Origin of the sequence: Nannocystis sp. RBIL2 (genome assembly GCF_026626745.1) — a bacterium.
Classification (GTDB): Bacteria; Myxococcota_A; Polyangia; order Nannocystales; family Nannocystaceae; genus Nannocystis.
In genome coordinates this window covers 5,982,501-6,040,171 of record NZ_JAPNJW010000001.1, presented here as the reverse complement: position 1 = coordinate 6,040,171, position 57,671 = coordinate 5,982,501, and the positions used below count along the sequence as shown (strand labels likewise).

General features: G+C 70.4%; 41 protein-coding genes, 2 rRNA genes and 2 pseudogenes (2 of these 45 cut by a window edge). 24 read left to right on the top strand and 21 right to left on the bottom strand.

Annotated features, from left to right (window positions below; all coding sequences use genetic code 11):
• The 4 genes in view from OV090_RS24045 to OV090_RS24030 are tightly spaced (at most 47 nt apart) and all read left to right on the top strand, a layout consistent with a single transcriptional unit that may run on beyond the window.
• Window positions 1-372, top strand: the 3' portion of a protein-coding gene (locus tag OV090_RS24045; protein ID WP_267706641.1) for a hypothetical protein. Its footprint begins 264 nt before the window's first position; 372 of the gene's 636 nt are visible here — the last part of the coding sequence; the start codon falls outside the window, past its left edge; its stop codon occupies window positions 370-372.
• Window positions 373-419: 47 nt separating this feature from the next.
• Window positions 420-935, top strand: a complete 516-nt coding sequence (gene greB, locus OV090_RS24040) for a transcription elongation factor GreB (RefSeq protein ID WP_267706640.1) — start codon at window positions 420-422, stop codon at window positions 933-935.
• A gap of 19 nt (window positions 936-954) precedes the next feature.
• On the top strand, window positions 955-1,776 hold the full coding sequence (locus tag OV090_RS24035) for an NAD(P)-dependent oxidoreductase (protein WP_267706639.1): 822 nt from the start codon (window positions 955-957) through the stop codon (window positions 1,774-1,776).
• 13 nt (window positions 1,777-1,789) lie between these two features.
• Window positions 1,790-3,181, top strand: coding sequence for a sodium:solute symporter family protein (locus OV090_RS24030; protein WP_267706638.1), 1,392 nt, complete (start codon window positions 1,790-1,792; stop codon window positions 3,179-3,181).
• Between the two features lie 145 nt (window positions 3,182-3,326).
• Here OV090_RS24030 and OV090_RS24025 read toward each other — a convergent pair whose 3' ends face one another.
• The gene (locus tag OV090_RS24025; RefSeq protein ID WP_267706637.1) at window positions 3,327-3,827 is read right to left on the bottom strand and encodes an OmpA family protein; all 501 of its coding nucleotides are present in this window, start codon (window positions 3,825-3,827) and stop codon (window positions 3,327-3,329) included.
• Window positions 3,828-4,134: 307 nt separating this feature from the next.
• Between OV090_RS24025 and OV090_RS24020 the strand changes: the two genes are divergently transcribed.
• On the top strand, window positions 4,135-4,914 hold the full coding sequence (locus tag OV090_RS24020) for a GNAT family N-acetyltransferase (protein WP_267706636.1): 780 nt from the start codon (window positions 4,135-4,137) through the stop codon (window positions 4,912-4,914).
• Window positions 4,915-5,203: 289 nt separating this feature from the next.
• On the opposite strand, the gene OV090_RS24015 is transcribed toward OV090_RS24020, so the two are convergent.
• The gene (locus OV090_RS24015; RefSeq protein ID WP_267706635.1) at window positions 5,204-5,992 is read right to left on the bottom strand and encodes a hypothetical protein; all 789 of its coding nucleotides are present in this window, start codon (window positions 5,990-5,992) and stop codon (window positions 5,204-5,206) included.
• A gap of 190 nt (window positions 5,993-6,182) precedes the next feature.
• Between OV090_RS24015 and OV090_RS24010 the strand changes: the two genes are divergently transcribed.
• From OV090_RS24010 to OV090_RS24000, 3 genes are all read left to right on the top strand, one after another.
• Window positions 6,183-6,920, top strand: coding sequence for a hypothetical protein (locus tag OV090_RS24010; protein WP_267706633.1), 738 nt, complete (start codon window positions 6,183-6,185; stop codon window positions 6,918-6,920).
• Between the two features lie 39 nt (window positions 6,921-6,959).
• Window positions 6,960-7,424, top strand: a complete 465-nt coding sequence (locus tag OV090_RS24005; RefSeq protein ID WP_267706631.1) for a hypothetical protein — start codon at window positions 6,960-6,962, stop codon at window positions 7,422-7,424.
• A gap of 394 nt (window positions 7,425-7,818) precedes the next feature.
• A complete protein-coding gene (locus tag OV090_RS24000) occupies window positions 7,819-8,412 on the top strand; it encodes a hypothetical protein (protein ID WP_267706629.1) in 594 nt (197 codons plus the stop codon).
• Window positions 8,413-8,455: 43 nt separating this feature from the next.
• On the opposite strand, the gene OV090_RS23995 is transcribed toward OV090_RS24000, so the two are convergent.
• From OV090_RS23995 to OV090_RS23985, 3 genes are all read right to left on the bottom strand, one after another.
• Complete coding sequence (locus tag OV090_RS23995; protein ID WP_267706627.1) at window positions 8,456-8,911, bottom strand: hypothetical protein; 456 nt, start codon at window positions 8,909-8,911, stop codon at window positions 8,456-8,458.
• 236 nt (window positions 8,912-9,147) lie between these two features.
• Complete coding sequence (locus tag OV090_RS23990; protein WP_267706624.1) at window positions 9,148-10,467, bottom strand: radical SAM protein; 1,320 nt, start codon at window positions 10,465-10,467, stop codon at window positions 9,148-9,150.
• 12 nt (window positions 10,468-10,479) lie between these two features.
• Entirely contained in the window at window positions 10,480-11,424 is a 945-nt protein-coding gene (locus OV090_RS23985; RefSeq protein WP_267706621.1) for a class I SAM-dependent methyltransferase, read from the bottom strand.
• A gap of 241 nt (window positions 11,425-11,665) precedes the next feature.
• Here OV090_RS23985 and OV090_RS23980 point away from each other — a divergent pair, with 241 nt between their 5' ends.
• The gene (locus tag OV090_RS23980) at window positions 11,666-11,983 is read left to right on the top strand and encodes a hypothetical protein (protein WP_267706619.1); all 318 of its coding nucleotides are present in this window, start codon (window positions 11,666-11,668) and stop codon (window positions 11,981-11,983) included.
• Between the two features lie 49 nt (window positions 11,984-12,032).
• On the opposite strand, the gene OV090_RS23975 is transcribed toward OV090_RS23980, so the two are convergent.
• Complete coding sequence (locus OV090_RS23975) at window positions 12,033-13,079, bottom strand: hypothetical protein (protein WP_267706617.1); 1,047 nt, start codon at window positions 13,077-13,079, stop codon at window positions 12,033-12,035.
• A 281-nt stretch (window positions 13,080-13,360) separates the two neighbouring features.
• Between OV090_RS23975 and OV090_RS23970 the strand changes: the two genes are divergently transcribed.
• Together OV090_RS23970 and OV090_RS23965 are read left to right on the top strand one after the other, a co-directional pair.
• Window positions 13,361-15,265 (top strand): acyl-CoA dehydrogenase family protein, encoded by a 1,905-nt coding sequence (locus OV090_RS23970; RefSeq protein ID WP_267706616.1) that lies wholly within the window; start codon window positions 13,361-13,363, stop codon window positions 15,263-15,265.
• 215 nt (window positions 15,266-15,480) lie between these two features.
• Window positions 15,481-17,271, top strand: a complete 1,791-nt coding sequence (locus OV090_RS23965) for an IgGFc-binding protein (RefSeq protein WP_267706614.1) — start codon at window positions 15,481-15,483, stop codon at window positions 17,269-17,271.
• Window positions 17,272-17,337: 66 nt separating this feature from the next.
• Here the strand turns inward: OV090_RS23965 and xdhB are convergent, their stop codons facing one another.
• Both xdhB and xdhA read right to left on the bottom strand, forming a co-directional pair.
• Entirely contained in the window at window positions 17,338-19,758 is a 2,421-nt protein-coding gene (gene xdhB / locus OV090_RS23960) for a xanthine dehydrogenase molybdopterin binding subunit (protein ID WP_267706613.1), read from the bottom strand.
• Between the two features lie 82 nt (window positions 19,759-19,840).
• Window positions 19,841-21,316: a xanthine dehydrogenase small subunit gene (gene xdhA, locus OV090_RS23955; RefSeq protein ID WP_267706612.1), complete on the bottom strand. Its 1,476-nt coding sequence runs from the start codon at window positions 21,314-21,316 to the stop codon at window positions 19,841-19,843.
• Between the two features lie 430 nt (window positions 21,317-21,746).
• Here xdhA and OV090_RS23950 point away from each other — a divergent pair, with 430 nt between their 5' ends.
• Complete coding sequence (locus OV090_RS23950; protein ID WP_267706611.1) at window positions 21,747-22,571, top strand: hypothetical protein; 825 nt, start codon at window positions 21,747-21,749, stop codon at window positions 22,569-22,571.
• Window positions 22,572-22,768: 197 nt separating this feature from the next.
• On the opposite strand, the gene OV090_RS23945 is transcribed toward OV090_RS23950, so the two are convergent.
• Complete coding sequence (locus tag OV090_RS23945; protein WP_267706608.1) at window positions 22,769-23,434, bottom strand: MBL fold metallo-hydrolase; 666 nt, start codon at window positions 23,432-23,434, stop codon at window positions 22,769-22,771.
• 88 nt (window positions 23,435-23,522) lie between these two features.
• On the opposite strand from OV090_RS23945, the gene OV090_RS23940 reads away from it, so the two are divergent.
• Complete coding sequence (locus tag OV090_RS23940; RefSeq protein ID WP_267706606.1) at window positions 23,523-25,613, top strand: UvrD-helicase domain-containing protein; 2,091 nt, start codon at window positions 23,523-23,525, stop codon at window positions 25,611-25,613.
• A gap of 28 nt (window positions 25,614-25,641) precedes the next feature.
• Here the strand turns inward: OV090_RS23940 and OV090_RS23935 are convergent, their stop codons facing one another.
• Window positions 25,642-26,535 carry a hypothetical protein gene (locus OV090_RS23935; RefSeq protein WP_267706604.1) on the bottom strand — a complete coding sequence of 298 codons (894 nt, stop codon included), beginning with the start codon at window positions 26,533-26,535 and terminating at the stop codon, window positions 25,642-25,644.
• 548 nt (window positions 26,536-27,083) lie between these two features.
• On the opposite strand from OV090_RS23935, the pseudogene OV090_RS50855 reads away from it, so the two are divergent.
• The 5 genes and pseudogenes from OV090_RS50855 to OV090_RS23915 form a co-directional block, all read left to right on the top strand.
• A pseudogene (locus OV090_RS50855) lies at window positions 27,084-27,653 on the top strand (histidine kinase dimerization/phospho-acceptor domain-containing protein); the annotation flags it as partial.
• A 285-nt stretch (window positions 27,654-27,938) separates the two neighbouring features.
• Window positions 27,939-28,997: pseudogene (locus tag OV090_RS50850) on the top strand (adenylate/guanylate cyclase domain-containing protein); the annotation flags it as partial.
• Between the two features lie 593 nt (window positions 28,998-29,590).
• Window positions 29,591-35,320 (top strand): MG2 domain-containing protein, encoded by a 5,730-nt coding sequence (locus OV090_RS23925; protein WP_267706600.1) that lies wholly within the window; start codon window positions 29,591-29,593, stop codon window positions 35,318-35,320.
• Window positions 35,321-35,449: 129 nt separating this feature from the next.
• Window positions 35,450-37,852 (top strand): penicillin-binding protein 1C, encoded by a 2,403-nt coding sequence (gene pbpC / locus OV090_RS23920; RefSeq protein WP_267706598.1) that lies wholly within the window; start codon window positions 35,450-35,452, stop codon window positions 37,850-37,852.
• Window positions 37,853-38,075: 223 nt separating this feature from the next.
• The gene (locus tag OV090_RS23915; protein ID WP_267706597.1) at window positions 38,076-38,231 is read left to right on the top strand and encodes a hypothetical protein; all 156 of its coding nucleotides are present in this window, start codon (window positions 38,076-38,078) and stop codon (window positions 38,229-38,231) included.
• Between the two features lie 3 nt (window positions 38,232-38,234).
• On the opposite strand, the gene OV090_RS23910 is transcribed toward OV090_RS23915, so the two are convergent.
• Window positions 38,235-38,849, bottom strand: a complete 615-nt coding sequence (locus OV090_RS23910; RefSeq protein WP_267706596.1) for a hypothetical protein — start codon at window positions 38,847-38,849, stop codon at window positions 38,235-38,237.
• A 43-nt stretch (window positions 38,850-38,892) separates the two neighbouring features.
• A complete protein-coding gene (gene dcd, locus OV090_RS23905; protein WP_267706595.1) occupies window positions 38,893-39,459 on the bottom strand; it encodes a dCTP deaminase in 567 nt (188 codons plus the stop codon).
• A gap of 106 nt (window positions 39,460-39,565) precedes the next feature.
• On the opposite strand from dcd, the gene OV090_RS23900 reads away from it, so the two are divergent.
• A complete protein-coding gene (locus OV090_RS23900) occupies window positions 39,566-40,006 on the top strand; it encodes a transcriptional repressor (RefSeq protein ID WP_267706594.1) in 441 nt (146 codons plus the stop codon).
• Between the two features lie 360 nt (window positions 40,007-40,366).
• Window positions 40,367-40,963, top strand: coding sequence for a hypothetical protein (locus OV090_RS23895; RefSeq protein WP_267706593.1), 597 nt, complete (start codon window positions 40,367-40,369; stop codon window positions 40,961-40,963).
• Window positions 40,964-41,039: 76 nt separating this feature from the next.
• Here OV090_RS23895 and OV090_RS23890 read toward each other — a convergent pair whose 3' ends face one another.
• Window positions 41,040-41,795, bottom strand: a complete 756-nt coding sequence (locus OV090_RS23890; protein ID WP_267706592.1) for a hypothetical protein — start codon at window positions 41,793-41,795, stop codon at window positions 41,040-41,042.
• A 245-nt stretch (window positions 41,796-42,040) separates the two neighbouring features.
• Entirely contained in the window at window positions 42,041-43,864 is a 1,824-nt protein-coding gene (locus OV090_RS23885; protein ID WP_346660399.1) for an acyl-CoA dehydrogenase, read from the bottom strand.
• A gap of 242 nt (window positions 43,865-44,106) precedes the next feature.
• On the opposite strand from OV090_RS23885, the gene OV090_RS23880 reads away from it, so the two are divergent.
• Both OV090_RS23880 and OV090_RS23875 read left to right on the top strand, forming a co-directional pair.
• On the top strand, window positions 44,107-44,985 hold the full coding sequence (locus OV090_RS23880; RefSeq protein ID WP_267706590.1) for a class II glutamine amidotransferase: 879 nt from the start codon (window positions 44,107-44,109) through the stop codon (window positions 44,983-44,985).
• A 67-nt stretch (window positions 44,986-45,052) separates the two neighbouring features.
• Window positions 45,053-45,784, top strand: coding sequence for a tyrosine-protein phosphatase (locus OV090_RS23875; RefSeq protein ID WP_267706589.1), 732 nt, complete (start codon window positions 45,053-45,055; stop codon window positions 45,782-45,784).
• On the opposite strand, the gene lpdA is transcribed toward OV090_RS23875, so the two are convergent.
• The 4 genes from lpdA to OV090_RS23855 are packed head-to-tail and all read right to left on the bottom strand — an operon-like array spanning window position 45,781 to window position 50,330.
• Window positions 45,781-47,205: a dihydrolipoyl dehydrogenase gene (gene lpdA, locus OV090_RS23870; protein ID WP_267706588.1), complete on the bottom strand. Its 1,425-nt coding sequence runs from the start codon at window positions 47,203-47,205 to the stop codon at window positions 45,781-45,783. The two genes, OV090_RS23875 and lpdA, sit on opposite strands and share 4 nt — an antisense overlap.
• A gap of 21 nt (window positions 47,206-47,226) precedes the next feature.
• Window positions 47,227-48,555, bottom strand: coding sequence for a dihydrolipoamide acetyltransferase family protein (locus OV090_RS23865; protein ID WP_267706586.1), 1,329 nt, complete (start codon window positions 48,553-48,555; stop codon window positions 47,227-47,229).
• An 18-nt stretch (window positions 48,556-48,573) separates the two neighbouring features.
• Window positions 48,574-49,539, bottom strand: a complete 966-nt coding sequence (locus OV090_RS23860; RefSeq protein ID WP_267706584.1) for a transketolase C-terminal domain-containing protein — start codon at window positions 49,537-49,539, stop codon at window positions 48,574-48,576.
• Window positions 49,536-50,330, bottom strand: coding sequence for a thiamine pyrophosphate-dependent enzyme (locus tag OV090_RS23855; protein WP_267707148.1), 795 nt, complete (start codon window positions 50,328-50,330; stop codon window positions 49,536-49,538). The genes OV090_RS23860 and OV090_RS23855 overlap by 4 nt, the downstream gene beginning before the upstream one ends.
• A gap of 1,061 nt (window positions 50,331-51,391) precedes the next feature.
• Between OV090_RS23855 and OV090_RS23850 the strand changes: the two genes are divergently transcribed.
• Window positions 51,392-52,612, top strand: coding sequence for an aspartate kinase (locus OV090_RS23850; RefSeq protein WP_267706582.1), 1,221 nt, complete (start codon window positions 51,392-51,394; stop codon window positions 52,610-52,612).
• Window positions 52,613-52,737: 125 nt separating this feature from the next.
• Window positions 52,738-53,274 (top strand): hypothetical protein, encoded by a 537-nt coding sequence (locus tag OV090_RS23845; RefSeq protein WP_267706580.1) that lies wholly within the window; start codon window positions 52,738-52,740, stop codon window positions 53,272-53,274.
• A gap of 676 nt (window positions 53,275-53,950) precedes the next feature.
• Here the strand turns inward: OV090_RS23845 and OV090_RS23840 are convergent.
• The 3 genes from OV090_RS23840 to OV090_RS23830 form a co-directional block, all read right to left on the bottom strand.
• Window positions 53,951-55,570 carry a L,D-transpeptidase gene (locus tag OV090_RS23840; RefSeq protein WP_267706578.1) on the bottom strand — a complete coding sequence of 540 codons (1,620 nt, stop codon included), beginning with the start codon at window positions 55,568-55,570 and terminating at the stop codon, window positions 53,951-53,953.
• A 126-nt stretch (window positions 55,571-55,696) separates the two neighbouring features.
• Window positions 55,697-55,813, bottom strand: a 5S ribosomal RNA gene (gene rrf / locus OV090_RS23835).
• A gap of 168 nt (window positions 55,814-55,981) precedes the next feature.
• Window positions 55,982-57,671 (bottom strand): 23S ribosomal RNA (locus OV090_RS23830) (it continues 1,253 nt past the right edge of the window).

Genomic DNA, 57,671 nt, shown 5'->3' with positions numbered 1-57,671 from the left:
CCGAGCCGCGCCGACATCGTCGATGACAGCGCCGGTGTGGTCTACAAGATCCACGCCGACGGCGACGGCCAGGGCGGCGCCCTCGTCAAGGTCGACGTCGACGCCGGCGCCGGCCGCAGCAACCTCGCCCTCGGCGGCTTCATCCTCGGCGGCTTCTCGCTCGGCATCACCGCCTTCGGAGCGCTGCTCGCCCCGCTGATCATGTGGGCCGGCATCACTCTCGGCGTCGTCGGAGCCGCCGCCCTCTTCCTCGCCGCCGCCCGCCTGAGCCAGGGCCGCAAGCGGGCCGAGCTGATCGTCGCCCAGGCCCTCGTCGAGGCCGAGGAGGCGCCGGCGCTTTCGGGCCCTCCGCGCGCGCTCCGCCCGGGCTAGACGATCGGGGTTGACCTCGGGCCGCCCGCGCGGCCATCGTCAGGCCCATGGCGAACGACGCGCCCGAGGGCGAGCGCCCCAAGGCGCCGCATTACATCACCGCCGACGGCATGAAGAAGCTGCGCGACGAGCTCGACCACCTGTGGAGGGTCGAGCGGCCGCGAGTGACGAGCGAGGTCTCGGCCGCGGCTGCTCTTGGGGACAGGTCGGAGAACGCCGAGTACATCTACGGCAAGCGCCGGCTGCGGGAGATCGATCGCCGCCTCGAGTTCCTGGCCAAGCGGATCGAGTCGCTGACCGTGTTTCATCCGCCGGTGCGCCCGCCCGAGAAGGTCAACTTCGGCGTGTGGGTCACGCTCGAGGACGAGGACGGCAACGTCGTCCACTACCAGCTCGTCGGCCCCGACGAGTTCGACGTCGACGCCGGCAAGATCAGCGTCGCCTCGCCGGTCGCGCGGGCCCTCCTCGGCAAGGAGGTCGACGACGAGGCCACCGTCCAGCGCCCGCGCGGCAGCGTCACCTTCACGATCACCGCCATCTCCTACCAGCCGCCCCGGCCCTGAACCCCGCACGCGAGAACCCATGAGCACCCTGCAAGGCAAGACCCTCTTCATCACCGGTGCCAGCCGCGGCATCGGCCTCGCCATCGGCGTCCGCGCCGCTCGTGACGGCGCCAACGTCGTCATCGCCGCCAAGACCGCCGACCCGCACCCCAAGCTGGAAGGCACGATCTACACCGCCGCCGCCGCGATCGAGGAGGCCGGCGGCAAGGCCTTGCCGCTCGTGTGCGACATCCGCAGCGACGAGCAGGTGTATTCGTCGGTCGAGCGCGCGGTCAAGCACTTCGGCGGCATCGACATCCTCGTCAACAACGCCAGCGCGATCAGCCTCACCGGCACGCTCGACACGCCGATGAAGCGCTACGATCTGATGCACCAGATCAACACGCGCGGCACCTTCCTGTGCTCGCAGGCCTGCATCCCGCACCTCAAGCAGGCCGAAAACCCGCACATCTTGAACCTCGGCCCGCCGCTGTCGATGAAGGCGCAGTGGTTCAAGCCGCACGTCGCCTACACCATGGCCAAGTACGGCATGAGCATGTGCGTCCTCGGCATGGCCGCCGAGTTCGAGGAGGACGGCATCGCCGTCAACTCCCTGTGGCCGCGCACCACCATCGCCACCGCCGCCGTCAACATGCTCGGCGGCGACATGATGATGTCCGTCAGCCGCAAGCCCGACATCATGGCCGACGCGGCCTACCACATCCTCACCCGGCCGAGCCGCGCCTGCACCGGCAACTTCTTCGTCGACGAGGACCTCCTGCGCAGCGCCGGCGTCACCGACCTCGAGCAGTACTCCGTAGTCCCCGGCGCCGAGCTGGCCCCCGACTTCTTCGTCGACTGAGCCCGCGCGTGCATTGCTGATCGCCGGCGTCATCGCCTACGTCCTCGCCCAGCTCGCGCTCGGCCTGTGGATGGCCCGGCGCGTGCGCAGCCAGGAGGACTTCCTGCTGGCGGGGCGCAACATCGGCTACGTCCTCGCCACCTTCACGATCTTCGCCACCTGGTTCGGCGCCGAGACCTGCATCGGCGCCGCCGGCCAGATCGCCGAGCACGGCCTCGGCGGCGGCTCGGCCGACCCGTTCGGCTACGCCGTGTGTTTGTTGCTCATGGGCGTCCTCTTCGCGGCCGCGCTGTGGCGCCGCGGGATCGCCACGATCGCCGACCTCATGCGCCAGCGCTACTCGCCCGCGGTCGAGCGGGTCACCGCGCTGCTCGTCGCGCCCACCTCGTTCCTGTGGGCGGGGGCCCAGATCCGCGCTTTCGGCCAGGTCCTCGCGGCCAGCACCGGCATGAACATCGAGGTCGCCATCGCCCTCGCCGCCGGCACCGTCGTCGCCTACGCCTCGGCCGGCGGCTTGATGGCCGGCGTCGTCACCGACCTCGTGCAGGGCATCGCCCTCGTCATCGGCCTCGGCCTGCTCGGCTGGGCCGTCGTCGACGCGGCCGGCGGCCTCGGCCCCGCGCTCGCCAGCGTCGCCCCCGAGCGCCTGTCCTTCGGGTCATCTTCGACCTCGCTGCTCGAGACCTTCGACGCCTGGGCCATCCCGATCTTCGGCTCGCTCGCCGCCCAGGAGCTGATCGTCCGCGTCCTCGCCTGTCGCTCGCCGACGATCGCCCGCCGCAGCACCTTGCTCGGCGGCGGCCTCTACCTGCTGATCGGCCTGATCCCCGTGCTCGTCGGCCTCGTCGGCGTCGGCCTCGTCGGCCCGCTCGACCACCCCGAGCAGATCCTCCCCGCGGTCGCCTCGCGCTTGCTCGGCCCCGTCGCCTACGTCCTGTTCATCGGCGCCCTGATCTCCGCGATCCTCTCGACCGTCGACGGCGCCCTCCTGGCCGTCTCCTCCGTGGTCGCTCGCAACCTCGTCGAGCCGATGCGCCCCGGCATGAGCGACCGCCAGCGCCTGCAGGTCTCGCGCCTGTGCACCCTCGTGTTCGGCGTCCTCGCCTACCTGGTCGGCCGCGCCGCCGACGGCGTCCACGACCTCGTCGAGGACGCCTCGGGCTTCACCGGCGGCGGCCTCGTCGTCGTCTTCACCTTCGCCCTGTGGAGCCGCTTCGGCGGCCCGAAGAGCGCCCTCGCGGCCCTGTTCGTCGGCCTCGTGCTGTGGCTGCTCGGCCGCTACCTCGGCCTCACCCCCGCCCCCTTCCTCACCTCGATGGCCGCCTCTCTGGTCGTCTACATCGCCGTCGCCCTGCTCGAGCGCCGCGGCGAAGTCCGGCGACATGTTTCATCGGACATGTCCTGAAGGCCATCGTTTTTCGTTCTGCCCTTCCGGACAGCCTGGATGGCCGCTGCCGCCCCAGTCGAGCGCCGCGAGGCCCGTCGACCCGTCCCAAAGGTCTCGGCCTTCGCGCCACGTGTCCCTTCGGACAGCATCACGGACCGCCGGCTCACTCCCTCAGCAGCTTCACCTCGAGCCGCTGCGGCCCGTCGCACGGCGCCTCGCAGCAGTACGACTCGTCCATCCCGGCGCCGCGTGCCACCAACCGCTCGCGCGCCACACCGAGGCGCACCAGCTCGTCCACCACCGCCTCGGCTCGCCGCTGCGTCAGGTCGTACGCCCGCTGCGCGCTCCGCATCCCTCTGCTGTGGGCCGAGATCTCGACCTTGACGTCGGAGTGCTTCGCCAGCAAGTCCGCATAGACGCCGAGCGCTCGCCGCGTCTTCGGCCGCAGCGTCGCGCCGCTGCCGACGAAGCACGGCTCGGCGAGCAGCACGCTGACGTCGACCAGCTCGGTGGGCACGAGGTCGTCGCACCCGTCGCCGTCCTGAAAGCCGTTGTGGTTCTCGGCCTCCGCGGGGCACAGGTCGTCAGCATCCGCGATCCCGTCGCCGTCCGCGTCGCTCGACCCGCCGTCACGGACCTCCGGACATTTCTCGACCTCGTTCACAAGCCCGCTCCGCAGCGCCGAGTGTGTCGAGCTCGGGTCCGTCCTCGCCGCTCGTTTCGCCGCGGGCGGCTCAGATGGGCCACGGGCAGCGAGTTCAGTGCCATGTCCCGACTCGGAGCCTTCGGCGTCCTCGTGCTCCTCCGCCCCGCACGCGAACAGCGTCATCACCACCCACGGCAGCGATGCCTTCAGCCCTTCCATCACCCCTGGCAACGCGCGCCCACGGCCCAAACTTCCTCCCGGGGCAGCACCGACAGCAGGCGCGGCACAATCGCCTGGGGCGACCGTCTTGGTCTACGCTGCGCGCATGCTCGCCGGCTTCACCCGCGACGAACTCCTGCACGAAGCGCTGGTCTCTCCGCGCCAGGCCCGGGGCGCCTACGCCGACACCCAGGTCTACGAGCGCCCCGACTGGTTTCAGCTCCTCACCCCTTCCTTCCGCCAGGGCGGCTTCAATGAGGTCGCGTTCGCCCGCCTCGGCGACGACGAAGTCGAGTCGGTCATCGACGCCACCCTCGCCCAGTACGCCGCGCACGGCCTGCGCTTCCGCTGGACCGTCACTCCCGACTGTCGTCCGCTCGACCTCGCCGAGCGGCTCGCGCGTCGCGGCCTCCGCAGCGAGCGCGTCGTCGTCCTGGCCGCCGCGATCGATTCCCTGCAGATCCCCGAGGCCGACGGCGTCACCGTCGAGCGCGTCGGCCCCGACACCGTCGAGCTCCACGCCGAGGTCACCGCGCGCGGCTGGAACGTCGACCCTGCCCCGCTCCTCGCCTATCAGCGCTCCGTCCTCGCCGACCCGACCGACGATCGCAACCACTTCTTCCTCGCCCGCCGCGACGGCGAGCCGATCGGCATCGGCAACTACGCCGCCCTCCCGCGCTCGGCCTTCCTCATCGGCGCGGTCGTGCTCGAGGATCACCGCTCGCGCGGCGCCTACCGCTCGCTCCTGGCCGCTCGCGTCCGCCACGCCGCCGCCCGCGGCCTGAAGCTCGTCACCACCCACGCCCGCGCCACCACCTCCGCCCCCATCCTCACCCGCCTCGGCTTCGTCCCCGTCGTCGAGCTGCCGGTGTTTTTCAACCGCTGAATTTCAATCAATGGATCTCAGGACATGCTCGAAAGAGCATGTCCCGAGAATTTCAAGATCGCGCCGCTCCGCCGCCCCCGCCCCGCCGTCGCCTCCGCGCCGCTCCTTCCCTGCCTGGGCGCGTCCCCGTCGTCGAGCTGCGGTGTTTCAACCGCGGAGCTTCGTCCGCGCCGAGCAGGTCTCGCAGGCCCCGCCCGACATCAAGACGCCGCCGTGAGCGTCGACGCCGCGAGAGCATCCTGGGACATGCCTGAAAGAGCATGTCCTGAAGCACTCATGACTCGAGGGCTCAGCCGAGCCGTCGCCGCAGGAACAGCGCCGCCCCGAGCGCCGCCCCGCCGACCACGCTAGCGATCGTCCGGCGTTGCCGGCGGCGCTCGTCGTCGCGGATCGCCTCGCGGGTCTCTTCGAGCTGGCGGCGCGTGGCCGCGTGCGCGGCTGTCTCTTCGGCCAGGGCCCGCTTGGCCGCAGCCGCCCGCTCGCCCAGCAGCGCCAGCTCCTTCGCCTGCGACTCGCAGCGCGACTGCGCCTCGAGCAGCACAGTCTGATCGGCCGTCAGCTTCAGGCGCAACTCGTTCGCCTCTGCCCCCGCGCGCTCGACCTGCGCTTGCAGGGCCGCCAGCTCCTGCCCCGCTTTCGCGCGTCCGCTCTCGAGCGAGTCCGTCCGCTCGCGAGTCGCCCGATGATTGGTGCGTTCCGCCTCCAGCTGGCGGCGCGCCTCGTCCAGCTCGTGCTGCGCCTTGTCGGCGCGCTCGCGCTGGCGGTTCGTCTCGCGGCGTGCGTCGGCCAGCTCCGTCTGCACGGTCGCCACCCGGCTCTCGATCAGGTCGTGGGCCCCTCGGGTCTGCGCGTGCGCTTGCGACTCTGCGTCGAGCCTGCGGCGCGCCTCCGCCAGGTCGCCGCGCAGCGAGCCGCGCTCGAGGTCCCACGCGTGGTGCTGCGATCGTTCCCGCTCGAGCGTCTCGCGCATCGCCTGCAGCTCGGCGCTCAGCTCTGCCAGACGTCGCTCGGCGTCGGCGAGGGCTGCGTCGGCGGAGTGGACCTGATCATCGCTCGGGGCGGACTCGGGCTTCGGCATGGCATCCGCATTATGCACCGTTCGCCCCCGCAGCTCCTTCTCGTCCCGCTCTCTGCCTCCGCGCGCCGTCGCGCCACGCCTGCGAACGCGGCTCCTCGCGCCTCGCAGCGCGCGCCCGCCGTCGCGCGCCCGCTCGAGTCAGCGGACTCGACCGTCGCGAGCTGCTTGCTGGATCTCTTACGATGAGCCCATGCGCATCCTCTACCCTTCGCTTCTCCTCGGCCTCGCCGCCTGCCAGATCATCGGCGACCCCAAGGACCCCGGCAACGACAGCGCCAGCGACTCCACCACCGTCGAGCCCGACACTACCTCGACCACCACCGCCACCACCACCGAGAGCACGGGCACCAGCGAAGGCAGCCTCAGCGAGGCGCTCCCGACCACCGCCGCCACCACCGAAGGCCTCGCCTGCGACGGCCTCGACGAGCTCACCTGCGGCTCCACCACCGGCTGTCGCCCGATCCTCGGCACCCCGTTCGAGTTCCCCGGCTGCAGTCCGCTGCCCGCCTACCTCGGGTGCATCGTCCAGACCGACTGCGGCGCGACGCCCACGATCGCCTGTCGTCCCGACAGCCTCGAGGTCTATCTCCTCGACGACACCTGCATCCCATCCGACCTCGAACCATGCACGACCATGCTCACCCTGTGCGGCGAGGCCTGCCTCGGCCTCGACGAGCAGACGTGCGCCGCGGATCCCAACTGCACCGCCCACTTCGGCGCCCCGCACGTGGAGCAGGACATGATGCTCTGCGCCGACTTCGACGCCCAGCAGTTCCTCGCCTGCGACAAGCTCCAGCCGCCCTGTCCGCCAGCGGTCGTCACCGTCTGTCCGATAGACCAGCCCGACGTCGGCTTCGACGTCGCCTCCGGCTGCGTGCCCCCCGGCTTCGAGTCGTGCATGGACGGCCCCCTCCCCGAGTGCCCGTAAGCTCCCTCTTCGACCGCCGTCTGCGCTAAAGTCGTCGTCGTGGCCTCGAGCTATCGCCTGTTCGCCCTGCTCGCGGAGACCCAGCCTGACGGCGCAGCGCTCGTGCGGCGACTCGCCGACCTGGACGCCGAGTCACTCCTCGGCCTCTCGGCCGACGTCGTCGACGCCGGCGCCGACGTGCGCGAATCGTGGGAGGGGCCGCTCGACACGGACGGTAAGTCTTACTGGTCCGAGGGCTCCACTGAAAATCTCACCGACTGGATCGTCGCCCAGGGCGAGGCCTTCTGGCGCACGGCGGTCGGCGCCACCGACGAGCAGCTGATGGCCATCGCGCCCGAGTACCATCGCGAGCGCGGCGGGGGCAACAGCTCCCGCTGGAACGGTCGCACGCCGAGCCTCCGCGGCCTCCTTTTCAGCGCATACAAGGCCCGCTTCGCCGACGGCGAAAACTACTTCGAAGGCCTCTCTCGCGTGCTCGACGAGCGCTTCAGCGAAGACGACTGAACCCTCGCCGACCGCTGCCGAGTCGGCCCCGCGCTCGGCGGAGGCGCTCCGCCTCCCGTCGCTCTCATATGTCCTCAAGGACATGTCCTTGTAGACACCCACGCGATGCGCGGCCGGGTCCGGCCGGCCAACCACCGGCCGGAGGCATCTCACCGCGCGAGTCCGCCCGGCTCGCCCTCTGCAACACGCGCGCCTCGCTCCGGCCCCGCGCGGGCGCCGAGCGCACTCAGCCGCTGCGAGCGAGCCCATGCCATCGACCTCGCGCCGTCTCGCAAACGCCGCGCTGCGAAGCAGACCTCGCGCGCGCGAGGTCATTCGCCGGCCCTCCTCGGCCCGACCGTCGAGGCTCCGCGCGGGGCTACTCGGCCGCGGCGAACTCGCCTATGCTGCCGCTGTGCAGCTCTGTCCCGCGTGTTCCCGTCACATCCTGGGCGAAGTCGCCACCTGCTGCTTCTGCGGCGCCGCCCTGCGTTCGGCCTCGATGATCCCCGCCCTCGTGCTGGGCGCGATGCTCGGCGTCGGCCTCACCGCCTGCGCCGATCGGCCCGTCGACGAGACAGTCGGCAGCGTCAGCGACAGCGACGGCAGCGACAGCAGCGACGGCACCAGCACCAACGCCACGCAGACCACGCAGGAGCCCGTCACGAGCACCGGCACCGTCAGCGACACCGCCGGCACCACGGGCACCACCAGCGCCTCGACCTCCACCAGCACCGGCAACCCGACGGCCACCGACACCGCCACTGACGGCCCGGTCACGACCACCGTCGACACCGACGGCACCACCACCTTCGACACGACGACCACCACCACCGGTGACACCGAGGGCACCACCACCCTCGACACCGAGGGCACCACCACCCTCGACACCGAGGGCACCACCACGACGAGCACCGGCACCGACACCGACTCGACCACCAACGACACCTTCGACACCCTGCCGCTGCCCTACGGCGCCCCGCCGGCCCAGAACGACGACCTCAACTAGCATCCCGGGACATGTCTCCAAAGACATGTCCCAGGAGCCTCTCTCAGAACTGGATCTGCAGCCCCGCGAGCGACGGCCTGGCTTGATAGCGCCGCAGCGGCCGGCGGTGAATCCGACGGGCGATGGCCACCCCGGAGAAGCCAGCCAGGCCGAGGAACGCCAGCGGCCCGGTGATCATCGCCGGGAGGACGCCCGGATAACCGTCGAGGCAGCAGCGCGGGTCGCGGTTCGCCGTGAAGACGCCGAGGTAGATCAACGAGCCGAGGAACAGCGCCCCGGTGACGCCTGCGATCGCGCCGGTCACGATCGTCGCCCGCGTGAGTCGCTCGTCGCGTGCGCGCCATTCGGGGAACGCTCGCGGATCGACGATCCCGCTGGTCGCAGCGGGCAGCTCGACGCGGTAGCGCTGCTGCGGCGAGATCGTCGCGCCGCCCGGGGAGAGGTCGGGGCTCGACGCCGGAGATGCGACGACCTCGGCCGGCGCGCCCAGGAGATACATAAGCGCCAAAAGAGTACGCATGTCCTCGACATTACCTCGTTTCGGACGGCCGATGTCCGTCTCCCGTCGCCGGTGGGCGCGAGATGCATGCGACAAATCAGGATGAACGGTGGTTTCTCGGCGCTTCCGGGTCCACGCCCGCCGCGGACACAGGCGCGAGCGAGCGGGCCTCCCTGCTTCGCAGCCGCCGCCGGGCCGCAATCACATGGCCTTCAGGGCATGCCCGAACAGACAGATCACTCGAGCGGTGAGCCCGGCCCGTTCGGCTCGTCGACGCGTGAGCGCCGGGGCTCGTCGATCTGCAGCGGCCCGTGGCGCGCCCGCAGCTCCGGGTCCTTGTGCTCGAGGATCAGCCTGAACAGCCCGTGATCGAACGGCTGACCCGGCGCCGCGCGGACCGGCTCGATGCGCTCGCGCAGCCCCTCGCGGTCGAGCTCGAGCGCCCGGTGGTGGCACATCGGGTTGTTGCCCGGGCGGCCGAGCAGCGGCTCGCTCATCGACGTGCAGCCGCCCATGCACACGGACGCGTAGTAGCAGCTCGCGCACCGGCCCCACAGCTCTGCGCGGGTCCGCTGGCGCATGTACACGATCTCCGGCGCGCGCTCCCATAGCGCCGCGAACCCGTGCTCGCGCCACGACCCGCCCACCCCCTCCTCGCCGAGGCTCGGGCAGCTCTTCACCTCGCCGTGGCTCGACACTGCCGCGCCGGAGATCCCCGCCTGACAGCCGAAGTAGTGCCCGCGCTGGGTCGAGTTGCGGCGCAGGCGATGCTCGAGCGGACCGAAGTAACCGAGGCTGTTGCCCGGGTAGAGGCGGATCCCCAGCGCCTCGCAGCGCCCCAGCAGCCGCTCCACCACCTCGTACGCCGGCAGCATCTGGTACGGCTGCAGCAAGATCTCCGGGTGGTCCGCCGCTGCCCCGTGGGCCATCGTCACCTGCACCTGCCAGCTGTGGATCCCCTCCGCGTGCAGCAGCTCGAGCAGTGGTTCGAGGTCCGGCAGCGTCTTCGCGTTGAGCTGCGTGTTCGCCGAGATCTGCGAGCCCGCCGCCTTCAGGTGGCGCAGCGCCGCGAACGCCCGCTGGAAGCTGTTCGGTCGCCCGCGCAGCGCGTCGTGGCAGGCCGCGAGCCCGTCGATCGACACCGACACGCTCTGCACCCCGGCCTCGACCAGCGCCTCGGCGATCTCGCCGGTCAGGCTGTAGCCGCCGGTGGTCATCGTGCAGCTCATCCCGCGCTCACGGATCGCTCGCACGATCTGCAGCACATCGGGGCGCAGGTACGCCTCGCCGCCGATCAGAGTCACTTCACCGACCCCGGCCGCCGCCAGCTCCTCGACCAGGCGCAGCGCCTCCGCGGTGCTCAGCTCGTCGGGGCGCCGCTTGCCCGAGCGCGGCCCGCAGTGGGCGCAGTGTTGGTCGCACGCGCTCGTGAACTCCCACACCACGATCCGCGGCACCGGGGCCTGTCCGGCCGCCACCGGCAGCGCCCTGCGCGAGCGCGTCGGCGGGGCCAACGCCACGATCGGCAGGCGGCGACGCTCTTCGCGGATCCCCACCGCCTGAGGCTATCACGAACCTCGGACCAGCCGCTCGACGTGGGCCGCGTACGCCAGCTCGAACCCGGCCGCGCGCTCGAGCGCATGGACCGCCTCCGTCAGCATCGCCTCCGGCAGCGGCACCTTCGTGCAGCGGTACGTGCTCGCCGGCAGCATCGACTCCACGAACGGCAGCCCCGGCACGTACACCAGGCGCCCGCCCGGCTTCAGCGAGCGCAGCATCGCCATGTACACCCGCGCGTACGCGAACGCCTCCGGGCCCTGGGCCAGGTGTTGATGCACGAAGTGGAGCGAGAACGCCTGGTGCGACACGATCGTGCCCCAGCGATCCTGTCCGAAGGGGAAGGTCAGCCAGTCGCCGACCAGCGCCACGTCCTCCGGCGCCTCGCGGTCGAGCCCGGTGGCCGCCACTCCCTCGGCCCGGAGCGCGCGCACGAACCCGGCCGATTGCCCGCAGCCGACGTCGAGCACCGGCGCAGTCAGCGGCTCGTCGCCCAGGCCGAGCGCGTCGCGCTGCAGCGTCACCGCGTACTCGCTGCAGACCACGTCGGTCTTGCCGCCGCCAGCGCGGACCAGCGCCGCCACCCGGGCCTGCAGCTCCTGTCCCGTGCGTACTAGCCGTTCGGACATGTCCTTCAGATCAGCTTCACCCGCCAGCACGTCCGCCAGCTCGCTCGCCGCCCGGGCGCACGCCGCAGTCAACGCCGCGCGATCGAGGCGCACGTACTGGTTGCGGCTCCACAGCCACCGGGCCAGCCGCACGCACAGCGCCTCCGCGCAGCCCGGCGTGCGCAGCCAGCCCGCCAGCGTCGCGCGGTGCGCCCGCAGGTGCTCGACCAGCGCCGCGCTCGGCTCCGGCAGCGCGCGCCCTGCCACCAGCTCGGCCAGCGGCACCTCGGCCAGCGCCTGCAGCACCTCCTCGAACAGCGCGGCGAGCCGCAGGACCTCGGGCGTCACGCGCGCGAGCATAGCACTTCGCTCTCCGCGCGACGCCCACCCGGGCAGCCGCGTCGCACCTCATTCGCCCGCGCTCGACCGGGCGACCTCTCGAGTCACACCCGCCTGTGCCCGCCGTTCCTCCTCAAGTCGACACATGCCCGAAAAGACATGTCCATGTAGCCACATACCCATCCGCGAGCCCGGAGCACCCGCTGGCGACCAAGCGACAAACCAACCTATCCTCCGCGGCGAGGCAGGCATGCGCTGGTACCACTACGTCGCGTATTTCTTCGGCGGGGCGTTCCTCGCCAACTTCGTCCCGCACTTCGTCCAGGGCGTCTCGGGCGCGCCGTTCCAGAGCCCCTTCGCCGACCCGCCCGGCGAGGGCCTCTCGTCCTCGACCGTCAACGTCGCCTGGGGCCTCTTCAACCTGCTCGTCGCCTACCTGCTGCTGCTGCGCGTCGGCCAGATCGACCTCCGCCGCGGCTCGCACTTCGCGGCCACCGCGGCCGGCTTCGTCGCCATGTCCGTGATGCTCGCCCGCGTCTTCGGCCGGCTCCACGGCGGCGACCTCTAGCGAGCGTCCCGAGAGACATGTCTATTCAGACATGTCTCTCGATTCATCATCAAAGGTCGACGAGGATCGTCGCCTTCACGCTCGTCTCGCCGCTCGGCGCCACCTTCACCGCCTGATTCGGCACCGACACCCCGTCGCCCGCGTCGGGGAACAGGGTCTCCGCCATGTTGCCGTTGCGGTCGAGCACCACAGTCAGCTTGTAGTCGCCCGGGTGGAGCTGGTCGATCAGCAGCGACGCCGACGTCGACCCCGCCGCGGCCGGGCCCAGCAGCGAGCGGCTGTGCTTGCAAGTGAACTGCAGATCGCACGGCTCGGTCGTCAGGATCGCCCACACCCCGCCCTCCTCTTCCAGCGGCTCGGCCCAGCCGACATCGATCTTTAAACTCGGCATCGCTGGGAACGGCGCGTCGGGGGCGAGCGGCTCGAGGTCGGCGGGGAACGGCTCCGGCAGCGCGCGCGTCTCCTCGCGCAGCGCGTCCCAGTACACGTGCTGCACGCCCTTCACCTTGACGTCGAGGATCAGGTGGTCGTCGCCGTCGAAGCCGAACGTGGCGTCGATGTACTCGCAGCCCTTCGTCGCCGAGCAGAACCGCCAGCTCGAATCGTCGTGCTCCGTCAGCACCGCCCGCGAGTCGCGGAGCAGGCCGAGGAAGTAGCCGCCGTTGCGGTACACCAGCACCGGCCCCGCGCCGTGGTCCTCGACCTCGAAGGCGAAGCGCAGGCTGTTGTTCGCGTCGAGATCCACCCGGCTGAACAGCACCTGCCCCGACGCCGCGCGCACGTCCATGTTCATCAGCGGGAACGTCCCCAGCGGCGTCATCGAGGCCGGCCCGCTCCACAAGCCCGCCAGTCGCTGCATCAGCTCGAGCCCCTCGACGCCCGCCGCGCCCGTCGTGCTCGTCGGCCCCTCCGTGCTCGTCGGCCCCTCCGTGCTCGAGGTGGTGCTCGACGTCGGCGCCCCGCTGGTCGTCGTGCCCGTCGTCGGCGCCTCGGTGGTCGGGGGTTCCGCGGTCGAGCTGGCCGAAGAGACAGTCGTCGCCTCGTCGCCCGGGCAGGCGGCGAGCAAGAGCAAGCATGAAGCCAAAAGAGTCCGCATGAGCGGCCTCTTCTATCACTCCGCGGGCCAGCCCGAACACCGCGGAATCACTTACAGGGATGTCTCATCGAACATGTCCGCGAAGACATGCGTGGTGAAACGCCGCGAGCGCTCTGTGGCAGATCGCCGCGAGCGAGCGGGCGCACACCCTTGTGCCCGCGGGGCCCGCCGCGCCACGCCGCGCAAAGCCCGCAGCAGCGCACGGGGGCCTCTGCAGTGCCCGGCCGCGGGCGCCCGGAGCGCCCGGGGCGAGCCCGCGCAAGTGCGATCAGACTCGCCACATGTCGACTCGCTCCACGAAGACCTTCACTGAAGCCGAGGCGCGTCAGGTCGCCGAGGAGTCCCGCGAGACCGAGTGGAGCGCGCCCTCCTTCCTGCGCGAGCTGTTCCTCGGCAACTTCCGCCTCGACCTCGTCCACCCGTTCCCCGACGCCCCGCCGGAGCGCCCGGCCTTCCGCGCCTTCTACGAGCGGATGCGCCGTTTCCTCGCCAGTGAGGTCGACTCCGACGCCATCGATCGCGACGGCCAGATCCCCAAGCACGTCGTCGATCAGCTCGCCGCCATGGGCGCCTTCGGCATGAAGATCCCCGTCGAGTACGGCGGCCTCGGCTTCACCCAGCGCGAGTACTGCGAGGTCATCAAGCTCATCACCAGCCAGGACGGCAACCTCATCGCCCTCCTGTCGGCGCATCAATCGATCGGCGTGCCACAGCCGGTCAAGCTGTTCGGCACCGACGCCCAGAAGGCCAAGTACCTGCCCCGCTGCGCCCGCGGGGCCGTGTCCGCCTTCGCCCTCACCGAGCGCGACGTCGGCTCCGACCCCGGCAACCTCACCACCACCGCCGAGCGCACCGAGAACGGCGACTACATCCTCAACGGCGAGAAGCTCTGGTGCACCAACGGCACCATCGCCGAGCTCTACGTCGTCATGGCCCGGCACCCCGACACCGGCAAGATCTCCGCCTTCATCGTCGAGCGCGACTGGCCCGGCGTCGAGGTCATCCACCGCTGCCGCTTCATGGGCCTGCGCGCGATCGAGAACGGCGTCATCCGCTTCACCGGCGTCCACGTGCCCAAGGAGAACCTGCTGTGGAAGGAGGGCCGCGGCCTCAAGCTCGCGCTCGTCACCCTCAACACCGGCCGCCTCACCCTGCCGGCCTCGTGCGCGGCCGCCAGCAAGCGCGCCCTCGAGATCTGCCGCCAGTGGGCCAACCACCGCGTGCAGTGGGGCCAGGCGATCGGCAAGCACGACGCGATCGCCCAGCTCCTCACCGACATGGCCGCGACCACCTTCGCCATGGAGGCGCTGTCCGACCTCGCCTCGTCGATGGCCGACCTCGGTGACCGCGACATCCGCCTCGAGGCCGCGGTCGCCAAGATGTGGAACAGCGAGGAGGGCTGGAAGATCGTCGACCGGACCCTGCAGATCCGCGGCGGCCGCGGCTACGAGACCGCCGAGTCGCTCGAGGCCCGCGGCGAGCCGCCGATCCCGGTCGAACGCATGCTGCGCGACTTCCGGATCAACCTGATCTTCGAGGGCTCTTCGGAGATCTTGCGCCTCTTCATCGCCCGCGAAGCACTGGACCGTCACCTCGCGGTGGCGGGCGACCTGGTCGACCCGAAAGTGCCGCTGAAGCAGAAGCTGGCCAAGCTGCCGAAGGTCGGGGCGTTCTACGCCGCGTGGTATCCGACGCGCTGGCTCGGCTGGGGCCACTGGCCGCGCTACGCCCAGTTCGGCTCGCTCGCGCGGCACGTCCGCTGGCTCGAGCGCACCACTCGACGCCTGTCGCGGGCGATCTTCCACCTCATGGTCGGCAAGGGCGCGAGCCTCGAGAAGCGCCAGGCGCTGCTGTTCCGCTGCGTCGACATCGGCGCCGACCTGTTCGCCGCCACCGCTGCAGTCACCCGCGCCGCGGCGCTGCAGCGCACCGGCCTGCCCGAAGGGACAGCCGCGGTCGAGCTCGCCGACATCTTCGCCCGCCAGACGCGGCGCCGCGTCGCGGACCGCTTCCGGGCGATCCGCTCCAACGACGACCGCGCCCGCTACGGCGCCGCCCGCCGCCTGCTCGACGGCGAGTTCAGCGAGCTGCTCGAGAGCGGCCTGGCCGACAGCCCCGCGCTCCGCGAGCTGTCCGACGAGACGATCCGCCTCCATCGCGACGACAGCCGGATCGCCGCCGAGTGAGCCGCGCCCGATCGTCGCCACGCGCAGACGCCCCTGTTTTCGGCGTGCGCCAGCACCGTGAACGGCCCTGCGCGTTCTCGCTCCCGTCAAAACCCATCCGCCCCGCAGCTGCGACGGCCGGCCACCTTCCCCAAAGGACATGTCGCCTCGGCCTCCCTCCGTAACTCACGGATCGGCGGCCAGGGCCTGGCGACCGGGCCTCATACCATGCGCTCATGGTCCGCTCTCTCGCGTGTGTGTCTCTCGTCCTCGCGGCCTGTGGTGACAGCACCGGACAGGTCACCGAAGCGCCGCAGCCCACCAGCGCGACCGCGCCGGAAACGACCACCTCGTCGGGCGATCCGACGAGCGAGGCCACCAGCGACGAGCCGACCACTTCGAGCACCACGAGCGCCACCGGCGACCCGACCACCGATCCGCCGACCACCGATCCGCCGGGCCCGTGTCCCATGGGCCAGATCGTGTGCGACGGCGACGTCGCGCAGGTGTGCGACGGCATGGGCGGCTTCAGCGACGAGACCCAGTGCGCCAGCGCCTGCGCCCCCGGGATCGGCTGCGCCGACTGTGTCCCGGGCACCAAGCAGTGCGACGGCCAGGACGTCCTCGTGTGCAACGCCGAGGGCACCGGCTACGAGGACGGCGGCTACTGCGACCCGCTGCTCGGCCTCAGCTGCGACGGCCAGTGGGGCGGCTGCGTCGGCCCCTGCGCCAAGCTCGGCAGCCTCAGCTACATCGGCTGCGAGTACTACCCCACCGTCACCCAGCAGTACGACATCTTCGACCTCAACAATCCGTTCGCGGTCGCCGTCTCGAACGCCGCCGACGCCACCGCCATGGTGACGATCACCCGCGGCGACGAGCTCATCGCCCAGGTCACCGTGCCCGCCGAGGACGTCAAGGTCATCACCTTGCCGTTCGTCACCGAGCTGATTCAAGGGTCAGGTCCGACCAAGCACGCCAAGAAGGGCGCCTACCGCCTGCGCTCGACCAAGCCGGTCACCGTCTATCAGTTCATGCCGCTCAACGCGGCCCAGTCGAACGACGCCTCGCTGCTCCTCCCCGTCAACACCTGGACCGGCAACTACCTGGTCGCCTCGTGGCAGTACTGGGACGACTACTTGCTGCCCGGCTTTTACTCGGTGGTCGCCAGCCAGGACAACACGATCGTCAAGCTGCAGGGCCCGCCCGGTGGCACCAACACCCAGGCCGGCGGCGGCGTCGACAACCAGGGCAGCGGTATGGCGCTGCTCAACACCGGCGACGTGCTCACCGTCTTCAGCGCCGCCGGCGGCGACCTCACCGGCTCGTTCGTGCGCGCCGACAAGCCCGTGCAGGTGATCGGCGGCCACGAGTGCACACAGGTGCCGATCGGCGTGGTCGCCTGCGATCACCTCGAGGAGTCCCTGTTCCCGCTCGAGACCCTCTCGGGCGAGTACTTCGTCGGCCCGCCGGTCCAGACCCCCAATAACGCGCTCGAGAAGGCGACCTTCGTCCGCATCATCGCCGCCGACGACGACACCAACATCGTCTACACCCCCGACCAGGCCGCCGCGAAGACCATCGCCAAGGCCGGCGAGTTCATCGAGATCCCCACCACCGTCGACCGCTTCAAGGTCGACGCCGACAAGCGCGTCCTCGTCGTCCAGTACATGGTCAGCCAGGAGGCCGGCTACGGCACCAGCGACCCCGCCATGCTGCAGGCCGTCCCCATCCTGCAGTACCGCGACAACTACATCGTCTACGCCAACAAGCTGTGGGTCCAGAACTTCGCCGACATCATCGCCCCCGACGGCGCGAACGTGACGGTCGACGGCGCCATGGTCACCGGCTTCCAGCCCATCGGCGCCGGCTACTCCCTCGCCCACCTCGAGCTGCAAGACACCGCCACCGGCGGCCACAGCATGAGCTCCAACGTCAAGTTCGGCGTCAGCACCTACGGCGTCATGGACTACGGCAGCTACTGGTACCCCGGCGGCCTCGACCTCGCGCTGCTCCCGCCGGAGTGATCGCATGTCCGAGAGAGCATGTCCCTCGAGACATGCCCTCTCGACCAGAAGCTCGCCGGCGCGCCCTCACTCCGCCGCGTCGGCCGCCCGCGTCACCGCCGCGGCGCGCTGCTTCACCACCGCGCGCAGGATCGCCTCCGGCGTGCACGGAATGCCGAGCTCGACCTCGCCGGGCCCGAACGCCGCGATCGCCTGGCGCAGCGCCGAGACCACGCCGAGGCCGAGCATCAGCGGCGGTTCGCCGACGGCCTTGCTGCCGTGGATCGTGCTGTCCTGTTCGGCGCGCTCGAGCAGGGCGACGTTGAAGATCGCGGGGCAGTCGCCGATCGCCGGGATCTTGTAGGTCGACGGCCCGTGCGTCAGGAGCCGGCCCTTCGCGTCCCACACCAGCTCCTCCCCGGTGAGCCAGCCGACCCCCTGAATGAAGCCGCCCTCGATCTGGCCGACGTCGATCGTCGGCAGCAGCGAGCTGCCGACGTCGTGAAGGATGTCGACGCGCGAGATCCGGTGCTCGCCCGTCAGCCCGCTGATCTCCACCTCGACCGCCGCCGCCCCGTACGCGAAGTAGTGGAACGGCTTGCCGCGCCCGACAGTGCGGTCGTAGGCGATGTTGGGCGTGGCGTAGTAGCCGGCGGCGCTGAGGGAGATCCGCCGCATCCACGCGGTCTTGGCCAGGTCGCTCCACTGCACGCTGCGACCGCCCGGGCCGTGCGCCGCGCCGCCGGCGAATTGCACCGCCTCGGGCCCCGTGCCGAGCAGCTCGGCCGCCAGCGGTCGCACACGCTCGCGGAGCTCCGCGCACGCCGCCTGCACTGCCATCCCGTTGAGGTCGGACCCGCTCGAGGCCGCGGTCGCCGACGTGTTGGGCACCTTGTCGGTCGCGGTCGCCATGCAGCGGACCTGCGCAGTCGTGACCCCGAGCTCATGGGCGCACACCGCCACCATCTTGGTGTGCAGGCCCTGGCCCATCTCGGTCCCGCCGTGGTTGAGCTGCACGCTGCCGTCGGCGTAGACCAGCACCAGCGCCCCAGCCTGGTTGAGCATCGTGTTGGTGAAGGAGATCCCGAACTTCACCGGCATGAAGCCGAGCCCGCGCTTTTGCCACGGCGAGCGGGCGTTCCACGCCGCGATCTCGGCCCGGCGCGCCTCCCAGTCGCAGCGGGCCAGCAGCTCGGCGTGGATCCGCGGCAGCCGGCAGTGCGGCACCTCCTGGTAGTACGGCGTCAGGCAGCGCGCGCGCACCAGACTGATCACGCTGGCGCCGGCGCTGGTCTGCTCCCCGTCCGGGACTGGCACATCGACCATGTTCTCCGGGCCATGTTCGTCGGGACAGTCGCCGTAGTAGTTGCGGCGGCGGATCTCCGCCGGGTCGAGCCCGAGCCGCTCGGCCGCGCGCGACAGCACCTCCTCGATCACCGCCATGCCCTGCGGCCCGCCGAACCCGCGGAAGGCCGTGTTCGAGGCCTTGTTGGTGCGCACCGCCTTGCCGACGAAGCGCAGGTTCGGCACGAAGTAGCCGTTGTCGAGGTGGAACATCCCGCGGTCGAGGATCGCGGGGCTGAGGTCGACGCTCCAGCCGCCGTCGGCGACCAGCTCGACCTCGAGCGCGAGCAGACGGCCGCGGGCGTCGAGGCCGGCCCGGTAGCGCGACCAGAACGGGTGGCGCTTGCCGGTCATCGTCATGTCGAGGTCACGGCTCAGCCACACCTTGACCGGTCGCCCCGTGTGTCGGGCGCCGAGGGCCGCGAGGGCCGCGAACTGCGAGGCCTGCGACTCCTTGCCGCCGAACGCCCCGCCCATGCGCGGCACCGACACCACGATCTGGTTGCGGGCGCAGCCCAGCACCTCGGCGCAGGCGACCTGCACCTCGGTCGGGTGCTGCGTCGAGCTCTCGAGGTGCAGCGTGTCGTTCTCGCCGGGGAACGCCAGAGTCGCCTGGGTCTCGAGATAAAAGTGGTCCTGGCCGCCGGTGTGCAGCTCGCCCTCGACGATCACCGCCGCGCGGGCCATCGCCCCGGCCACGTCGCCGCGACGCATCTCGTGCGGCGGCGCCAGCAGCGACCCGGCCTCGAGCGCCTCGGCGATGGTGAGGATCGCCGGCAGCTCCTCGAACTCGAGCTCGAGCGCCTTCGCTCCCGCGCGGCAGGCCGCGACCGAGTCGCCGAGCACCAGCGCGACCACCTGCCCCTCCGCGAACACCTCGTCCTCGGCCAGAAGCGGTTCGTCGTGGACGATCGGCCCGATCCGATTGTGGCCCGGCACGTCGGCCGCGAACAGCACCGCATGCACCCCCGGCACCGCCAGCGCGCGCTCGGCCCGGCGCGCCACCAGCCGCCCGCGCGCCACCGGCGAGCCCACCGGCAGCCCGTGCAGCATGCCCGCCGGCTCGGGCAGGTCGTCGACGTAGCGCGCCGAACCAGTCACGTGCCCGAGCGCGCTCTCGTGGACGGCCGGCCGCCCCAGCGGCGATTGCGAGACCTCCGTCATGGCACCACCTCCCGCCGCGGCGCTCTGGCCGCGGCATCACAGGCACTTTTCGACATGTCCTGAGAGACCTGTCCATCGGAGCTCACGGCACCACCTCCAGGCGCACCGTCGCGGCCGGGCGCGGCGGCAGATCCGGGCGCGGCGTCGCGGCCGTCTCCAGATAGAACCCGCGGACCAGGTTCTCCGCGACCTGGCCTCTGAACCACGCCGAGCCGCGGTGGTCCGTCATCGGCTTGAAGTCGCCCGCCAGCGCCGGCAGGGCCGCCTCGACAGTCGCCTCCGTCCACGGCTTGCCGCGCAGCGCCGCCTCGAGCCCGCGCGCTCGCGCAGGCGTCGCCGCCATCCCGCCGAACGCCGCGCGCACCTCCGTGACCAGTCCCTCGGGACATGTCTCGACGTACAGCCCCGCCGCCACCGCGCTGATGTCGAGCTCGCGCCGCTTCGACACCTTGTAGGCCGCCATGCGCGCCCCCGGCGACGGCTCCGGCACCCGCACCGCCGCCAGCACCTCGCCAGGCTGGAGCGCGGTCTTGCGGTAGGCGAGGAAGAACTGCTCGAGCGGCAGCGTGCGCGCCCCCGCGGCCGAGCGCAGCACCACCTGCGCGCCGAGGGCGATCAGCGCCGGCGCCAGGTCGCCGATCGGCGACGCGTTGCAGAGGTTGCCGCCCACCGTCGCCCGGTGCTTGATCTGGCGCGACGCGAAGTAGCGCAAGATCCGGAGCAGCGGCGTCAGCGGGCGCAGCGGCCCCATGCACGCCGCCTCGAGGTCCGTCAGAGTCGTCGTCGCTCCGATCTCGAACCAGCCGTCGGCCGCGCGCCCGACCCCGCGCAGCTCCGGCACGCCTTCGAGCGCGATCAGCTCCGGCAGGTCCTGGTAGCGCTGCGTCACCAGCAGCGCCAGGTCGGTCCCACCGCACACCAGCCGCGCCTGCGGCCGCTCGGCGATCGCCGCCCACAGCGCCGCGAGGCTCGTCGGCTGCATGTAGCAGCGCCCCGCGCTCGCGCGCACGAACTCGAGCGCCGCCGGCGTCGCCTCGGCGCGCCGCCTTTTAAACAGATCTTCGGGACATGTCCCGGCGACCATGTGCACCGCGTCGCGGATCGGTCGGTAGCCGGTGCAGCGGCACAGGTTGCCGCACATCTGGTCGTCGAGCTGCCACGGCTCGTGCAGGTCCTCGCGGTAGCAGGCCTCGAAGGCCGCCATCACCACCCCGGGCGTGCAGTAGCCGCACTGCGAGCCGAGCCGCTCGACCATCGCCGCCTGGGCCGGGTGCAGCGCCCCGTTTTGGCGCAGGCCCTCGATCGTGTACACGCGCCGGCCCTGCACCATGGGCACGAACATCAGGCAGGCGTTGACGGCGCGGAAGCGGGGCGCAGCGGGGTCGGTCTCGGCGTCGAGCACGACCACGGTGCAGGCCCCGCAGTCGCCCTCGGCGCAGCCTTCCTTGGTGCCTGTGAGGTGCGCGCGCTGGCGCAGGTAGTTGAGGAGCGTGGTGGTCGGCGGGACCTCCGCGTCCTCGATCGGGCGGTCGTTGAGGTGAAAGCGGAGGATCGACATCGGCGCCGCGACGGCCAGCGTAACACGCGAGTCACGGCCCGTCGAAGACGCCCGCATCGATGCGGACCATGGCGAACGCGGATCGGCCTGCTTCTGCGCGTGCGGCACCCGGTCCGCCTCGCCGTCGATCGCCCACGGTCGCCCTCCCGCCTCGACGAGGCTGCTCAGGCGGCACCGCCCTCGTCGCGGTGGGCTCTCATGGAGGGATCCAAGCAACGTTGCGTGATCCAGACCGCACCACCCGACCGTGATCGGACCTGCGCGGTCCCGGCGTCCTGAGCCGTCCGGCCCGTCCATCGCGCCCGCAGCTCGTAGCGGCCTCGTCGCTCGCCTGGCAGATTTCGCGGCTCCGATCGCCGCTCGCTGCGCCCTGTCCTTCGGGACACGCGCGCCCCTGGTCAGCCCCGTCCCTGTCCGGCACCATCGGCGCATGCTCAGCTGGATCTTCGCGCTCGTCGCGGCCGCCGGCGCCCCCGCTCCGGAGGCCCCACCGCCCGCGCCGCGCCTCGTGATCGCCGGCGGCCCGCTGTTCGGTCCGCACGCCCCCGGCGAGTCCACCTGCCAGACGCACGACGGCGTCCAGCGCTGCGAGCACACCGGCAACTTCTTCGGCGTCGGCGCCAACCTCGAGCTGCGCGCGCGCGCCGTCGGCCCCCTCTTCTTCCACGCCCGCGGCGCGGTGATCGGCAACGTCCGCCAGCGGCCCTACGGCGTCCACAAGGGCCTCGTCGACGTCGGCCTCGGCCTCGGCGTGTACTCGCGTCTGGCCTTCGTCCGCGTCGAGTACATGTTCGTGCCGACCTTCGGCCCGAACACCTATCTCCCGCCCTTCTACGACAAGCAGGCCGGCCGCGACGTGTGGGGCAAGTCGGCCGGCATGATCAGCGGCGGCGTCCGCAAGTACCTCACCCCGCGCCTCGCCGGCGAGCTGTGGGGCGGCCTCGTGATCGGCCCGCACTCGAAGCGCACCACCTTGCAAGAGGACGCCGGCATCGACCGGATCCTCGTCACCTTCCTCGTCAGCCTCGGCGTCTCCTTTGATTTGATCCCCGGCCGCGCCCCGCCGCCCCCGAAGCCCGCGCCCGCCCCCGCGCCTGCGCCTGCCCCCGCGCAGCCGACCCTGCCGACGCCCGTGCTCACGCCCCAGTCCACGCCTCCCGCGCCCGAGCCGGCCCCGATCGCCGCGCCCCCCGAGTCCGCCCCGCCGCAGCCCGCCGAGGGCACCATCGGCCCCTGGCAGCCCGCGCCGCAGTGAACCGCCCGGCGCTCGAGGACATGTCCTTCGGGACATCGTCACAAGCGCGATCGGCATGCCCCTTCGGACATAGCGTCCGACACACGACCTTCTGTCTCTCAGGCAATCGGACATGCCCCTTCAGACAGGGCGTCCGACATACAATCATCTGTCCTTCAGGACACCCGCTCGGACATGCCCCTTCAGCCAGCCCGATTTCAGCGCCCGCGCCTCTGCGTCCACTGCCGGAACGCCGCCGGCGTCTCGGCGCGCAGGGCCGGGTTGGTCGCGAACTCGTAGCCCAGCGTGCTCGTCGGTGTCTTGCCGTAGTCGTGCCCCGGGAACACGCGGGTCTCCTCGGGCAGCGCGCCGAGCTTGCGCTGCAGCGAGTCGACCATCGCCTCGACGTCGCTGGCGCGGCCGCACGAGCCGACGAACAGCACGTCGCCGGTGACGAGCGCGGCCGGCTCGCGGACGAACCAGCACACGCAGCCGGGCGTGTGTCCGGGGGCGAAGATCGCCCGCACCTGGCCGTCGCCGAGCGGGACCTCCTCGCCGTCGGCCACCGCCTCCACGCGGGGCGCCAGCCGCCTCGCGGTCGCCACCTCGAGCGGGTGGCAGCGCACCACCGCCCCGGTCAGCGCCGCCGCCTCGTCGAGACCGGCCACGTGGTCGTCGTGCGTGTGCGTGAGGAAGATCGTCGTCACTCGCCAGCCGCGCCGCCGCGCCTCGGCCAGCAGGCGGTCGACCTCGAAGGCCGGGTCGACCAGCGCCGCCTCGCCGGTGCGGGGGCAGCCGATCACCTCGCAGAAGTTGTGCAGGAGCCCGACCTCCAGCTGCACGATCTCGAGCGCGTCTCCCGCCCGCGACGACGCCTGCGTCATACCCCGGAAGGGGAGCACATCGGCGGCCTCCGACTCAAGCCCTTGCGGTGCGCCACCGATGCGCCGTATGTCTGCGCCGCCTCGACGCATGGCCCTCGATCTCAGCGGACTGAACCCCGACCAGCGCGCCGCCGTGTGCGCCACCGAAGGTCCCCTCCTCGTGCTCGCCGGCGCCGGCTCGGGCAAGACGCGGGTCATCACCCACCGCGTCGTCTACCTGATCGAGCGCGGCGTGGCGCCCGGCAACATCGTCGCGCTCAGCTTCACCAACAAGGCCGCCGACGAGATGCGCGAGCGGCTGATGAAGATGACGACCAAGGCGGTCGCGGACGCGCTGGTGCTCGGCACCTTCCACAGCGTCGGCGCGGCGATGATGCGCGAGCAGCCCGACCACTTCGGCGTGCCGAAGAAGTTCGGGATCCTCGACCAGGGCGACGTCTACGGGCTCGTGCGGGCCGTCCTGCGCGACCTCGGGATCCACGGTCAGGGCGCGGAGCGGCGCTTCGACCTCGGGGCGATCGTGCAGCGGATCTCGCTGTGGAAGAACGACTTCGTGTCGCCGACCGACGCCCAGGGCCTGTACTTCGAGACCGAGTACGACGAGGCCGCCGCGGCCGTCTACGGCCCGTACGAGGAGCGGCTGCGGGCGCTCGGCGCCGTCGACTTCGACGACCTGATCTGCCGGATCGCCACCACCCTCGAGGAGAACGCCGAGGCGCGCGCCTACTGGCAGGGCAAGTTCCGCTACTTGATGGTCGACGAGTACCAGGACACCAACCGCGCCCAGCTCGAGGTCGTGCGCCGCCTCGCGGGCGAGCGCGAGAACGTGTGCGTCGTCGGCGACGACGACCAGGCCATCTACGGCTGGCGCGGAGCCAAGGTCGCCAACATCCTCGGCTTCGACATGTACTTCAAGCGCGCGCAGACGATCAAGCTCGAGCAGAACTACCGCTCGTACGCCCCGATCTGCCGCTGCGCCAACGCGGTCATCCAGCGCAACACCTCGCGCCACGAGAAGGAGCTCGTGCCGCAGCGGCGCGGCGGCGACAAGGTCACCCTCGTCGTCGCCCCCGACGGCGACCAGGAGTCGCGCTTCATCGGCCGCACCATCTACCGCGAGATCAAGGAGCGCGGCACCAAGCCCGAGGACATCGCCGTCCTCTACCGCAGCGCCAAGCAGTGCGACGCCATCGAGGCGCTGCTGCAGGAGCACGGCCTCCCCTACCGGATCCTCGGCGGCCAGGCCTTCTACGACAAGAAGCAGGTCAAGGACGCCCTCGCCTACCTCAAGGTCATGCTCGCGCCGCAGGACGACCTCGCGACCCGGCGGGCGCTCGACGTCCCGTCGCGCGGCGTCGGCCTCAAGACGATCGAGCACCTCAGCGAGTTCGCGCGCCACCGCAACCTCTCGCTGGCCGAGGCGATCCACCGCAGCGAGGAGATCGCCGACATCCCGGGCCGCGCGGCCGCCGGCCTGCGCAGCTTCTCCGCCGCGATCAAACGCGCCCAGGCGCACTTCTACAGCAGCGGCTCCGCGGTCGCCCCGCTGCAGGGCCTGCTCGAGGGCGTCGGCCTGCGCGAGTACGTGCTCAAGGAGGCCGGCTCGGAGGCCGCCGGGACCGCGCGCTGGGACGGCGTCGTCTGGCTGCTCGAGGCGCTCGGGCGCTTCGAGCAGCGCGCCCGCGCCAAGGGCGGCCAGGCCCGCTACAACGACTTCTTCCAGGTCATGAACGCGACCCGGGACAAGGACAAGGACAAGGACAAGGGCGAGGGCAATGAGGAGGACGGCGCCCGCGGCCAGATCACCCTGTCCACCCTCCACAGCGCCAAGGGCCTCGAGTGGCCGCTCGTCCTGCTGATCGGCTGCGAGGAGGGCATCATGCCGCACAAGCGCGTCAGCGCCCCGCGGATCAGCGACGCCATCGCCGGCGACATCGAGGAGGAGCGCCGGCTGTTCTACGTCGGCATCACCCGCGCGCGCGACCGCCTCTACATCACCCGCGCCGCCACCCGCCTCGAGCGCGGCGCCGAGGTCCCGCGCAAGCCCAGCCGCTTCCTCGACGACCTGCCCGAGGCCGAGGTCCAGGTCCACGACATCGCCCGCGACGAGCGGCTCGGCCACGACAACATCGCGTCGAGGGCCGAGGCGTTCCTCGCCAACCTGGCCAAGGGGCTATGACCTTCGGGTCATGCCCCCTGGGACATGTTCAATCGAACACCTCGAGCGGCACCCGGTAGATCTTGAACGGCAGGCGCGGCGCCTGCTTCATGTGGACCATCCGCACGACCTCGCTCTTGATCACGTAGAGCTCGCCGTTCGCGGCCGTCGCGGTCGACAGCCCCGGCTCGCGGACCAGGCGGTTCTTGACCGTCCCGGCGCTGTAGCCCGGCGCGGTGAAGGTGACCTGCTGGACGCCGCCGTCGTGAATGACGTAGAGCGCTTCGCCGATGAAGATGATGCCGTCGGCCCCGAGGAAGTGCGGGTCGCCGACGGGGGCGAAGGGGTCGCCGTCGAGGGAGATCTCGCGGACCTCGCCGCCCGCGCGCGGGACGACGAACAGCTTCGAGGGCGAGGTGAACCCGCCGATCACGTACGCGCCGTCGGGGCTGACGGCGACGCCGTTGAGCCCGAACTGACCCATCGGGGCCGACATCCGGACGTCGCGCACGAATTCGTCGGCAGTCCCGGCCTCGAGGTCGATCCGGTAGATCACCGGCTGGAAGGAGTCGGTGACGTACGCGACCCCGTCGGCCGCCAGCGCGACGTCGTTGCAGATGCCGCCGCGCGCCAGCTCGAAGCTCGCCACCCGCGCACCCGTGTCGACGTCGAACACGTGGACCCCGCCGAGCATGCTCTGGATCTCCGAGTAGCAGACCCACAGGCGGCGACGGACCTCGTCGACCTTGGCGCCGGTGAGCTGCTGCGGCTGCCCCGCAGGCGTGTAAAACGGCAGCTCCGCGCCCGTCACCGCGTCGATCTGCGTGATAGTGCCGCTGAGCAACCCGGTCGCGAAGAAACGCCCTGTCTTCGCATCGAAGGCCACGCCCTCCGGCACCGAATCCGTCGCCTGCAAGCTGTACTCGTCGCGAAAACTCTTCATATCCTCCGCGTGCCGTCGCTCGCGCGTCCGGCCGCAACATCTTCGAGGCTGGCCACTTTGGCGGTCAAGCGCCATCGCGGCGCGACGATGTCCCAAAGGACCGGTGACCGCGGCGGCGCCTTCGCCGGCCGATGTCGCGCGAGTCGGCGCGCTCCCGCGCCGCGACGTCCGTCGGCCATCGATCTCCGCCGCCGCGCGCGATGGCGTCCCGCTCGGAGGACGTCGGCTCGCGGACAGTCGTACACTGTGAGCGTGGTGGGGAACGGCCTGGCGGTCGCGGCGCACCGGCGATCGGGCAAATGGGGCGCAGAGGTCCACCGGGCGCAGGCGCGACCCGGGGGGAGCGTTCCCGCACGGTCCATGGGTGTTTTGACCGACACCGAGGGTTGTCCTTCGCCCCCGAGGCAGCGAGAGTGGTGCTCGCGCGACCTGGTTTTGAGGGGTGATCGCACTCACGGTGTTCGCGCTACGATCGAAGCCTCCAGCTTTTTCCAGCCCGCGCGGCTTCACTAGACTCTCCCTCTCCGCGTCCGCGACTGCCTGCCTGAATGCGAGAAAAGGATCCAAATAGCCGCGGCATCAAGGGCTCCAAAGACCTCGCGGGCGAGCCTTCCTCGGCCGGCACGGATCCGCGGATCGGGATCCCCGACGACGACGACGATCCGTTCAAGGGCAGCATCCTCGAGGAGCCCGATCCGAGCCAAGCAGTCGAGGCCGCTGCGGACGACTCGGAGCTCGACTTCACCGGCATCGCCACCGACGACCCGCCGTCGGACGTCACGATCGACGTCGACGACGAGCAGACCGCCTCGCAGATCCCGGGCTTCCTGCTCAACAGCGGCGAGAACTCGATCGTCGCGCCGATCCCGCGCGGCGTCTCGCAGCCGATGCCGAAGGCCAGCGCGCGGCCCGAGCCCGACGCACCGCGGGTGCTGACGTCGTCGACCAAGCGCTCCTCGTCCGCGCAGCTGCGGCACGACCTGCGCACGCCGTTCAACCAGATCTTCGGCTACAGCGAGATGCTGCTCGAGGACGCCGAGGAGAAGAGCGACGAGTTCGTCGGCGCTCACGTCCGTCAGCTCCTCAGCGACGGCCGGCAGCTGCTCGCGGTCATCGACGAGCTGCTCGACCCCAAGGCGCAGCGGCCGAGCCAGGAGCGGCTCAACCGCGACCTGCTGTTCCCGCTGGCGCACCTGCGGACGCACGTCGAGCGGCTGGTCCAGGTCTTCAAGCAGAACGACCGCGACGAGGTCAGCGCCGACATCGAGCTGATCGCCGACGCGGTGCAGCGGCTCGACGAGATCGTCAGCGGCGGCGCGGTCGCCAGGCTCCTGGCGACCTCGGGGCGGGTGCCCGAGCCGAGCCAGGCCACCATCTCGCCGGCCCTCTCGCGTCCGACCCGCATCGCGCGCTCGACCGACACCGGCCGGATCCTCGTCGTCGACGACAACGAGTCGAACCGCAGCATGCTCGCGCGCCGGCTCGAGCGCGAGGGCCACGCCGTGCAGCTCGCCGACAACGGCAAGCGGGCCCTGCACATGCTGCGCAGCCAGGACTTCGACCTCGTCCTGCTCGACGTCATGATGCCGGAGATGGACGGCTACCAGGTGCTCGAGCAGCTGCACGCCGACGACAAGTTCCGCGGCCTGCCGGTCATCATGATCTCCGCGCTCGACGAGATCGACACCGTCGTCAAGTCGATCGAGCTCGGCGCCGAAGACTACCTGGCCAAGCCGTTCGACCCGGTCATCCTGCGCGCCCGCATCGGCGCCTGCCTCGAGAAGAAGCGGCTCCGCGACCGCGAGCGCGCCTACGTCCGCAAGCTCCGCAGCGAGCAGGAGCGCAGCGAGCAGCTGCTCCTCAACATTCTCCCGCGGCCGATCGCCGAGCGCCTCAAGGAGGGCCAGCGGACCATCGCCGACGTCTTCCCCGACGTCACGGTGCTGTTCGCCGACCTCGTCGGCTTCACCCGCATGAGCGAGCAGCTCCCGCCGGCCGAGCTGGTGGCGATGCTCAACCGCATCTTCTCGATGTTCGACCAGCTGGCCGAGAAGCACGGCCTCGAGAAGATCAAGACCATCGGCGACGAGTACATGGCCGCCAGCGGCCTGCCGATGCCTCGGCCCGACCACGCCGAGGCGATGGCCGAGATGGCGCTCGACATGCTCGCGGTGATCGAGCGCTTCAACGCCAAGCGCAACCGCGGGGTGCGGATCCGTATAGGCCTCAACTGCGGCCCGGTCACCGCGGGCATCATCGGCACCAAGAAGTTCGCCTACGACCTGTGGGGCGACACCGTCAACATCGCCAGCCGCATGGAGTCGCACGGCATCGCCAACGCCGTGCAGGTCACCGAGGCCACCTACAAGCGCCTGCGCCACAAGTACGCCTTCCAGCGCCGCGGCATCATCCACGTCAAGGGCAAGGGCGCCCTCTGTACGTACTTCCTGGTCGGCCGCCGCCCGCAGAAGTCGGCCGGCAGCGAGCAGAGCGACGTGAAGCCGGCCGTGATCGTCACCCGCCACTCGGCCAACGTCGACCTCGGCAAGCCGCTGACGATGGACGTCCCGGCCCGCGTCCCGATCATCGACGACGATTGAGTCATCGCGAACGAGGCTGTCCTGAAGGACATCCTCGCGTCACGACGCCCCGCCGACGACAAGTCGCAGCGGACATGTCCGCGAGGACAGCCGCGTGTATCCCTCCGCTTCTCCGAGCCTGTCCGAAGAGACAGTCGATCTCCATTCCTCCGCACCCCGCACGCCTGTCCGAAAAGACAGCCCTTGCGCCGACATGACCGCAAGGACAGCCCCTCTCGCGCTCCGGGGCGGCCGCGCTCCTCGGCCCGGTGTCCGCCTGTCCGGCCTGATTTCGCCCTCTCGCGCGGACGCCTCGCCCTGCGCGCGGGCGCTTCTGCGCCGAGCGCGCGGGATTTTGTCGCTGCGGTGGCGCGTTTTGCCGGCCGAACAGCGTGCATCTGCGCCCGCCCGACCTTTCGGACGGCCCCGCCTCGCATGCACCATTGTCGCCGCGGCCCCCGCCGCGTTCTTCCCCCATGCAGCACCCACGCGGTCCTCGTCTCAGTCTGCTCACCCTCTCGCCGGCGCTGCTCGCCCTCGCCGCCTGTCAGCCTGTTTCCAAGCCCGCGGTCGAGACCGGCGCGAGCGACGAGCAGCCGGCCGGCGACTCGCTGGTGCGAACGATCCCCGCCGACAAGACCGGCGCCGCGCTGGTGTTCCCGCCGCCGCCGACCGACCGCAAGCCGCGGCCCGAGCTCGACATCGCCGGCGAGGATGTCGGCAGCGACCAGCAGCTCTCCGTCAACTGGCCCACCCTCGAGGACGGCAAGTTCGAGGTCGAGGGCCAGGTCGTGCGCCTGCGCTTCAACCGGGCCGTCAAGCTGCCGGGCAAGATCGTCAAGGACAAGCCGATCGCCGCCGCGGCCGGCACCCTCACCCTCGACCCGCCGGTCGCCGGCAAGACCGTGTGGACGAACAATCGCTCGCTCGAGTTCCGCGCCGACAAGCCGTTCGACCCCGAAGCCACCTACACGCTCGCCGTCCAGGGCGTCACCACCGAGGACGGCGGCGCCATGGAGCCGTGGAAGGCCGGCTTCACGGCCGAGCCGCGCATCGACGTCGCCGGCAAGACGATCACCTACCTGCCGAAGCCCGGCGAGTACGGCGTCGTCAACGTCTACCCGCAGTGGGGCGGCCGCGTGCCGGCGGGCGCCAGCTTCTTCGTCGTCTTCGACCAGCCCGTCAACCTCAAGAAGGTCGGCGACCTCGTCGAACTCGCCTACGACAACGACGAGAAGATCCCCTTCGTCGCCGCGCACCTCAAGGGGAGCCGCTTCGAGGGCTACACCGTCAACCCGCGCCAGGTCCTCGAGGTGAGGCCCGCCGCGCCCATGCGCGAGGAGGCGGCCATCGTCTTCAAGGTTCAAGACGCGCGCGGCGAGGCCTTCGAAAAGCACTACGAGATCGCCGGCCCGCTCGAGCTCGTCAAGGCCAGCTGCGGCTACGCCTGGGACCGCAGCGTGTGCACCTGGCAGAACCCGGTGCTGCACACCGACGGCCGCGAGGTCGCGCTCGAGTTCACCAACCGGCTCGACGTCACCCAGGACACCCTGAAGGGCCAGATCCGCGTCACCCCTGCGGTCGAGAACCTCAGCGTGTGGGCCAACGACACCTGGGAGAGCAACGGCCGGATCGTCGTGTCCGGCAACTTCCTCCCGTCGAAGACCTACCGAGTCGCCCTACCTGGCCTCAAGGACATCTACGGCAACACCGTCCCGCCGACCGCGATCACCCTCGAGACCACCCCGCTGGCCGCCAGCGTGTCGATGCCCGAGGGCGTCCTGATCCTCGACGGCGCCGCCAGCCGCGCCTTCACGGTCACCTCGCGCAACGTCGCTCGCGGCGAGATCCAGGCCTGGGAGGTCGCCGACGACGCCGCCGCGCTGAACCACGCGCGCGAGCAGATCGATCGCCGCACCGCGCCCGAGGGCGCGCCCACCGTCACGATCCCCTTCGAGCCCGCCGCCAGCCCCGACCAGTTCGTCAGCACCCAGGTCGACCTGCTCGCCAAGCTCAAGCCCGGCAAGAACTACGTCCTCGGCGTCAACCTCATCGCTCCCGTCGACGGCGCCCACCCGGTGCAGTACCCGTCGTGGATGAGCGCCTCGCGGCAGCCGCTCGCCCTCGTCACCCCCGGCGACGACCAGGCCCTCGCCGTCCACACCCACGTCCTGCCCGAGGTCACCCTCGTCCACGTCGCGCGCCTGGCCACCGGTCAACCTGTCTCCGGGGCCAGCTTCTCACTCAACGGCGACAAGGTCGCCGGCCCGACCACCGACGCCAACGGCTTCGCGGTCCTCCCGGTCGGCCTCGACCGCGCCGGCAGCACCGCGGTGCGCGCCATTGACGGCGCCACCGCGCTGACCGTCCAGCTCAAGAACCCCTCGCGCGAGAATCGGCTGTTCCCCCACTTCTCCGCCGAGTCCGCGCCGCAGCTCGGCGACCGCCGCGGCATGGTGATCACCGACCGCGGCATCTACCGCCCCGGCGCGGTCGTCCACGTCAAGGCCAGCGTGCGCCAGCGGGCCGGCGACGCCATCACCCCGCTGGCCGGCAAGCCCGTCGTCGTCAAGGTCATCGGCCCCACCGAAGAGGAGCTCGCCAGCTACCCGCTGATCACCGACGACATGGGCAGCGTCGCCGCCGACTACAACGTCCCCGCCGAGGCCCGACTCGGCCGCCACCTCATCGTCGTCAGCGAGGCGGGCACCGACACGCGGCTCGACGAGGCCGTCGTCCAGGTCGCCGAGTTCGAGCCGCCGCGCTTCACCGTCGACGTCGACGCGCGCGAGGCCAAGGGCGTGCTCGCGGCCACCGTCGTCGGCAAGTACCTGTTCGGCGCCGCCATGGACAAGGCCCAGGTCGAATGGACCGTCACGCGCGAGCCCGCGGCCCTGCCCTCGGGCACCCTCGTCGACGCTGGCCTCGTCTTCAGCGAGCAGGAGGACGAGTGGTGGGAGGAGGACGACGGCGACGACGCGTGGTCGCGCGCCGGCAGCGGCGTCCTCGGCCCCGACGGCACCCTCAAGGTCACGCAGAAGCTCGACCTCTCGGGCACCGTCGGCCCGCAGAACTTCACCCTCGAGGCCGACGTCGCCGACACCTCGTACCGCCACATCGCCGGGCGCGGCACCGTCGTCGTCCACCCCGCCGAGCGCTACGCCGGCCTGAAGATCGAGCGGCCGTGGAGCGACGTCGGCGCGCCGGTCAAGGTCCAGCTCGGCGTCGTCGACCGCGAGGGCAAGTCGGTCAGCGGCCTGCCCGTCACCGCGCGGCTGTTCGAGGTCGACTGGACGTACAGCAAGAAGCCGATGAAGGGCGGCGGCTACGACTACCAGTGGCAGCGCACCGTCAAGGAGGTCGGCCACTGCACCGCCACCAGCACCAGCGTCCCCGCCAGCTGCGACCTCGTCCCGCCGAACTCCGGCTCCTACGAAGTGCGCGCCGAGGTCGACGGTCGCCGCGGCGGCCTCACCGATCTGTGGGCATGGGGTCACGGCGGCGCTCAGCCCGTCGTCCCGAGCAAGGGCCGCACCATCGAGCTCACCCCCGACAAGGCCCGCTACGCCCCCGGCGAGACCGCCAAGCTGCTCGTGCGCAGCCCATTCCCCGCCGCCACCGCCATCTTCACCCTCGAGCAGGGCGGCCTGCTCAAGCAGGAGGTGCGGCGCCTCGACGAGGCCGCGACGTTGTTCGAAGTCCCGATCAACGCCAGCCACGCCCCCTACGTCCACGCCACCGTCACCTTGCTCCCGATCGGCAGCGGCGAGGAGCGCACCGACTGGAAGATCGGCGTCCTGCGGATCCCCGTCACCCTCGACGACGTCCGCCTCAAGGCCGCAGTCAGCAGCGACAAGGCCACCTACGAGCCGCGCGAAGAGGTCGCGATCACCATCGACGTGAACGACGGCGGCAAGCCCGTCGCCGGGGCCGAGGTCGCGCTCGCAGTCGTCGACGAGGGCGTCCTGCGCATGACCAACTTCCACGCCGAGGACCCTGCCGCCGCCCTGCGCCCCGGTCAGCCGCTCGCCTTCGAGGTCAGCGACTCGCGCGACCTCCTCGCCGCCCTGCTCAAGCACAGCCAGACCGCCGGCGACGGCGACGCCAGCGCCTCCGTCACCAACACCCGCAAGAACTTCGTCCAGACCGCCTTCTGGAAGCCCGACCTGCGCACCGACGCCAGCGGCAAGGCCACCGTCAAGTTCACCTTGCCCGACAACTTGACCCGCTTCCGCATGATGGCCGTCGTCATCGACAGGCAGGGCAAGGGCGCCGCGGTCGAGAACGACTTCACGGTGCGTCGGCCGGTCATGATGATCCCCGTCGTCCCGCGCTTCGCCGCCACCGGCGACAGCTTCGAGGCCGCGGCGATGGTCCACAACAACACCGACAGCCCGCTCGCCGCCACCGTGGCGATGAACGACGCCACCCAGGCAGTCACCGTCCCACCGCAGGGCCACCAGCGCGTCGGCTTCCCGCTCACCGCCGCGACCGCGGGCGAGCTCAAGCTCAACTTCAACGTCCGCGACGGCAGCAACGCGGTGCGCGACGCCGTCGAGTCGACGATCCCCGTCGACGTCCCCGGCCTCGCCGAGCGGCCGCACCTCGACGGCGCCTTCGTCGGCGCGCAGGACATCGCCCTCGAGATCCCCGCCGGCATCCTCGTCGGCCGCGGCGACAAGGACTACATCAAGGTCCTCGCCGGCCAGCACCTGTGGCCCGAGCTCGGCGCGCGCCTGCAGTACCTCCTCGACTATCCGCACGGCTGCGTCGAGCAGACCACCTCGAGCACCCTCCCGCTGCTGGCCGCGCGCGACATCCTGCCGCGCATCGGCGTCGGCGGCATGACGCGCGAGGAGCTCGACAAGCGGATCCAGGTCGGCCTCAAGCGCCTCGCCAGCATGCGCACCTCCTCCGGCGGCCTCGGCTACTGGCCCGGCGACAGCGTCCCCAACGTCTATGGCACCGCCTACGCAGTGCGTGCCCTCGTCGCCGCCAAGGACGCCGGCCTCGGCTTGCCCGACGGCCTGCTCGAGGGCGTCACCGAGTACCTCGAGCAGATGCTCCTGTCCGACGGCACCGAGGCCGAGGTCCAGGCCGCGATCGCCCACACCCTGAGCGAGCTCGGCGCCCTGCCCGAGAGCGCCGCCGACCCGCTGTTCGACCGCAAGCAGCACATGGGCGTGTTCGGCCTCGCCAGCCTCGCCATCGCCCTGAACAGCCTCAAGGGCCAGGAAGACCGCGTCAAGCAGCTCGTCGACGAGGTCGAGGCCAGCTACGAGGCCGACGGCACTCTCGCCAAGACCGCCGGCTACCGCGACTTCTACTACTTCGGCTCGCCGACCCGAACCATGGCGCAGACCGTCATCGCCCTCGGCCGCCTGCGCCCGAACTCGGTGCTCAAGGCCAAGCTCACCCAGAAGCTCGCCGACGCCACCGAGGGGTACACCACCCAGGCCACCGCCTACTCGCTGATGGCGATCGCCGAGCAGCTCAAGAACCAGCCGGCCACCGGCGCCGGCGTCACCGCCAGCGTCGACGGCGTCGCCCTCACGCCTGCCGCCGAGCTCGGCGCCGGCGCCCTCGAGTTCCGGATCTCCGTCGCCGACCTGAAGGGCAAGAAGGCCACCCTCAAGCTCGCCAGCGACAGCACCGCCGCCATCGCCTTCATGGTCGAGGGCGCGTGGAAGCGGCCGCTCGACGACGCTCGTGGCCTCGTCGCCACCAGCGCCAAGGGCGGCCCCGACATCTACCGCGCCATCACCGACGCGAGCGGCGGCCCGATCGACCTCACCACCGTCAAGCCGGGCCAGGTCCTGCGCGTCGCCCTGCTCGCCGACCTGCCCGTCGGCGAGCTCGACGGCAACCAGATGAACTACCTCGCAGTCACCGATCGCCTGCCCGCCGGCTTCGAGGCGATCCAGCCCGACCTCTGGACCGTCGCCCGCGCCCCCGAGCTGACCGACAAGCACCCCTTCTACGACCAGCTGCGCTGGGGCGGCAGCGACGCCAGCTACGTCGAGCTCCGCGACGACCGCGTCTACGTCTACTTCGACCGCGTCTGGGGCGACCGCGTCGTCGCCACCTACCTCGTCCGCGCCTCGACCCCCGGCACCTTCGTCCTCCCGCCCGCCTCCGCCGAGTTCATGTACGTCGGCGGCAGCCACGGCTACAGCACCGCCGGCAAGGTCGAGATCAAGCCCTGACAGGACCCACGAGAGGCGCGCGACCCTTCGCGCGCCTCTCTCTGATTCTCATCCGTCACCTTCTCGCGCCTCACTCACTCTCGCCTCCGCGCGAGAATGTCGCGCCCCCTCTCCCGCGTTCTGTCTGCGATGCGACCTCGCCTCCGCCGCTGGCTCCTCGGCCTGTCTCTCGGGACACTTGCGATCGGCGCCCTCACCTGCGGCACTTGGTCGATGATCCGCGCCCGCGCCGGCGAGCCCACGGCCGCCATGAGCGACACCTGGCACGAGGGTCACCGCGTCCTCGACCGCCGCGGCCGGCTCCTGCGCGAGCTCACCAGCGACCTCGGCCTGCGCGGTCAGCCGCGCGACCTCGACGACATCGGCCCGCGTCTGCTCGCCGCCACCCTCGTCAGCGAGGACAAGACCTTCTTCGATCACGACGGCCTCGACCCCCAGGCCATCGCCCGCGCCCTCCTGCAGAGCGTGCGTCACGGTCGCCTCGTCAGCGGCGCCAGCACCATCACCCAGCAGCTCGTCAAGATGCTCGACGCCCGCGGCCAGGCGCGCGCGCGCGGCCTCATGGACAAGCTCTTCGAGGTCGCCCGCGCGCAGAACCTCGAGGAGATGATCGGCAAGGACGAGATCCTCCTCGCCTACCTCAACCGCCTGCCGTACGGCCACGGCCTCACCGGCCCCGAGACCGCCGCGCGCAACTACTTCGGCGTCGCCCCGCGCGACCTCAGCTGGGCCCAGGCCGCCTTCCTCGCCGTCCTCCCGCGCGCCCCCAGCTACCTCGATCCGTACGCCCACCCCGAGCGCGTCCTCCTGCGCCAGCAGGCCCTCCTCGGCGCCCTGCGCGACGCTGGCGAGCTCACCGATCTCGAGCACGCGCGCGCGGTCGCCGAGCCGATCGAGCTGCGCCCGCTGACGCGACCCTTCTTCGCCCCGCACCTCGTCGACGCCCTCCGGCTCGAGGGGCGCCTGTCCCCGGGGACAGCCACCACCACCACCCTCGACCTCGACCTCCAGCGCGACATCGAGGGCGCGGTGCGCGTCCACCTCGCCGCCATCGCCGATCGCGGGGCCAGCGACGCCGCCGTCCTCGTCGTCGACAACGACACCGGCGACGTCCTCGCCTACGTCGGCAGCGCCGACTTTCACAGCGACGAGATCAGCGGCCAGGTCGACATGGTCCGCGCCCGGCGGCAGCCCGGCTCCACCCTCAAGCCGTTCGTCTACGGCCTCGCCTTCGCCGCCGGTCACCACGGCCCCGAGCTCACCGCCGACGTCCCCACCACCTTTCAAGAGGCCGGCGGAGGCAGCTACACCCCCGAGAACTTCGACCGCGGCTTCGAGGGACCGATCCCCCTGCGCGAGGCCCTCGCCGGCTCACTCAACATCCCGGCGGTGCGCCTCGCCGCCGAGCTCGGCCCCGCCGCGGTCCTCCGCACCCTGCGCGACCTCGGCCTGCGCAGCCTCGACCGCGACGCCGACCACTACGGCCTCGCCCTCGCCCTCGGCAGCGGCGAGGTCGAGCTGCGCGAGCTCGCCGCTGCCTACGTCGCCCTCGCCCGCGGCGGCGAGTCGATCGCCCTCCGCTTCACCACCACCGATCCATCCGCCGCGCCCGCGCAGGTCTTCACCCCCGAGGTCGCCGCCCTCGTCACCGAGGCGCTCGCCGACCCGCTCGCGCGCGTGCGCGGCCTCCACGGCCGCGGCCCGTTCGCGCTCGCCTACCCCGTCGCGGTCAAGACCGGCACCTCCTCCGGTTATCGCGACACCTGGACCGTCGGCTACACCCGCGAGCGCACCATCGCAGTGTGGCTCGGCAACGCCGACGGCTCCCCGACCGCGCGCCTCACCGGCGCCTCCGGTGCCGGCCCGCTGTTCGCCGACGTCATGCGCCGCGCCATGGCCGACGTGCCCCAGCGCCGCCCGCTGTGGGAGCCCGAGCTGCTCGTCGACGTCGAGGTCTGCCCGCTGTCAGGAGCTCCGGTCGGCCCCGCCTGCGACGAACGCGTCCACCGCAAGTTCTCCAAAGAACATGTCCCGAAGGACACCTGCGCCTACCACGTCCACGTGCGCCCCGATCGCAGCGCCCCCGCCGGCCTGCGCTGCGACGCCCGGGGTCCCGCCACCGCCGTGGTGTTCCCGCCCGAGTACGACGAGTGGCTGGCCTTCAAGACGACCGCCGGTGACACCCCCGACCTGCACGGCCACCGGTGGCTCCCGCGCGCCCGCGTCCCCGACTGCGACGATCGCCCCGCCGCGGTCCCCCTGCTCCGCGTCGTCGCCCCGGCCCCCGGCACCGTGTTCGCGCTCGACCAGCGCCGCGACGCCCAGACCATCGAGGTCCGCGTCGAGCTCGACGGCAGCGGCGTCGACGTCGGCCCGCTCGCCTTCCTCGTCGACGGCCGCGAGGTCGGCCGCAGCGACTGGCCCTACAAGCTGAAGATCGCCGCCGAACCCGGCGACCACGAGGTCCTGGCCCGCCCCGCCGACCCGCGCCTGCCCGTCCGCCTCGAGTCGACCCGCTTCAGCGTCCGTTGAGTCCGGATCGCTTCGGTTTTTAGACCATGTCCTCATGGACATGTCCCGAAGAACAAACGGCGCGAATCACTCCTCGCCTTCGCCGACCGACGGCTCGGTCGCGGCCGAATTCATGCTGCGTCGGATGCCGCTTACGCGGCCCTCCGCGTGCGAATAACCGCGAGGGAAACAAGCGCGCCTGTTCGGTAGGGGCTCGGCTGGCCGCCGCGGTAGAGGCGGCCGCATGCGATCGGTGGCCGCCACGCCCGTCGCCAGCCGCCCGCCGGAGTGCCAGCTCTTCGACCCGCCGGCCGCCGCCGCGGCCACGCTGAAGAGCGGCTCGCCGAGCCCGACGTGGAACACAGTCAATCACGACCAACCGGCGCGGCCGGCGGAGTGACTGTCAGCCGCGCCCGTACGCCTCGCGCAGCTGCTCGAGCGTCGGGCACGGCAGCGCGGCGCGCAGCGACGGCAGCAGCTCCTGCGCCGTCTCGAGGAACCCTGAGTCAGGGTCGTTCTGGTCGAGCGAGGTCGCGGCCTCCGCCGGAGTCACCACCCCCGCGTCGACGTCGAGGATGAACCAGATCAGCGTGCCGACGCCCAGCCCAAATGCCTGCACGCGTTCCGCCTCGTCGCCCGGACTCGGGTCGCGCGACCACCACAGCTCCTGCGGATAGAGACAGCCGAACGCCTCGTCGACGGCGTCTCGAGGACCGGTGCCGCGCACCAACGACTCGGCCGCCACAAGCGCGCCCGCGAGCCGCGCCCCGACGAGGGACGGCGACAGGCGCGCGAGCTCGGCGCGGGCGACCGCGCAGATTGCCAGCACGGTCGCCGTCGTGCCCAGCGCTCGCATCGCGGCCAGGACCAGCGACAGCACATCCGTCGTCGCGTCCCAGGCCCGGGTGAGCGAGCCGTCCGGGACGTGCAGCGCGAGCCAGGCGGGCGGTACCTCACCGTCGCGCTCGAGGTGCGCGAGCAGGTCGGCGAGCAGGGCCGTCGCGGTGTCGTCGGTCATCGCGTCGGCATACCATACCCCGCCTCCGCGCTCGGCGAGCGCCTCAAGCCTGCGGCAGAGTCACGCCGCGCTGGCCCTGGTACTTCCCGCCGCGGTCCGCGTACGACGTCTCGCACGCCTCGTCGGACTGGAAAAAGAGCATCTGCGCCACGCCCTCGTTGGCGTAGATCCTGGCCGGCAGCGGCGTCGTGTTGGAGAACTCGAGCGTCACGTGGCCCTCCCACTCGGGCTCGAGCGGCGTCACGTTGACGATGATGCCGCAGCGCGCGTACGTCGACTTGCCGAGGCAGATCACGAGCACGTCGCGGGGGATCCGGAAGTACTCGACGGTGCGTGCCAGGGCGAACGAGTTCGGCGGGATGATGCACATGTCGCCGGTGAAGTCGACGAAGCTGTTCTTCTGGAAGTCCTTCGGGTCGACCACCGCCGAGTTGATATTGGTGAAGATCTTGAACTCGGGCGCGCAGCGGACATCGTAGCCGTAGCTCGACGTCCCGAACGACACCACGCGCCGACCGTCCGTCTCGCGCACCTGGTACGGCTCGAACGGCTCGATCATCCGGTGCGCTTGCGACATCTGGCGGATCCAGCGGTCAGACTTGATCGTCATGGCGGCCCCGCATACCACAGCTGCGGCCGTCCCCCAGCGCCGGGCCCGCGTGAGCCCGCCCCGCCTGCTGCTGCGGCTGGGCCGCCGGTGCTATTCTCTTGCCAGCATGCCGCGCCCCAAAGCCCGCGCCTCGCTCGATCTCCTGCGCGACGCCATTCGCGAGGCCGGCCTCCGCGTCACCGGCCCCCGGATCGCCGTCCTCGAGCACCTCCACGGCACCGGTACCCCCTCCAGCCACGGCGAGCTCGTCGAGGCCCTCGCCCACCACGGCTTCGACGCCGCCACCCTCTACCGCAACCTCATCGACCTCACCCGCGCCGGCCTGCTCAACCGCATCAACCTCGGCGACAACGTCTGGCGCTTCGAGCTGCGCGCCCGCGAGGCCCATCACCCCGAGCACCCGCACTTCGTCTGCACGCAGTGCGGCGAGGTCACCTGCCTCTCGACCGTCCGCGTCAAACTCACCCCCGCGCCCGGCTCGAACAAGTCCGTCGTCGGCAACATCTCCGAGATCCTCATCAAGGGCCAGTGTGCCCGCTGCGCCTGAGCCCGCCGCGACTCCCCGCTCGCTCGCCTGAGGCTCGCCGCCGACCTCGCATGGCTCGTCGCAGCCGCTCGCGTCGCCATGCCTCGGAGCCTGCGCGCATCGTCCTCGCGCAACCTCGTCGCTCCTCGGAGCACTCCGCAGCCCTCGCCCTTCGGCGTCGCGCGGTGGTGCGTCCTCCCCAGCGCGCACGTCGTTCTCCGCGCATCTCTCCGCTGCGCTATTCACGGCGACCTGATCTGATCCGGATAAGCGACCGAGCTTGCGTGAAGGCGGCCTGAATTCGCCGGTATACGGCCTCGCAGGCTTGATCCGCAGCGGATCAAAGTCATCGCCTACGTTCCCTCTCGACTGAGGGAGCGCATGGATTCGACTCGCATCTCGTTGACCGACTTCGTCGACTTCGTCGGCCGGCCCAGCATGACCGGCAAGCTGGCCAAGGTGCGCGAGATCAAGCACCGAGGCCCCTACACCGCCACTTCCGACCTCTACAGGCCCGTGCGCGAGGCCATCATCCGCACCCACGCCGCGGCCGCCGACAAGTGGGAGATCCGCGACCACCTCACGCGCAACAACGCCGCGGGTCGCTTCGACAACATCGCCGAGGCCTACCTCGGCTGGTGGGGTCAGCGGCGGATCGGCTGGTTCGAGCCCGGCTGGCAGATCGGCTATTTGCAGAGCCTGCCGATCAGCGTCAACCCCGAGCTCGGCCTCGAGATCGAAGGCCGCCCGCACCTCATCAAGCTCTATTTTAAAGAAGACCCGCTGCCGCACACCCTCTCGGACATCGCAGCGCGGCTCATGGCCCGCGTCCTGCGCGAGCAGACCCCGCGCGAAGCCGCCATCGCCGTCCTCGACGTCCGCCGCAAGCGGCTCCTCTGCATGAACGACGGCCCCGACCTCGACATCCTCCTCGACGCCGAGGTCGCCGCCTTCACCGCCCTGTGGGCTCAGGCCTGAGTTTAAAAGGACATGCCGCAAAGAGCATGTCCTCAGACACATGTCTCAAAGAGCAGCGCTCCCCGCTGCCCGGCTTTCACTTCGCCGGCACGACCGTGATCGCGTCGGCGAACGTCGCGAACGTCGGCTTCCACACCGCCAGAGTCGTCTCCGGGCCGACCGCCTTGAAAAAGTAAGGGTCGCCCGCGCCCTCGACGATCGCCGCCAGCATGCGGTAGTTCGGGTCGCTGTAGCGCTCCGACGCCCCGGGCGTCACCTGGGCGATGTACGACCCGCTCAGGTCGACCAGCGTCACCTTGAGCGGCGGCTTCGACACCTCCTGCACCTCGCCGTCCTCGTCGCCGAGCGGCGACCCGTCGGACTTGGCGAACTGAGTGCGCCAGCGGTGCACGTTCGACTTCGCGTCGCCGCCTCCGCCTGCGAAGCGGTACACCGCCAGCTCCGCGTCGCCGCCCGGCCCGGGCAGCACGAACTCGGCCAGGCGCATCGCCGACGAGCCCGGCTTGCGCGTCCACTCCTCCGGCACCTTGTAGTTGAGCCCGGGCACCACCTCTTCGCGCGTCTGCCCGCTCGGCGTCACGGGATGCGGATTGACCGCCTCACGCGCCGGCCGCTTCGTCTCCACCGCCGGCCCTGCCGCCCCGTGCGGCCCGCCCGCGTGCGGATCGCCGGCATGCGGATTGGCCCCCTGCGGGGCTGCCGCGTGCGGGTCGCTCTTCGCCGGCGGCTCGGTCGCCTTGACCTCCGGCCCCGACTTGGCCGCCGGCGGCCCTGCGGGATTCTGACAGGCGAACACGAGGAGCGAGAGGACGAGCGAAGCGCGGTGAGTCATGGTCGCGCGAAGAGTAGCAAGTCCCGCGCATCCGTGCGCACGTCCTCGCCTCGTGAGTAGCGAACCGTCCGCGCTGCGACTCGCGGTCGCGGTCCGGCTACCCCAACCTGCGGCGAGCGAGCGGCGCATGCAATCGCCGAGCTCGCCGCGGCCTCGTCGCGGCCCCCAGATTCGAAATCGAGAGACCCGAAAACAAGAACGCGACCGCGATTCACTCGCGGCCGCGCCCTCCCGTCACCTCGGGCTCAGAACGCCCCTTCGGGCACCTCGAGCAGCTCGAGCGTCCCCTGCTCGATCAGCTTGCGCGTCAGAGTCACGCCCGGCAGCACGTTGCGGGCGTAGAAGCGGATCGCCGCCAGCTTCCCCTGATAGAAGTCGCGGTCCTTGTCGGTCGCCGTCTCGCGGCGCTCGGCCGCCACGGCGCCCTGGCGCAGCAGCAACCATCCGATCACCACCTCCGCGGTGGCGAACAGGATCCGGTTGCCCTGGAAGCCGACGTGGTAGAGCGACTCCTGCAGCTTCGCCGGCATCGTCATGTAGATGCCCTGCAGGTCGGCCAGCGCCCGCGACATCGCCGCGTGCTCGACCGCCAGCGGCCCCTTCGCGTCGACCTCGCCCAGCGTCGCCTCGATGCGGCCCATCAGGCTGCGCAGCGTCGACCCCCCGTCGCGCACGATCTTGCGGAAGAACAGGTCGAGCGCCTGGATATGCGTCGTCCCCTCGTACAGCGAGTCGATCTTCTGGTCGCGGATGTACTGCTCGATCGGGTAGTCCTGGCAGTAGCCCGAGCCGCCGTACGTCTGCAGCGACACCGCCAGCAGCTCGTACACCTTCTCCGAGCAGTAGCCTTTCACCAGCGGCAGCAGCAGGTCGTTGAGCTTGTCGAGCTCGTCGCTGTCGCCGCTCCCGTGGCCGCCCTTGAGCTCGACCCCGTCCTGCACCGACGCGGTGAACAGAGTCAGCGCGCGCATACCCTCGGCGAACGACTTCTGCAGCATCAGCATCCGGCGCACGTCCGGGTGCTCGATGATCCGCACGCGCGGCGCAGTCTTGTCGGTGGCGCGCAGCAGGTCGGAGCCCTGCACGCGGATCTTCGCGTACTCGAGCGCATTGAGGTACGCCGTCGACAACGTCGCCATCGACTTCGCGCCCACGGCCATGCGCGCGTGCTCGATGACGTGGAACATCTGGCGGATGCCGTCGTGGACCTCGCCGACCAGGAAGCCGCGGGCCGGGTGACGCTCGCCGAACGTCATCTCGCAGGTCGCCGAGGCCTTGATCCCCATCTTGTGCTCGATGTTCGTGCAGTACACCCCGTTGCGCTCGCCGAGGCTGCCGTCCTCGTTCACCCAGAACTTGGGCACGATGAACATCGACAGCCCCTTCGTCCCCGGCCCGGCGCCTTCGGGGCGCGCCAGCACCAGGTGCACGATGTTGTCGGCCGCGTCGAAGTCGCCGTTGGTGATGAAGCGCTTGACGCCCTCGATCTCCCACACTCCGCCCTCGACCTGGCGCGCCTTCGTGCGGCCCGCGCCGACGTCCGAGCCCGCGTCCGGCTCCGTCAGCACCATCGAGCCGCCCCATTGATTGTCGATCATCGGCTTGGCGAAGCGCTTGCGCTGCTCCTCGGTGCCGAGCCGGTCGATGATGTGGGCGATCAGCGGCCCGAGCAGGTAGAACGCCACCGCCGCGTTGGCGCCGGCGGTCAGCTCGAACGCGCTCCACGCCACCGAGTGCGGCGCGCCGCTGCCCCCGAGGTGCTCGGGCAGGTTGAGCAGCGGCCAGCCTTGCTCGAGCGTGGTGCGGATCGATCGCACCACCGCCGGCGGCAGCTTGACGTTGCCGGTCTCCTTGTCGAGCTCGAGCGGGACCCGGTCCGACAGCGCCCACGACGGCGCCAGCTCCTTCTGACAGAACTCCTCGTAGCCCTCGAGCGTCGAGCGGACTGTCTCTTCGTCCATGTGCGAATAGACGCCCTTGCCGAGCGTGCCCTCCTGGATCTTCAGGACCTCGAACAGATTGAAGAAGATGTCGCGCAGGTTGCTCTTGTAGTGATTCTGGGCGGTGATCACGTCGGCCTCGATCGCCGGACACGTGCCGGCATGAAGCCGTCGTAGTCCGATCCCGATCAGCTTGTCAACGATGTTCCCGGCCACGCCGTGGCCCTTGTGGCGGACCTCGTCGCTCGCGCCGCACCGGCTCGCGCTCGTGCGCGCACGGCAACCGTTTGCCGGATCCGGCAGTCCTGCGGGCCGGCGGCGGCCGCGGCGCTCCCTGAGCGTCCGACGTGCTATCCTCGAGGCATCTCCTCATGTGTCGGATCTTCGGCTTTCGCTCCGTCATGCAGAGTGGTGTCCACCGGAGCCTCGTCAGTGCCGACAACGCGTTGATGCAGCAGAGCTGCCGGCACCCTGACGGCTGGGGCGTCGCCTACTACGTCGCCAACGCCCCGCACGTCATCAAGAGCGCCTCTGCGGCCGTCAGCGACCACCTGTTCCGCCACCTCTCCGGCATCGTCACCTCGGAGACCGTGCTCGCGCACATTCGCAAGGCCACCCAGGGCGAGCTGTCGACCATCAACACCCACCCGTTCCAGTTCGGCGCCTGGGTGTTTGCCCATAACGGCAACATCGCCGGCTTCGACGGCGTCCGCGACCAGCTCGTCGCTCGCGTCCCGCCGGTCTTGCGCCGCTTCATCCTCGGCAAGACCGACAGCGAGGTCCTGTTCTATCTGATCCTCGGCAAGATGGCCCAGCGCCACGAGCTGCACCGCCCCGGCTTCCCGCTCGCCGAAGTCGCCAGCGCCACCCGCGAGGCCCTCGCCGAGGTCGAGTCGCTCGTCGGCCCCTGCAACACCGACAACGACGGCCCCCCGCACGACACCTACCTGACCTTCGTCCTCACCAACGGCCACGTCATGCTCGGCCACCAGGGCGGCAAGCAGCTCTACTTCAGCACCCACAAGCAGCGCTGCCCCGAACGCGAGACCTGCGCCTTCTTCTCCGGCGAGTGCGAGCGACCGCCGCCGTCCGAACGCGGCTTCGTCAGTCACCTGATCTTCTCGAGCGAGCCCCTCCACGGCGACAACGTGTGGATCCCGCTCGCCCCCGGCGACATGGTCGGCGCCGACGGCCGCATGCAGATGCAACGCTTCGACGCCGGCGAGCCCGTCGACCGCCGCACCCACTGAGCACGGCTGCTCGCCGCGTACGTCCCCGTGTTCGCGGCCGACCGACGGACGCCCCCTGAGCACGCGAATGTACGCCGCCTACGTCTTCGTCTTCGCGGCCTACGCGGCCATGCTGCTGACCCCGGCCGCGCTGTACGGCGGCTGGGCCTGGCTCTTCGCCTGGCCCGCTCTGTCGTTCGCGCTCGTCGCCGCCGCCTACGCCGGCCTCGGCGCGCGTGTGTTCGGCAAGCGCAGCGACGGCACCATCGCCCCGCTCCATCGCCTCGCGCTGCTCCCGTTCCATGGCTTTGTCGCCGCCGTCTGGCATGGCCTTCGGCTCGCCCGCCGCGAGCCCGCGTGGTGCGAACTCGTCCCCGGCTTGCGAATCGGTCGCCGCCTGCTCGCGCGCGAGCTGCCGCCCGACATCGACCTCGTCGTCGACCTGACCGCCGAGTTCTCCGAGCCGGCCGGCGTGCGCCAGGCCGCCGCCTATCGCTCGCTGCCCACCCTCGACGCCGGCCTCGCCGACCTCGCGGGGTTCCGCGCGCTCGCCGAAGAGGTCGCCGCCTCCACGAAGAACATCTTCATCCACTGCGCCCAGGGCCACGGCCGCACCGGCACCTTCGCCGCCGCGGTGCTCGTCCTCCGCGGCCTCGCGCCCGACCCCGCTGCGGCCCTCGTCCTCCTGCAGCGCGTGCGCCCCGGCATCCGCCTCAAGCCGGCCCAGCTCCGCAGCCTCCACGAACTCGGGCTCGGCCGCGGCACGATCGCCGCGGAGCCGAGCCCGTGCTCACCTGTCCCCGGGGACAGACCCGCCTAGTGCGCCTTCTTGCGCGGGTTGGCGATGTGGATCGCCTCGCCGAGCGCGTGCTTGGCCGCCTCCATCAGCGCCTCGCTGAGCGTCGGGTGCGGGTGGATCGTCAGCGCCACGTCCTCCGCGAACGCGCCCATCTCGATCGCCAGGCCCGCCTCGCTGATCAGGTCGCTCGCCTCCGGACCGACGATGTGGACCCCGAGGATGCGCTCGTCGGCCGCGTCGGTGATCACCTTCACGAAGCCGGCCGTCTCGCCGATGGCCATCGCGCGCCCGAGCACCGAGAACGGGAACTTGCCGACGTTGACGGTGCGGCCCTGGGCCTCCGCCTCTTCCTTCGTCAGGCCCGACGACGCGATCTCCGGCTCGGTGAACACGACGTTGGGGATCTGCCGCGCGTCGTTGATCGTCTTCTTGCCGGCGATGACCTCGGCCAGCACCTCGCCCTCGTGCGACGCCTTGTGGGCCAGCATCGGCTGCCCGCACACGTCACCGACCGCGTAGATGCCGGGCACGTTGGTCTGCTGGCGCTGGTCGACCGGGATGAACCCGCGCTCGTTCACCTTCACGCCGGTCTTCTCGAGTCCGAAGCCCTTCGTCGTCGGCCGGCGACCGACCGCCACCAGGATCACGTCGGTGACGAACTCTTGCACCTTGCCGTCGATCTCGGCCTTCACCACGGCTTCGCCGTTGCGCTCTTCCCAGCCGACCGCCTTGGCGTTGACGAAGATCTGCCCGCCGTCCTTCTTGATCTGGCGCGCCACTACGTCGCCGCACTCGTTGTCGACGCCGTTCAAGATCCGCGCGAGCCCCTCGAGCACCACCAGCTGCGTGCCGAGGCGCTGGAACGTCTGCCCGAGCTCGAGGCCGATGATCCCGCCGCCGATGCACACCATCCGCTTCGGCACCGTCGCCAGGTCGAGCGCCGAGGTGCTGTCGAGCACCCGCTTGTTGTCGACCTTGAAGCCGGGGATCTCGATCGGCAGCGAACCGGTGGCCAGCACCACGTGCTCGGCCTCGACGATGTCGTCCGGCTTGCCGTCGGCGTAGCGCAGGCGGACCTGCTTCGGCCCGAGGAACTCGGCCGTCGCGGTGACGTACTGCGTACCTGCCCCCTTGACCAGGGTGGCGACGCCGCCGGTCAGCTTCTTGACGATGCCGGCCTTCCACGCCTGCATCTTGACCATGTCGACCGCCGGCGACGAGAACGACAGCCCCATCTCGGTCGCGTGCTGCGCCTTGTGGAACAGCTTGGTCGCCGAGATCAGCGCCTTGGACGGGATGCAGCCCCAGTTGAGGCACACGCCGCCGGGCTTGTCCTTCTCGACGAGCATCGCGTCGACGCCGAGCTGGCCGAGCCGGATCGCGCACGGGTAGCCGCCCGTGCCCGCGCCGATGATGAGCGCCTTCTTCTTGATCGTGGCCACGAGTGTCTCCTGTGCGAGCGGTCAGATTCCTGCGAGCAGCAGCAAGTTGGGGTCCTCGAGGAAGCGCCGCACCTCTTGCAGGAAGTTGGCGCCCTCGAAGCCGTCGACCACGCGGTGGTCGAGCGAGACCGAGAGGTTCATCAGGTGCCCGACGACGATGTTGTTGTGGTCGTCGACGATCGGCGTCTTGCGGATCGCGTGGACCCCGAGGATCCCGACCTCGGGGAAGTTGATGATCGGCGTCGCCAGCACCCCGCCGATGTTGCCGAGGCTCGAGACCGTGAACGTGCCGCCGGTCAGGTCCTCGCGCTTGGCCGTGCCGTTCTTCGCCGCCTCGCCGAGGCGCGCGATCTCTCGCCCGATGTCGAGGATGCTGAGCCGGTCGGCGCCATGCACCACCGGCACCATCAGCCCCTGGTCGGTCGCGGCGGCCACGCCGATGTTGTAGCGCTTCTTCACCAGGATCCGACCGCCGGCCTCGTCGAGCTCGGCGTTCACGATCGGGTACTTCTTCAGCGCGTGGACCACCGCCTTGACGATGAACGGCAAGAACGTGAGGCTCACGCCCTGCTCCGCCGCCGCCGCCTTGGCCTCCTGGCGCAGCCGCACCAGCTTGGTGACGTTCACCTGCTCGACGTAGGTGTAGTGCACCGCGCTCGTGTACGAGCGCGTCAGCGCCTCGGCGATCCGCCGCCGCATGCCGCGGAACGGGATCACCTCGTCGCCCGCAGCAGCCTCGGCCGCGTGCGGCTGATGCACCGGCGCCGCGGCCGGCTGAGCGACAGGCGCCCCAGGAGTCGGGGCCTTGCCCGCGCTGGCAGGCGCCGCCACGGGCGCAGGAACGCCCTTGCCGTTCACGGCCGCCGCGACCGGCGGCGTCACCACCGGCGCAGGAGCCTTCGCGGCCTCGGCCGCCTTCAGCACGTCCTGCTTGGTGATCCGGCCGCGATCGTCGGTCGGCAGACCGCGCAGATCGATGCCCTCTTCGCGGGCCAGGGCGCGCGCCGCCGGCGTCGCCAGGACTGACCCCGAGGACATGTTCGAAGGAGCAGCCGCCGGTGCCGCCGCTGCAGGCGTCGGCGCCGCCGCGACCGGACTCATCGCTGGCCGGGCGCTGCCCACCTCGAGGAGCGCGATCACCTGCTCGACCGCGCAGATGTCCCCGACCTGCGCCTTGAGCTCGCGGACGATCGCCGCGACCGGCGACGGCACCTCGATCGTCGCCTTGTCGGTCATCACCTCGACGAGCGCCTCGTTGGCCTCGACCGGCTCGCCGGGCTGCTTGTGCCAGCGAACGATCTCACCCTCCACCACGCCTTCGCCGATCTCCGGCAGCTTGAACTCGAGCATGAAGACTCCGGCTCCTGATCAGTAAGTCACGACTCGGTGGATGGCATCGACGAGCGCCGCGACGCTCGGCAAGCCCGACATCTCGTCCGCGCGGGCGAGCGGCCCCTCGCGCCCGGCGACGCGCACGATCGGCGCGTCGAGGTGGAGGATCGCCCGGTCGGCGAAGATCGCCGCCAGCTCTGCACCTGGCCCGAAGGACAGCCCGCCGGCGTGCGCGATCACCAGCTTCCCGGTCTTCGCCGCCGCCGCGACCAGCTCCTCGACGTCGAGCGGCGCCAGGCCGCCGAGCTCGTAGACCGCTGCGTCGTGGCCCGACTGCTCCGCCGCCGCGCACGCGACATCGGCCGCCGCGCCCCACGCGAACACCGTCGCCGCCGCGCCCTCGCGCACGCAACGGGCCGCGGTCAGCGGGCGCCCCAGCGTCTCGACGACCTCGCCGTCCTCGACCTCGCGCAGCAGCAGCGCGCGCGGCAGCAGGAGCACCGTCGGGTCCTCGCCCGCCTCGAAGTTGGCGGCAGCCCGCAGCATCGCCCCGGCCTCGCGCGCATCGCCGAGGATCGCCACGCGCAGCCCCGGCACGCCGGCGATCACGCCGTCGGGCGAGGCCGCGCCGTCACCCCCGAGCCCGAACCCGGGCCCGGTCGGCGCCACGATCAGCACCGGCGCGCTGCGCTCGCCCGCCGAGGTCGCCGCGATCCGGCCGAGCTCGCGCAGCGCCGCATAGCCTTCGAGCAGCGCGGTGGCCGACCCCAGCGCGACGATCGGTCGCCGCCCGGCCAGCGCCAGACCTGTCGCATGGGCCAGGCTCGCGGCCGGCGTCAGCGGCGTCGCCAGCACGCGCGAGGCGAGGCCCGGATCGCGCATCGCCGCGCGCGACAGGCCGAGCATGCCGCCCTGGCGAACATCCTCGCCGACCAGCACCCGGCGGACATCGTCGCGCAGCAGTTCGGCGACGATCGTGGACAAGCGTTCGAGCGTGCTCATCGCCCAATCTCCTTGGCTTGCGCGTGCGTGAAGGCCCGCTCGAGCTGCCCCCGCACCTCCGCCTCGATCACGTCCTGGAACGTCGGCGTCCACTGCCCCTCGCGGTCGAGGTGCCGACGCAGCCGCTCGATCGGGTCGCGGTGCGCCGGGATGTCCGACTCCGCCGACCCTGCGTGCAGCTGCGTCACCACCACCTCGACCAGCCCGGGCCCGCGCGCATCACGAGCGCGCCGCAGCGCCTGGTCGAGCGCCGCATGCACGGCCACGACATCGGCCCCGTCGACGCGACGCGACCACAACCCGCACGCCTTCACGCGCTCGGCCACGCTGTCGCCCAACAGGCCCGCCTCGGCCGGCGCGCCCTCGGGCCACAGCTGGCTCTTGCACACCAGCACGAGCGGCAAGTCGCAAGCCGACGCGAGCGCCACGGTCTCGTGGAAGAGCGCAGTCGTCGTCAGCCCCTCGCCGAAGATGGCAATCGTCGCCCGGCCGTTTCCGGCAAGCTTTTGCGCGTGCGCCTGACCGGCCGCCAGCGGCAGATGCAGCCCCAGCGGCTCGGGCGCGTAGGCGATGCCGAGATCGGCCGCCGCGAGCGCCCCGGGCCGGCCGTTGTAGGGCCGCTCGCCATCCGCGGCAGTCCCGAGGATCTGGCGCGCGAAGTCATCGAGATCGAGGCCGCGGATCGGCGCCAGCGCGAAGTCGCGGACGCCCGGATAAATCCAGTCTTCCTGCCCCGCCAGCATCGCAGTGAGCACCGAGACGGCCTCTTCGCCGGCACAGGACACCCACATCGGCAAGCCGAGCCGCTCGACCCGCAGGTCGAGGCACCGCGCGGCCACCAGCCGCTTGTACAGCGCCCGCAGATCGACCCCTTGCGCCGCCCGCCTGTCGACGAGCTGCCCCTCCGGATCGAGGCAGACCTCCACTCCTTCGGGATCCCAGGGACAGTCTTCCATGCGCGCCGGGGGGTTGTAACTGCGCGCCAAACCCAACGTCAAGGCCGGCAGCCGCCCAGGAAGCCGCTTCTCCGCCCCCGTCGCCCACCCCCTCCGTGATCTTGCGCGCCGACCCTTCCCTGCGAAACGACCCGCACGGCGCGATCACGGCAACGTGGCCGCACTCGGCAAGCACCATCGCTCACTCGCGCCCCGCGCGCACTCCCCGCGCGCCAATTACATGTCCCCAAGTCTGTGCTCCAAAGAACATGTCGCTCGGGACATCTCACTTCTCTACCCTGTCCGCCGCGACGCTCTCCTCGACAACTCATCCCCCGAATCACGCGCAACCTCCTCATCTTCCCGTTCAGCCGAACTTCGAACCTGCGCAAGGACACCCGCGCCGCCGAGCGAGCTGTGAAGCCGGATCGCGCGAACTTTCCGTCTGCCAGCCTGACGCTGCAGCTTCACCCCAAAGGCAGGAGTCCTTCCCCCGAGCTCCTCCTCTGCCAGGCGCATCCGCCCCCTCCGCGCCTTGCTCGACGAGGGAACCTCGAAGGCGCCGGGGCCGGTTGCGGCCCTTCCAGCGCGAGCCGGCTCGAACGAAAATTTCCGGTCCCGCCCGCTCCGCGCCTCGCTCCCAAGCGAACTGCGACGTCGCTCGGACAGACTTCCGCCGCCGCAACCCCTCCCCCAGCTCGAATCGACTTGTACGGGATCTTCTCGTCCCATCCTCCGCCCACAATCGAGGGGATCGACTCGCCACGAGCAGTCCGACCACGCCGAGTGGCCCCGACGAACAACTCGACAAGAGCATCGAGGGTCCCCGCCAAGCTCCCCGAGTCTCCGCTGGCGCCAGCGCCGCCCTTGGCCGTGAAACTTGGGCCGCCGCCCTCCGAGGGTGTAAACCTCGGCGCGTGAGCTCGCCCGCCCCGGTCGTCATGAAGTTCGGTGGCAGCAGCGTCGCCGACCTCGAGCGGATCCGTCACTGCGCTCGCAGGGTGGTCGAGCGTGCCGCCGTGCAACCTGTGGTCGTCGTCGTCTCGGCCATGGGTCAGACCACCAACGAGCTGCTGGCCATGGCGCGCGCGCTCATCGACCCACCGCCGGCGCGCGAGCTCGACATGTTGCTGAGCACCGGAGAGCGCGGCTCGATGACCTTGCTCGCGCTGGCGATCACCGCGCTCGGCCGACAGGCGATCAGCCTCACCGGCTCGCAGTGCGGCATCATCACCGACCACCAGCACGGCCGCGCGCGCATCGTCGAGGTCCGCCCGTTCCGCGTCCTCGACGAGCTCGCCGCCGGCAACATCGTCATCATCGGCGGCTTCCAGGGCGTCAGCTACAAGCGCGACGTCACCACCCTCGGCCGTGGCGGCTCCGACACCACCGCTGTCGCCCTCGCCGCCGCCATCGACGCCGACTGCGAGATCTACAGCGACGTCGACGGCGTCTACAGCGCCGACCCGCGCGAGGTCGAGGACGCCCAGCGGCTCGACAGCCTCTCGTACGGCGAGATGCAAGCCCTCGCGCGTGCCGGCGCCAAGGTCCTCCACTCCCAGGCGGTCCAGCTCGCCGAGGAGCGCGGGATCGCCATCTACGCCCGCCACAGCCGGCCCGACGTCACCGGCGAGACCGTCATCCGCAAGAACCCGCCGACGCGCCCCGGTGTCCGCGCGGTCGCCTCGGACGCATCCATCGTGGCGATCAACCTGTCTCTCAGCGCATGCTCCTCGAGACATGTCCCCGAGGTCATCCGAAAGCTGGCCCCGCTCGGCCTGCGTCACCTGCGGATCGGTCCTCGCGGCGCCTCCGGCTTTCTGTCCCAGGCGCAGCGCACGGACAGCAGCGAGGCGCTCGCCCGGCTCGGCGCGTTCGCTCGGTCGCTCGGCCGCGACCTCGCCGGCATCGAGTGCGTCGAGGGGTTCGCGCTGGTGAGCTGCGTCGGCTCCGGCCTCGAAGAGAACCCCGAGGTGATGACCCGCGCTTACGAGAGCCTGCACGCGCTCGAGATCACCGTCCTCGAGGTCTACACCGACTCGCACAGCCTGGCCTTCCTCGTCACGCGCGAGCAGCGAGCACGAACGGTGCGAGCGCTGCACGCGACCTTCATCCCGCGAAGCCCCGAGCTCTGCTGAACCAGCAGCGACACAGCGAGCTCGACGTTTTACCAGCGATGGCCGCGCGCAGCGCCGGTTTCACAGGTGAATCCGGCTCGAGGCCCGTCGTCCGACGCGCTCCCTTTTTGCCCACGGAGAAACTCATGCCCAAGAACCTTACGCTTGTCGCCATCGCCGGCATCGTCGTCAGCACCGGTTGCGTCATCAACACGAACACCACCGACTCCGACTCGGAGACCAGCGACTCGGTCACCGGCAACACCACGACCGACGCCACCACGACCGACGGTACCACCACTGAAAGCACCACCGACGGCACGGCGACGGGTGACACCGACACCACGACGACCAACTCGACCACCACGGCGCCGACCACGACCGAGACCGAGCCGACGAGCACGACCAGCACCGCGACCACCGACGACACCACTGCGAGCACCACCGGTAGCGGCTTCGGAAAGTGCGGGTGGGACCCGAACAACAAGTACTACGCGTGCGACTTCGTCGGCGAAGAACCCGGCGGCGTCAGCCCGATCGAGTGCCCCGAGACGCTCCCTGCCGAGGGCGACGACTGCGACGAGAATTCCCCGGTCACCGGCATCGGCTGCTGCCTCCCCGACGGCAGCAACTACTACTGCACCGACCAGGGCAAAATCGCCATCGACGCTTGCGGCGCCTGACCCGGACATTCGACGGCATTTGGCCCACCGCTGGGTGCTGGCGCTGCCGGCACCAGCTCCGCCGACACGCCCGGGAAGCGCACGTCTCGCTCGCAGAGCGTTACGAACCTCCTGCCCTCGCAGTTCGCTCGCGCGACGTACCGATGGGGCTGGGCACTTCAAGCACCCGCTGACGCCCTGTCGGCTCCAAGACGCCGTCGTTCTGCTCGCCGGCTCCTTCGCCGCGAGCGCGCCTCGCGACTCGGCGACGACGTTCAGTCGCGCACGACCACGGTGCTACCCGGGCTCTCGTCGGTCGCGTTGATCTCGTGCCAGCCCCCCGGCAAAGCGGCTCCAGTGGTTAACAGCCACCGCGCGTCGCTAAGCCCGACAAGCACCACTTGCCCCTATCCGCTCCAAGGCGCCGTCGCTCTGCCCGCTCCTTCGCCTCGAGCGCGCCTCTTTACTCGGCGATGGCGCGCCTCAGTCGCGCACGACCACGGTACTGCCCGGGTTTTCGTCGGTCGCGTTGACCCCGTGCCAGCCCTCCGGCAAAAGCGGCGTGCTCCAGTGGAACATCGACCGCGCGTCGCTCGGCCCGACAAGCACCAGCTACGCCCCTGTCCGCTCCAAGGCTCCGTCGTTCTGCTCGCCGGCTCCTTCGCCGCGAACGCGCCTCGCTACTCGGCGACGACGTTCAGTCGCGCACGACCACGGTGCTGCCCGGGCTTTCGTCGGTCGCGTTGACCCCGTGCCAGCCCTCCGGCAAAAGCGGCGTGCTCCAGTGGAACAGCCACCGCGCGTCGCTCGGCCCGAGGTTCACGCAGCCGTGGCTGCGTACCGCTCCGAAGCTGCGATGCCAGAACGCTCCGTGGAGCGCGTAGCTACCGGAGAAGAACATGGTCCAAGGGACATCCTGGATCGAGTAGTTGCCGTCGGTGGCCGAGCTGCCGTCCATCGTCGTCGACACGTGCTTGCTGTAGATCCGCCAGCGCCCGCGCGGCGTCTCGTACGGGTCTTCCTTCGTCCCCTTGCGCCCGCTCGACACCAGCGTCACGTACACGGGTCGAGTGCCCTGATAGGCCACGAGCATCTGTTGCGAGACGCTGACGTCGATCCACCGCTCCCACGGGTCCAGCCCCTTCGGCAGCGCCTGCAGATCCGGGATGAGCAGATGGTCCTTGCGCACCAGCAGACCATCCGCAGTGATCATGTAGGCGCGTCCCGCGATCTCTGTCTCTTCGGTCAGGTCGAGGAAGGTCCGCCGCTCGACCGTCTTCGTCGCCCTCAGCTTGTCGTCGGCAGTCAGCTGCAGGAGCTTCGTGTCCTTTTTTACATAGCCGAAGGGATAGGTGATCCCCTGCTCATCGAGCGCGACGCCGACATAGTCCTTGGCGTCGTAGCGCGAGATGTCGCCCGCCGCGACGTACGCTCCGCGGGCCGTGCGGTAGAACGTCAGGCCGCGCTCCACCACCTTCTCGCCCAGCGACAGGAAGAACCCGCGCTCGAGCCACGGCGTGTTCGGGCTCAAAGGCAGCTTCACGTCGGCGAGCACTGGATCGGGCTTCGGCAGCTCCGGCGGTGCGGTGCCCTCGACAGGCTCCGCCGGGATCGGCGCCTCGGTCGGCGGCTCCTTCGTGGCCAGCCTCTCCGCCTCCCGCGCGACCCGCTGGACCTCCATCGCCGAGATCTCCTGGTCGCTCGGGATCCGCCACCACATCGGGCTGTTCCAGCGCCGCACGAAGCCGTACTCGTAGGGATGCCCCTGATCGAGCTTCGGCACCGGCGGGGGGTACTTCATCGGCGGCGGCCTGTCGGCCTCGACCAGGAGGCCCTTGCTCGCACACGCATATCCGCCGGCCGGCAGGCCGTAGAACCCGCCCTTGCAGCTCTCGTGCTCGACCTTCTCGGTCGCCATCATGCGGGTCCCGATCCGCAGATACCCGAGCTTGTCGGAGGTCATGTCTGGCCGGGAGTAGACGGTCACCACCTCGTAGCCGGCCAGGGCGTGCAGCTTCAACGACTCGGGCGTCGGCACGCCGAGCGGCGGACGGATCAGGCCATAGCCCTCGGGCGGGCGGATCTCGTCATCCGCTGCAGGCTCGGCTGGGACCGCAGCCTCGGCCACGGTCGTCCCCGACGTATCGGGCGCAGAGCCATCGTCGCCGCCGGCATCACCGGGGGCCTCGGCCGAGTCTTCCGGCTCCGGCTCCGGGAGCCGTGTCTCCGAACGCCGCTCGGCGATCACGGGAGTCGGCAGCTCGGCCGGCGATTCGGTCTGCGGAGCCGAATCGCAAGCAGCGAGACCGAGTGCCAAGAGCCAGTTCCTGGGCGATCCGGGCATGCGGAGTGCATAGCCTACGCCGGGCACGAGGGGAAGATTTCCGCCCATGCCCTGGCGAGACCCAAATAAAAAAGCCCCCTTCTTACGAAGGGGGCATAGCGCTGGCGGCGTCCTACTCTCCCACAGGGTCTCCCCTGCAGTACCATCGGCGCTGGAAGTCTTAACGACCGAGTTCGGGATGGGATCGGGTGTGGCCCTTCCGCTATAGCCACCAGCAAAACTTGTCGACGAGCTGCGAGGAGAGTGACGGCGGAGCCATCGAATCGCCTCGCAAGAGATCCTTGTACGCTGTGCACGGGGCTCCATCTCGGAGCGGGCCATTTGGCCTTTGTGCAGGTGTCGCTCGGAACCTCGGACTGCAAACCGCCACACGGGACGGTGCCCAAGGTCAAGCCGAACGGTCGATTAGTACCGGTTAGCTCCGCGCGTCGCCGCGCTTCCACACCCGGCCTATTAACGTCGTCGTCTACGACGGACCTTCAGGGAATCCTCATCTTGTGGTTGGCTTCCCGCTTAGATGCTTTCAGCGGTTATCCGTTCCAGACATGGCTACTCGGCAATGCTCTTGGCAAAACAACCGAAACACCAGGGGTCTGTCCATCCCGGTCCTCTCGTACTAGGGACAGCTCCACTTCAAGATTCCTGCGCCCACGGCAGATAGGGACCAAACTGTCTCACGACGTTTTGAACCCAGCTCGCGTACCGCTTTAATTGGCGAACAGCCAAACCCTTGGGACCTACTACAGCCCCAGGATGCGATGAGCCGACATCGAGGTGCCAAACCACGCCGTCGATGTGAACTCTTGGGCGTGATAAGCCTGTTATCCCCGGAGTACCTTTTATCCGTTGAGCGATGGCCCTTCCATTCAGAACCACCGGATCACTAAGGCCCACTTTCGTGCCTGCTCCTCTTGTATGAGTCGCAGTCAAGCTCCCTTATGCCTTTACACTCTTCGGCTGGTTTCCAATCAGCCTGAGGGAACCTTTGCGCGCCTCCGTTACTCTTTCGGAGGTGACCGCCCCAGTCAAACTACCCACCAGGCAGTGTCCCGGACCAGGCTCACTGGTCACGGTTAGGCTTTCAGACTTCTCAGGGTGGTATTTCAACGTTGGCTCCGTGGAACCTAGCGGCCCCACATCATAGCCTCCCACCTATCCTACACAGACAAGTCCGAAAACCAGTGCCAAGCTGCAGTAAAGGTTCACGGGGTCTTTCCGTCTTGCCGCGGGTACGGGGCATCTTCACCCCGATTTCAATTTCGCTGAGTCCCGGGTCGAGACAGTGGGGAAGTCGTTACGCCATTCGTGCAGGACGGAACTTACCCGCCAAGGAATTTCGCTACCTTAGGACCGTTATAGTTACGGCCGCCGTTTACCGGGGCTTCGATTCGATGCTTCGCTTGCGCTGACATCTCCTGTTAACCTTCCGGCACCGGGCAGGCGTCAGACCCTATACGTCGTCTTGCGACTTCGCAGAGTCCTGTGTTTTTGGTAAACAGTCGCTACCCCCGATTCTCTGCAACCCCCAAAGGCTCATGGCGCGAGGCCCGTCACCCTCAAGGGCACACCTTCTCCCGAAGTTACGGTGTCAATTTGCCGAGTTCCTTAACCCGAGTTCTCTCAAGCGCCTTGGGATGTTCTCCCCACCCACCTGTGTCGGTTTACGGTACGGTCAGCACAGCGGTACTCTTGTACGATGCTTTTCTTGGAAGCTTGGACTCACCGAGTTGTCCGCCTTGCGGCGACCCTCATCACCTCTCGGCGTTGCCCGCGCGTTTGTGGCCAGATGCCTCCTACGCGAGCCGCCTACCGGCTTGAACGACCATCCATCAGGTCGCTCGGCTATCCTCCTCCGTCCCACCTTACAAAACCATCCGTGCTGGTGCAGGAATATTCGCCTGCTTCCCATCGACTACGCATTTCTGCCTCGCCTTAGGGACCGACTAACCCTGAGAAGATGATCTTTACCCAGGAACCCTCGGGTTTACGGCGACCGGGTTTTTCACCCGGTTTATCGCTACTCATGCCAACATCAGCTCTTGTCTGCACTCCAACGCTCGTTTCCGTACGCATT

Bases quoted from the DNA above. Each gene is read 5' to 3' on its own strand.
- xdhA (WP_267706612.1), bottom strand. From the start codon at position 21,316: ATGTCGATCCTCCGCTTTCACCTCAACGACCGCCCGATCGAGGACGCG.
- dcd (WP_267706595.1), bottom strand. From the start codon at position 39,459: ATGACGATCAAGTCTGACCGCTGGATCCGCCAGATGTCGCAAGCGCAC.
- OV090_RS23965 (WP_267706614.1), top strand. From the start codon at position 15,481: ATGGTCCGCTCTCTCGCGTGTGTGTCTCTCGTCCTCGCGGCCTGTGGT.
- pbpC (WP_267706598.1), top strand. From the start codon at position 35,450: ATGCGACCTCGCCTCCGCCGCTGGCTCCTCGGCCTGTCTCTCGGGACA.
- OV090_RS24020 (WP_267706636.1), top strand. From the start codon at position 4,135: ATGCTCGCCGGCTTCACCCGCGACGAACTCCTGCACGAAGCGCTGGTC.
- OV090_RS24010 (WP_267706633.1), top strand. From the start codon at position 6,183: ATGCGCATCCTCTACCCTTCGCTTCTCCTCGGCCTCGCCGCCTGCCAG.
- OV090_RS23915 (WP_267706597.1), top strand. From the start codon at position 38,076: ATGCGATCGGTGGCCGCCACGCCCGTCGCCAGCCGCCCGCCGGAGTGC.
- OV090_RS23875 (WP_267706589.1), top strand. From the start codon at position 45,053: ATGTACGCCGCCTACGTCTTCGTCTTCGCGGCCTACGCGGCCATGCTG.
- OV090_RS23940 (WP_267706606.1), top strand. From the start codon at position 23,523: ATGGCCCTCGATCTCAGCGGACTGAACCCCGACCAGCGCGCCGCCGTG.
- OV090_RS23855 (WP_267707148.1), bottom strand. From the start codon at position 50,330: ATGTGGGTGTCCTGTGCCGGCGAAGAGGCCGTCTCGGTGCTCACTGCG.
- OV090_RS23970 (WP_267706616.1), top strand. From the start codon at position 13,361: ATGTCGACTCGCTCCACGAAGACCTTCACTGAAGCCGAGGCGCGTCAG.
- OV090_RS23845 (WP_267706580.1), top strand. From the start codon at position 52,738: ATGCCCAAGAACCTTACGCTTGTCGCCATCGCCGGCATCGTCGTCAGC.
- xdhB (WP_267706613.1), bottom strand. From the start codon at position 19,758: ATGACGGAGGTCTCGCAATCGCCGCTGGGGCGGCCGGCCGTCCACGAG.
- OV090_RS23995 (WP_267706627.1), bottom strand. From the start codon at position 8,911: ATGTATCTCCTGGGCGCGCCGGCCGAGGTCGTCGCATCTCCGGCGTCG.
- OV090_RS23890 (WP_267706592.1), bottom strand. From the start codon at position 41,795: ATGACTCACCGCGCTTCGCTCGTCCTCTCGCTCCTCGTGTTCGCCTGT.
- OV090_RS24035 (WP_267706639.1), top strand. From the start codon at position 955: ATGAGCACCCTGCAAGGCAAGACCCTCTTCATCACCGGTGCCAGCCGC.
- OV090_RS23975 (WP_267706617.1), bottom strand. From the start codon at position 13,079: ATGCGGACTCTTTTGGCTTCATGCTTGCTCTTGCTCGCCGCCTGCCCG.
- OV090_RS23950 (WP_267706611.1), top strand. From the start codon at position 21,747: ATGCTCAGCTGGATCTTCGCGCTCGTCGCGGCCGCCGGCGCCCCCGCT.
- OV090_RS23860 (WP_267706584.1), bottom strand. From the start codon at position 49,539: ATGAGCACGCTCGAACGCTTGTCCACGATCGTCGCCGAACTGCTGCGC.
- greB (WP_267706640.1), top strand. From the start codon at position 420: ATGGCGAACGACGCGCCCGAGGGCGAGCGCCCCAAGGCGCCGCATTAC.
- OV090_RS23980 (WP_267706619.1), top strand. From the start codon at position 11,666: ATGCGCTGGTACCACTACGTCGCGTATTTCTTCGGCGGGGCGTTCCTC.
- OV090_RS23880 (WP_267706590.1), top strand. From the start codon at position 44,107: ATGTGTCGGATCTTCGGCTTTCGCTCCGTCATGCAGAGTGGTGTCCAC.
- OV090_RS24015 (WP_267706635.1), bottom strand. From the start codon at position 5,992: ATGCCGAAGCCCGAGTCCGCCCCGAGCGATGATCAGGTCCACTCCGCC.
- OV090_RS23900 (WP_267706594.1), top strand. From the start codon at position 39,566: ATGCCGCGCCCCAAAGCCCGCGCCTCGCTCGATCTCCTGCGCGACGCC.
- OV090_RS23865 (WP_267706586.1), bottom strand. From the start codon at position 48,555: ATGCTCGAGTTCAAGCTGCCGGAGATCGGCGAAGGCGTGGTGGAGGGT.
- OV090_RS23925 (WP_267706600.1), top strand. From the start codon at position 29,591: ATGCAGCACCCACGCGGTCCTCGTCTCAGTCTGCTCACCCTCTCGCCG.
- OV090_RS23895 (WP_267706593.1), top strand. From the start codon at position 40,367: ATGGATTCGACTCGCATCTCGTTGACCGACTTCGTCGACTTCGTCGGC.
- OV090_RS23910 (WP_267706596.1), bottom strand. From the start codon at position 38,849: ATGACCGACGACACCGCGACGGCCCTGCTCGCCGACCTGCTCGCGCAC.
- OV090_RS23945 (WP_267706608.1), bottom strand. From the start codon at position 23,434: ATGACGCAGGCGTCGTCGCGGGCGGGAGACGCGCTCGAGATCGTGCAG.
- OV090_RS23935 (WP_267706604.1), bottom strand. From the start codon at position 26,535: ATGAAGAGTTTTCGCGACGAGTACAGCTTGCAGGCGACGGATTCGGTG.